51 protein-coding genes (1 of these 51 running past the window's edge) are annotated in these 57,671 nt (G+C 59.2%); 19 read left to right on the top strand and 32 right to left on the bottom strand.

The genetic code is table 11. From position 1 onward, the window contains the following. The 12 genes from nuoF to L972_RS00745 all read left to right on the top strand — a co-directional run. On the top strand, positions 1-666 hold the final stretch of the coding sequence (gene nuoF / locus L972_RS00800) for an NADH-quinone oxidoreductase subunit NuoF (protein ID WP_043823885.1). The gene continues 720 nt to the left of window position 1, outside the view; 666 of the gene's 1,386 nt are visible here — the last part of the coding sequence; the start codon falls outside the window, past its left edge; its stop codon occupies positions 664-666. A gap of 41 nt (positions 667-707) precedes the next feature. Further along, positions 708-3,446, top strand: coding sequence for an NADH-quinone oxidoreductase subunit NuoG (gene nuoG / locus L972_RS00795; protein WP_047434415.1), 2,739 nt, complete (start codon positions 708-710; stop codon positions 3,444-3,446). After that, a complete protein-coding gene (nuoH, locus tag L972_RS00790; protein WP_005344904.1) occupies positions 3,443-4,411 on the top strand; it encodes an NADH-quinone oxidoreductase subunit NuoH in 969 nt (322 codons plus the stop codon). The genes nuoG and nuoH overlap by 4 nt, the downstream gene beginning before the upstream one ends. Positions 4,412-4,421: 10 nt before the next feature. After that, positions 4,422-4,964, top strand: a complete 543-nt coding sequence (nuoI, locus tag L972_RS00785; RefSeq protein ID WP_005337245.1) for an NADH-quinone oxidoreductase subunit NuoI — start codon at positions 4,422-4,424, stop codon at positions 4,962-4,964. Between the two features lie 10 nt (positions 4,965-4,974). Beyond that, positions 4,975-5,526 carry an NADH-quinone oxidoreductase subunit J gene (nuoJ, locus tag L972_RS00780; protein ID WP_047434409.1) on the top strand — a complete coding sequence of 184 codons (552 nt, stop codon included), beginning with the start codon at positions 4,975-4,977 and terminating at the stop codon, positions 5,524-5,526. Further along, the gene (nuoK, locus tag L972_RS00775) at positions 5,523-5,831 is read left to right on the top strand and encodes an NADH-quinone oxidoreductase subunit NuoK (RefSeq protein ID WP_005337247.1); all 309 of its coding nucleotides are present in this window, start codon (positions 5,523-5,525) and stop codon (positions 5,829-5,831) included. The genes nuoJ and nuoK overlap by 4 nt, the downstream gene beginning before the upstream one ends. Next, positions 5,828-7,675, top strand: a complete 1,848-nt coding sequence (nuoL, locus tag L972_RS00770) for an NADH-quinone oxidoreductase subunit L (RefSeq protein ID WP_047434405.1) — start codon at positions 5,828-5,830, stop codon at positions 7,673-7,675. The genes nuoK and nuoL overlap by 4 nt, the downstream gene beginning before the upstream one ends. A 98-nt stretch (positions 7,676-7,773) precedes the next feature. Then, entirely contained in the window at positions 7,774-9,318 is a 1,545-nt protein-coding gene (nuoM, locus tag L972_RS00765) for an NADH-quinone oxidoreductase subunit M (RefSeq protein WP_047434402.1), read from the top strand. Then, on the top strand, positions 9,315-10,778 hold the full coding sequence (nuoN, locus tag L972_RS00760) for an NADH-quinone oxidoreductase subunit NuoN (protein WP_047434400.1): 1,464 nt from the start codon (positions 9,315-9,317) through the stop codon (positions 10,776-10,778). The genes nuoM and nuoN overlap by 4 nt, the downstream gene beginning before the upstream one ends. A gap of 235 nt (positions 10,779-11,013) precedes the next feature. Beyond that, positions 11,014-12,150 carry an FIST C-terminal domain-containing protein gene (locus L972_RS00755; RefSeq protein ID WP_047434397.1) on the top strand — a complete coding sequence of 379 codons (1,137 nt, stop codon included), beginning with the start codon at positions 11,014-11,016 and terminating at the stop codon, positions 12,148-12,150. Beyond that, positions 12,147-13,604 carry an HD-GYP domain-containing protein gene (locus L972_RS00750; protein WP_047434395.1) on the top strand — a complete coding sequence of 486 codons (1,458 nt, stop codon included), beginning with the start codon at positions 12,147-12,149 and terminating at the stop codon, positions 13,602-13,604. The genes L972_RS00755 and L972_RS00750 overlap by 4 nt, the downstream gene beginning before the upstream one ends. A gap of 1 nt (position 13,605) precedes the next feature. Then, the gene (locus tag L972_RS00745; RefSeq protein ID WP_047434392.1) at positions 13,606-15,150 is read left to right on the top strand and encodes an HD domain-containing phosphohydrolase; all 1,545 of its coding nucleotides are present in this window, start codon (positions 13,606-13,608) and stop codon (positions 15,148-15,150) included. 64 nt (positions 15,151-15,214) lie between these two features. On the opposite strand, the gene purL is transcribed toward L972_RS00745, so the two are convergent. Continuing rightward, the gene (gene purL / locus L972_RS00740; RefSeq protein WP_047434390.1) at positions 15,215-19,138 is read right to left on the bottom strand and encodes a phosphoribosylformylglycinamidine synthase; all 3,924 of its coding nucleotides are present in this window, start codon (positions 19,136-19,138) and stop codon (positions 15,215-15,217) included. A gap of 149 nt (positions 19,139-19,287) precedes the next feature. On the opposite strand from purL, the gene mltF reads away from it, so the two are divergent. Beyond that, on the top strand, positions 19,288-20,772 hold the full coding sequence (gene mltF, locus L972_RS00735) for a membrane-bound lytic murein transglycosylase MltF (RefSeq protein ID WP_047434388.1): 1,485 nt from the start codon (positions 19,288-19,290) through the stop codon (positions 20,770-20,772). A gap of 373 nt (positions 20,773-21,145) precedes the next feature. Here mltF and L972_RS00730 read toward each other — a convergent pair whose 3' ends face one another. The 20 genes from L972_RS00730 to trmJ form a co-directional block, all read right to left on the bottom strand. Further along, a complete protein-coding gene (locus L972_RS00730) occupies positions 21,146-21,370 on the bottom strand; it encodes a zinc ribbon domain-containing protein (RefSeq protein WP_005344872.1) in 225 nt (74 codons plus the stop codon). A 123-nt stretch (positions 21,371-21,493) separates the two neighbouring features. Beyond that, entirely contained in the window at positions 21,494-22,990 is a 1,497-nt protein-coding gene (der, locus tag L972_RS00725) for a ribosome biogenesis GTPase Der (RefSeq protein WP_005333794.1), read from the bottom strand. A 74-nt stretch (positions 22,991-23,064) separates the two neighbouring features. Further along, positions 23,065-24,249 carry an outer membrane protein assembly factor BamB gene (gene bamB, locus L972_RS00720; RefSeq protein WP_005333796.1) on the bottom strand — a complete coding sequence of 395 codons (1,185 nt, stop codon included), beginning with the start codon at positions 24,247-24,249 and terminating at the stop codon, positions 23,065-23,067. Beyond that, positions 24,242-24,892: a YfgM family protein gene (locus L972_RS00715; RefSeq protein WP_021229680.1), complete on the bottom strand. Its 651-nt coding sequence runs from the start codon at positions 24,890-24,892 to the stop codon at positions 24,242-24,244. Before L972_RS00715 ends, bamB begins: the two co-directional genes overlap by 8 nt. Positions 24,893-24,895: 3 nt before the next feature. Continuing rightward, the gene (gene hisS, locus L972_RS00710; protein ID WP_005351051.1) at positions 24,896-26,173 is read right to left on the bottom strand and encodes a histidine--tRNA ligase; all 1,278 of its coding nucleotides are present in this window, start codon (positions 26,171-26,173) and stop codon (positions 24,896-24,898) included. A 138-nt stretch (positions 26,174-26,311) separates the two neighbouring features. After that, positions 26,312-27,427, bottom strand: coding sequence for a flavodoxin-dependent (E)-4-hydroxy-3-methylbut-2-enyl-diphosphate synthase (gene ispG, locus L972_RS00705; RefSeq protein WP_005333801.1), 1,116 nt, complete (start codon positions 27,425-27,427; stop codon positions 26,312-26,314). A gap of 10 nt (positions 27,428-27,437) precedes the next feature. Next, a complete protein-coding gene (gene rodZ, locus L972_RS00700) occupies positions 27,438-28,406 on the bottom strand; it encodes a cytoskeleton protein RodZ (protein WP_047434383.1) in 969 nt (322 codons plus the stop codon). Next, a complete protein-coding gene (gene tapF, locus L972_RS00695) occupies positions 28,396-29,187 on the bottom strand; it encodes a PilW family type IVa pilus biogenesis/stability lipoprotein TapF (RefSeq protein WP_085943024.1) in 792 nt (263 codons plus the stop codon). Before tapF ends, rodZ begins: the two co-directional genes overlap by 11 nt. 11 nt (positions 29,188-29,198) lie before the next feature. Continuing rightward, positions 29,199-30,302 (bottom strand): bifunctional tRNA (adenosine(37)-C2)-methyltransferase TrmG/ribosomal RNA large subunit methyltransferase RlmN, encoded by a 1,104-nt coding sequence (locus tag L972_RS00690; RefSeq protein ID WP_005344856.1) that lies wholly within the window; start codon positions 30,300-30,302, stop codon positions 29,199-29,201. Positions 30,303-30,469: 167 nt separating this feature from the next. Next, positions 30,470-30,898 (bottom strand): nucleoside-diphosphate kinase, encoded by a 429-nt coding sequence (gene ndk, locus L972_RS00685; RefSeq protein WP_005333805.1) that lies wholly within the window; start codon positions 30,896-30,898, stop codon positions 30,470-30,472. A 267-nt stretch (positions 30,899-31,165) separates the two neighbouring features. Further along, positions 31,166-32,449, bottom strand: a complete 1,284-nt coding sequence (gene pepB / locus L972_RS00680) for an aminopeptidase PepB (RefSeq protein ID WP_005359802.1) — start codon at positions 32,447-32,449, stop codon at positions 31,166-31,168. Beyond that, complete coding sequence (pepB, locus tag L972_RS00675) at positions 32,446-33,750, bottom strand: aminopeptidase PepB (protein WP_047434376.1); 1,305 nt, start codon at positions 33,748-33,750, stop codon at positions 32,446-32,448. The genes pepB (L972_RS00680) and pepB (L972_RS00675) overlap by 4 nt, the downstream gene beginning before the upstream one ends. A 173-nt stretch (positions 33,751-33,923) precedes the next feature. Then, positions 33,924-34,262 carry an ISC system 2Fe-2S type ferredoxin gene (gene fdx / locus L972_RS00670; RefSeq protein ID WP_005333808.1) on the bottom strand — a complete coding sequence of 113 codons (339 nt, stop codon included), beginning with the start codon at positions 34,260-34,262 and terminating at the stop codon, positions 33,924-33,926. Position 34,263: 1 nt separating this feature from the next. Continuing rightward, a complete protein-coding gene (gene hscA / locus L972_RS00665) occupies positions 34,264-36,111 on the bottom strand; it encodes a Fe-S protein assembly chaperone HscA (protein ID WP_047434372.1) in 1,848 nt (615 codons plus the stop codon). 28 nt (positions 36,112-36,139) lie between these two features. Then, entirely contained in the window at positions 36,140-36,658 is a 519-nt protein-coding gene (gene hscB / locus L972_RS00660) for a co-chaperone HscB (RefSeq protein ID WP_047434369.1), read from the bottom strand. A 118-nt stretch (positions 36,659-36,776) separates the two neighbouring features. After that, positions 36,777-37,100 carry an iron-sulfur cluster assembly protein IscA gene (gene iscA / locus L972_RS00655; RefSeq protein ID WP_005333812.1) on the bottom strand — a complete coding sequence of 108 codons (324 nt, stop codon included), beginning with the start codon at positions 37,098-37,100 and terminating at the stop codon, positions 36,777-36,779. 15 nt (positions 37,101-37,115) lie between these two features. Then, entirely contained in the window at positions 37,116-37,499 is a 384-nt protein-coding gene (iscU, locus tag L972_RS00650) for a Fe-S cluster assembly scaffold IscU (protein WP_005333813.1), read from the bottom strand. Positions 37,500-37,540: 41 nt separating this feature from the next. Beyond that, on the bottom strand, positions 37,541-38,755 hold the full coding sequence (locus tag L972_RS00645) for an IscS subfamily cysteine desulfurase (protein WP_047434365.1): 1,215 nt from the start codon (positions 38,753-38,755) through the stop codon (positions 37,541-37,543). A gap of 53 nt (positions 38,756-38,808) precedes the next feature. After that, positions 38,809-39,312 carry a Fe-S cluster assembly transcriptional regulator IscR gene (iscR, locus tag L972_RS00640; RefSeq protein WP_026035025.1) on the bottom strand — a complete coding sequence of 168 codons (504 nt, stop codon included), beginning with the start codon at positions 39,310-39,312 and terminating at the stop codon, positions 38,809-38,811. 92 nt (positions 39,313-39,404) lie between these two features. Beyond that, a complete protein-coding gene (trmJ, locus tag L972_RS00635; RefSeq protein ID WP_047434362.1) occupies positions 39,405-40,127 on the bottom strand; it encodes a tRNA (cytosine(32)/uridine(32)-2'-O)-methyltransferase TrmJ in 723 nt (240 codons plus the stop codon). 186 nt (positions 40,128-40,313) lie between these two features. Here trmJ and L972_RS00630 point away from each other — a divergent pair, with 186 nt between their 5' ends. Next, a complete protein-coding gene (locus tag L972_RS00630; RefSeq protein WP_047434360.1) occupies positions 40,314-40,730 on the top strand; it encodes a hypothetical protein in 417 nt (138 codons plus the stop codon). Here the strand turns inward: L972_RS00630 and ubiT are convergent. Continuing rightward, a complete protein-coding gene (gene ubiT / locus L972_RS00625) occupies positions 40,683-41,216 on the bottom strand; it encodes a ubiquinone anaerobic biosynthesis accessory factor UbiT (RefSeq protein ID WP_005344837.1) in 534 nt (177 codons plus the stop codon). The genes L972_RS00630 and ubiT overlap by 48 nt on opposite strands. Positions 41,217-41,405: 189 nt before the next feature. Here ubiT and ubiU point away from each other — a divergent pair, with 189 nt between their 5' ends. Together ubiU and L972_RS00615 are read left to right on the top strand one after the other, a co-directional pair. Beyond that, a complete protein-coding gene (gene ubiU / locus L972_RS00620; protein ID WP_047434357.1) occupies positions 41,406-42,401 on the top strand; it encodes a ubiquinone anaerobic biosynthesis protein UbiU in 996 nt (331 codons plus the stop codon). A gap of 11 nt (positions 42,402-42,412) precedes the next feature. Further along, on the top strand, positions 42,413-43,285 hold the full coding sequence (locus L972_RS00615) for a U32 family peptidase (protein WP_047434355.1): 873 nt from the start codon (positions 42,413-42,415) through the stop codon (positions 43,283-43,285). A 65-nt stretch (positions 43,286-43,350) separates the two neighbouring features. Here the strand turns inward: L972_RS00615 and nlpI are convergent, their stop codons facing one another. The 7 genes from nlpI to queA form a co-directional block, all read right to left on the bottom strand. Beyond that, complete coding sequence (gene nlpI / locus L972_RS00610; protein WP_005351017.1) at positions 43,351-44,295, bottom strand: lipoprotein NlpI; 945 nt, start codon at positions 44,293-44,295, stop codon at positions 43,351-43,353. A 90-nt stretch (positions 44,296-44,385) separates the two neighbouring features. After that, complete coding sequence (locus tag L972_RS00605) at positions 44,386-44,754, bottom strand: rhodanese-like domain-containing protein (protein WP_047434351.1); 369 nt, start codon at positions 44,752-44,754, stop codon at positions 44,386-44,388. A gap of 84 nt (positions 44,755-44,838) precedes the next feature. Then, the gene (gene secF, locus L972_RS00600; RefSeq protein ID WP_005337322.1) at positions 44,839-45,786 is read right to left on the bottom strand and encodes a protein translocase subunit SecF; all 948 of its coding nucleotides are present in this window, start codon (positions 45,784-45,786) and stop codon (positions 44,839-44,841) included. 10 nt (positions 45,787-45,796) lie between these two features. Next, on the bottom strand, positions 45,797-47,650 hold the full coding sequence (secD, locus tag L972_RS00595; RefSeq protein WP_005337324.1) for a protein translocase subunit SecD: 1,854 nt from the start codon (positions 47,648-47,650) through the stop codon (positions 45,797-45,799). A gap of 18 nt (positions 47,651-47,668) precedes the next feature. Next, entirely contained in the window at positions 47,669-48,004 is a 336-nt protein-coding gene (gene yajC, locus L972_RS00590; RefSeq protein ID WP_005337327.1) for a preprotein translocase subunit YajC, read from the bottom strand. 52 nt (positions 48,005-48,056) lie between these two features. Beyond that, a complete protein-coding gene (gene tgt / locus L972_RS00585) occupies positions 48,057-49,193 on the bottom strand; it encodes a tRNA guanosine(34) transglycosylase Tgt (protein ID WP_005337329.1) in 1,137 nt (378 codons plus the stop codon). Between the two features lie 74 nt (positions 49,194-49,267). Next, positions 49,268-50,320 (bottom strand): tRNA preQ1(34) S-adenosylmethionine ribosyltransferase-isomerase QueA, encoded by a 1,053-nt coding sequence (gene queA, locus L972_RS00580; RefSeq protein ID WP_021229691.1) that lies wholly within the window; start codon positions 50,318-50,320, stop codon positions 49,268-49,270. 212 nt (positions 50,321-50,532) lie between these two features. Here queA and L972_RS00575 point away from each other — a divergent pair, with 212 nt between their 5' ends. The 3 genes from L972_RS00575 to ahpF all read left to right on the top strand — a co-directional run bounded on the left by L972_RS00575 (position 50,533) and on the right by ahpF (position 53,943). Beyond that, positions 50,533-50,979 carry a CBS domain-containing protein gene (locus L972_RS00575; RefSeq protein WP_013723842.1) on the top strand — a complete coding sequence of 149 codons (447 nt, stop codon included), beginning with the start codon at positions 50,533-50,535 and terminating at the stop codon, positions 50,977-50,979. A gap of 692 nt (positions 50,980-51,671) precedes the next feature. Beyond that, a complete protein-coding gene (gene ahpC, locus L972_RS00570) occupies positions 51,672-52,238 on the top strand; it encodes an alkyl hydroperoxide reductase subunit C (protein WP_005337335.1) in 567 nt (188 codons plus the stop codon). Positions 52,239-52,362: 124 nt separating this feature from the next. Further along, positions 52,363-53,943, top strand: coding sequence for an alkyl hydroperoxide reductase subunit F (ahpF, locus tag L972_RS00565; protein WP_047434343.1), 1,581 nt, complete (start codon positions 52,363-52,365; stop codon positions 53,941-53,943). Between the two features lie 136 nt (positions 53,944-54,079). Here the strand turns inward: ahpF and L972_RS00560 are convergent, their stop codons facing one another. From L972_RS00560 to L972_RS00550, 3 genes are all read right to left on the bottom strand, one after another. After that, a complete protein-coding gene (locus L972_RS00560; RefSeq protein WP_005337338.1) occupies positions 54,080-54,796 on the bottom strand; it encodes an SIMPL domain-containing protein in 717 nt (238 codons plus the stop codon). Between the two features lie 56 nt (positions 54,797-54,852). Further along, positions 54,853-55,413 (bottom strand): hypothetical protein, encoded by a 561-nt coding sequence (locus L972_RS00555; RefSeq protein WP_047434337.1) that lies wholly within the window; start codon positions 55,411-55,413, stop codon positions 54,853-54,855. 86 nt (positions 55,414-55,499) lie between these two features. Next, positions 55,500-57,671: type I secretion C-terminal target domain-containing protein (locus tag L972_RS00550; RefSeq protein ID WP_156127034.1), on the bottom strand; the 2,172-nt coding region annotated here is incomplete at its 5' end.

The raw sequence follows: 57,671 nt of genomic DNA, 5'->3' as shown, positions 1-57,671 counted from the left end.
GCCATTATCGGCAACGGAGTCGCCTGGTATCACGGGCTGGCGCTGCCGGGCTCGGAAGATCACGGCACCAAGCTGATGGGCTTCTCCGGCAAGGTGAACAACCCCGGGGTCTGGGAGCTGCCCTTTGGCATCACCGCCCGCGAGCTGTTTGAAAATTACGCCGGCGGGATGAAGAGCGGCTATCGCCTGAAAGCGTGGCAACCGGGCGGCGCGGGAACCGGCTTCCTGCTGCCGGAGCACCTCGATGCCCAGATGTATACCGCCGGTATCGGCAAGGTCGGCACCCGGATGGGGACTGGCCTCGCCATGGCGGTGGATGACTCCATCAGCATGGTGAGTCTGCTGCGCAACATGGAGGAGTTCTTCGCCCGCGAGTCGTGTGGCTGGTGCACGCCCTGTCGCGATGGCCTGCCCTGGAGCGTCAAGCTGCTGCGGGCACTGGAACGTGGCGAAGGGCAATCCGGCGATCTGGCGACTCTGGAACAACTCTGCGGTTTCCTTGGCCCAGGCAAGACCTTCTGCGCCCACGCACCGGGCGCCGTCGAGCCGCTGGCCAGCGCCATCAAATATTTCCGCTCCGAATTCGAGGCCGGGATCAAAGGCAGCGGTGATAACCGCAAGCCGGTCAAAGGGATCCAGCCCAATCTGCTGGGCGAGCGCTGGTAACGACACCACAGATTTCACAAAACAGGTTTCAGGGAAGTTGTATGGCAACCATTTATGTAGACGGCAAAGAGTACGAGGTAGACGGAGCAGATAACCTGCTGCAAGCCTGTCTGTCGCTGGGTCTGGACGTCCCCTATTTCTGCTGGCATCCGGCGCTGGGTAGCGTTGGCGCCTGCCGCCAGTGTGCGGTGAAACAGTATCAGAATGCCGATGACAAGCGCGGCCGTCTGGTCATGTCCTGCATGACCCCGGCCACCGATGGCAGCTACATCGCCATTGAGGATGAAGAGGCTAAAGAATTTCGCAAGAGCGTGGTGGAGTGGCTGATGACCAACCACCCCCACGACTGCCCGGTGTGTGAAGAGGGCGGCGCCTGCCACCTGCAGGACATGACGGTGATGACAGGCCACAACAGCCGTCGCTACCGTTTCACCAAACGCACCCACCAGAATCAGGAGCTGGGCCCCTTCATCGGTCACGAGATGAACCGCTGCATCGCCTGCTACCGCTGCGTCCGTTACTACAAGGATTATGCCGGTGGCGAGGATCTCGGGGTCTATGGTGCCCACGACAACGTCTATTTCGGGCGGGTCGAGGATGGCACCCTGGAGAGTGAATTTTCTGGCAACCTGGTGGAGGTCTGCCCCACCGGTGTCTTCACAGACAAGACCCACTCCGAACGTTACAACCGCAAGTGGGACATGCAATTTGCCCCCAGCATCTGCCAGCAATGCTCCGTGGGCTGCAACATCAGTCCGGGCGAGCGTTATGGCGAGCTGCGCCGCATCGAAAACCGCTTCCACGGCAGCGTCAACCACTACTTCCTTTGTGACCGTGGCCGCTTTGGCTATGGCTACGTCAATCTGGCCGACCGTCCGCGCCAACCGCTGCTCAAAGATGGCAACGACCAGCTGACCATCACAGTCGATGGCGCCCTCAACCGAGCCGCCGATGCCCTGCGCACGGCCCGCGACCTCATCGGCATCGGCTCGCCCCGCGCCTCGCTGGAGAGCAACTTTGCCCTGCGCGAGCTGGTGGGTGCAGACAACTTCTACGCTGGCGTCGAGCAGGCCGAGTGGGCCTGTCAGCTGAAGATGCTGCAGATCCTGCAACAGGGCGGCGTGCCGACTCCGAGCCTGCGGGACATGGAAGAGGCCGACGCCATTCTGCTGCTCGGCGAAGATGTCACCATGAGCGCAGCCCGTATCGCGTTGGCGCTGCGTCAGGCTGTCAAAGGCAAGGCCCGCGAGCTGGCCCGCAAGATGAAGGTGGATCTGTGGCAAGTCGCCGCCGTTCAGACCCTGGGCCAGAACGAGCGCTATCCGCTGCTCATCACCAGCCTCGACAACACCCGTCTCGATGACGTAGCGGCCGACAAACTGCACGCTCCCTACGCCGATCAGGCGCGCCTTGGCTTTGCCATCGCCAACCTGCTCGACAATGCGGCGCCAGCTATCGCCGACCTCTCTGCCGAGCAGCAGGCTCAGGCTGCACGCTGGGCCGAGCTGCTGGGCAACGCCAGGAAGCCGCTCATCATTGCAGGCTCCACTGCCCGCGATGTGGCGTTGCTTGAGGCGGCTAGCAACATTGCCCGCGCCCTGAAAGGCCGAGGTCTGGAAGCCAGCATCGCGCTGGTTGGCCAGGAGGCCAACTCGCTGGGTCTGGCCATGCTGGGCGCTCAAACCTTGTCAGACAAGTCGCTCGAAGCCGCCCTTGCGCGTATCGAGTCCGAAGAGGGGTTGGCACTGGTCACCCTGGAGAACGATCTCTACCGCCGCGCACCGCGCAACCGTGTGGATGCAGTGCTGGCACGCCTGCAGCACCTGCTGGTCATCGATCATCAGGATACCCGGACTGCACAAAAGGCAGATCTGATCCTGCCGGCCGCCAGCTTTGCCGAAGCCGACGGCACCCTGGTGAACATGGAGGGTCGCGCCCAGCGCTTCTTCCAGGTCTATGCCCCAGCCTTCTACAACGCCGATATTCAGGTGCGTGAAGGGTGGCGCTGGCTGGCGGCGCTGCAAGGCGCTCTTGAGCACACATCTCTGCGCTGGCAGAACTTCGATCAGATCAACCATGACTGCGCCACCAGCAATCCGATGCTGGCCACCATGCTGGAAGCTGCCCCCAACGCAGGCTTGCGCATCCGCGGCATGCGTCTGGCTCGTGAACCGCACCGCTACAGCGGTCGCACCTCCATGCTGGCAGATCAGAACGTCAGCGAACCGCGGGTAGCGCAAGATCCCGATTCCCCTTTCAACTTCTCCATGGAAGGGTATGCCGGTGCCCGCCAGAACATGCCGCAAGTGCCCTTTGCCTGGGCGCCGGGCTGGAACTCCCCCTCCGCCTGGAACAAGTTCCAGGATGAAGTGGGTGGCAAACTGCGCGCCGGTGATCCGGGTCGCCGTCTGCTGGAAGCAAGCGAAGATACCCTTGGCTGGTTTGCCACCATCCCCTCCCCCTTCAAGGCAGAGGATGCACTGCAAGTCGTCAATTATGCCCAGTTGTTTGGTGGCGAGGAGCTCTCCGCCCGCAGCCCGGTCATCCAGACCCGGATGAACGAGCCCGAGCTGGTGCTCAACCCCCAGGATGCGCAGCGTCTGTCCCTCAATGAGGGCAGTCAGGTCTCCTTCTCCTGGGGCGGGAGCCACTGGCAGTTGCGTCTGCGGCTGAGCGATCTGCTGAGTACCGGTCTGGTGGGGCTCCCCCTTGGGGTGAACGGCCTGCCGACAGCGCTGCAACAAGCCTCAATCACTAACCTGCAGGAGGTGATCGCATGAGCGAGTCGCTGATCGATCTGTTGCTGGAGGTGGGCAAGGCACTGATTGTGCTGGTGGGGATCGTGGGGGCTGGCGCCTTCATGAGCTTCATCGAGCGCCGTCTGCTGGCCCTGTGGCAGGATCGCTACGGCCCCAACCGGGTGGGGCCGTTCGGCCTGCTCCAGCTGGCGGCCGATATGATCAAGATGTTCTTCAAGGAGGACTGGATCCCGCCGTTCGCCGATCGCAGGATCTTTATCCTGGCCCCCATCATCGCCTTCACCGCCTTTATTCTGGCGTTTGCGGTGGTGCCCATCACCCCTACCTGGGGCGTGGCGGATCTCAACGTGGGGCTGCTCTACATCCTGGCCATCGCAGGGCTGGCGGTCTATGCAGTGCTGTTCGCCGGTTGGTCGAGCAACAACAAATACTCCCTGCTCGGCAGCTTGCGCGCCTCGGCCCAGACCCTCTCCTACGAGGTGTTTCTCGGCCTCTCCCTGATGGGGATAGTGATCCAGACCGGCAGCTTCAACCTGCGGGATATCGTCGAGGCACAGGCAGATTTGTGGAACGTGGTGCCCCAGATTTTGGGCTTTGTCACCTTCCTGTTTGCCGGTGTCGCCGTCACCCACCGTCACCCGTTCGATCAGCCGGAAGCCGAGCAGGAGCTTGCCGATGGCTATCACATCGAATATGCGGGGATGAAGTGGGGTCTGTTCTTCGTGGGCGAATATATCGGCATCGTGCTGGTCTCTTCGCTCATCGTGACCCTCTTCTTCGGTGGTTGGCATGGTCCCTGGCTGCCCCCCTTCATCTGGTTTGCCCTGAAGACCGCCTGTTTCATGGTGTTCTTCATCCTGTTGCGGGCCTCCCTGCCTCGCCCGCGCTTTGACCAGGTGATGTCGTTTGGCTGGAAAGTCTGCTTGCCGCTGACCCTGATCAATATGCTGGTCACCGCGGCAGTTGTACTGATAAGTACGCAGTGAGGCACTCAATATGAAAATTGTTAGCATTATTCAGGGTGTCGGCACCCAGTTACGCAGTCTGGCCATGGTCTTCTCCCATGCCTGGCGGCCCCGTGAAACCCTCAACTATCCGGAGCAGGCGGTCTATGCGGCCCCCCGCTACCGGGGTCGTATCGTGCTGACCCGCGACCCCGACGGGGACGAACGCTGCGTGGCTTGCAACCTCTGCGCGGTCGCCTGCCCGGTTGGCTGCATCTCGCTGCAAAAGTCCGAGCGGGAAGATGGTCGCTGGTACCCGGAGTTCTTTCGCATCAACTTTTCCCGTTGCATCTTCTGCGGCCTGTGCGAAGAGGCTTGCCCCACCACCGCCATCCAGCTGACGCCGGATTTCGAAATGGGTGAGTATCGCCGCCAGGATCTGGTGTACGAGAAGGAGGATCTGCTGATCAGCGGGCCCGGCAAATACCCGGACTACAACTTTTATCGCATGAGCGGGATGGCCATCGACGGCAAGCCGAAAGGGGATGCCGAAAACGAAGCCAAGCCCATCGATGTCAAGAGCCTGCTGCCCTGAGGAGTCAATCATGGAACTGGCATTTTATGCCTCGGCCCTGGTGGCCATTTACAGCACGCTGCGGGTGATCAGCACCAGCAATCCCATGCATGCGCTGCTCAATCTCATCATCTCCCTCATCGCCGTGGCCATGATCTTCTTCTGCCTGGGTGCCGCCTTTGCCGGCGCCCTGCAGGTGATCGTCTACGCGGGTGCCATCATGGTGCTGTTCGTGTTTGTGGTGATGATGCTGAACCTGGGTTCAGCACAGGCGCAGGAGAAAAAGTGGCTCACCCCCATGACCTGGGGGGGCCCAGCCCTGCTCTCGCTGATCCTGCTGGGCTTTCTGGCCCACGGCATTCTCGGGGTGACCGGGGGCCTGATCGGAGTGACCGAGGTGACCGCCAAGCAGGTGGGTGTCGAGCTCTTTGGCCCCTATGTACTGGCGGTGGAGCTTGCCTCCATCCTGCTGCTGGCGGGTCTGGTAACCGCCTATCACCTGGGTCGGGAAGAGAAGAGCGGTGAAGTGCTCTCCGTCCCCCGCAATCAATCGCGTCCGTCACATGAAGGAGGTCAGCAATGAATGGAATCCCCATGGAGCACGGACTTTTGCTGGCCGCGGTGCTGTTCTGCATCGGCTTGTGCGGTCTGCTGATCCGTCGCAACCTGCTCTACATCCTAATGAGCATCGAAATCATGATGAATGCCTCGGCACTGGCATTTGTGGTGGCGGGTAGCCGCTGGGCTCAGGCCGACGGCCAGATCATGTACATACTGGTGATTTCTCTGGCAGCAGCGGAGGCCAGTATCGGCCTCGCCCTGTTACTGCTGCTCTATCGTCGTTACCACACCCTGAACGTGGACACTGTGAGCGAGATGCGCGGATGAGCCTCTTATATCTGACTTTTCTATTTCCGCTGCTGGGATGGCTGGTATTGGCCTTCTCCCTCGGCCGTCTGGGGGAGCGCACCTCGGCGCTGATCGGGGTGGGTTCCATTGGTCTCTCGGCGCTTACCACACTCTGGGTCGGCATGGACTTTCTGGCCAACCCGCCCGAGGGTGGCGTCTATATCCAGCACCTGTGGCAGTGGATGGCGGTAGGCCACTTCACCCCCACCTTCAGCCTGGCGCTGGATGGCCTGTCGCTGACCATGCTGGGGGTGGTGACCGGGGTGGGTTTCTTTATCCACCTGTTCGCCTCCTGGTATATGCGCGGGGAAGAGGGCTACTCCCGCTTCTTCACCTACACCAACCTCTTTATCGCCAGCATGCTGTTTCTGGTACTGGCCGATGACCTGCTGTTTGTCTACCTCGGCTGGGAAGGGGTGGGGCTGTGCAGCTACCTGCTGATCGGCTTCTACTACAAGGATCGCAACAATGGCGCGGCGGCCCTCAAGGCCTTCATCGTGACCCGTGTGGGTGATGTCTTCCTCGCCATCGGCCTGTTTATCCTCTATCGCGAACTGGGCACACTCAATATTCACGAGCTGCTGGTTCGTGCCCCGACCATGTTTGCCGAAGGCTCCCCTGCCCTGTCACTCGCATGCCTGATGCTGCTGGGTGGTGCGGTCGGCAAATCAGCCCAGCTGCCGCTGCAGACCTGGCTGGCAGATGCGATGGCTGGCCCGACGCCGGTCTCCGCGCTGATCCACGCCGCCACCATGGTGACCGCGGGTGTCTACCTGATTGCCCGCACCCATGGCCTGTTCCTGCTGGCACCGGAGATCCTCCATCTGGTCGGGCTGGTTGGCGCCATCACCCTGGTGCTGGCAGGCTTTGCCGCGCTGGTACAGACCGATATCAAGCGGATCCTTGCCTACTCCACCATGAGCCAGATTGGCTACATGTTCCTGGCGCTCGGTGTCGGTGCATGGGAAGGGGCCATCTTCCACCTGATGACCCACGCCTTCTTCAAGGCGCTGCTGTTCCTCTCCGCCGGTGCCGTTATCGTCGCGACCCATCACGAGCAGAACATCTTCAAGATGGGTGGCCTGCGCAAGAGCCTGCCGCTGGTCTATGCCTGCTTCCTGGTGGGTGGTTCGGCGCTGGCCGCGCTGCCGCTGGTCACCTCGGGTTTCTACAGTAAGGACGCCATCCTGTGGCAAGTAGAAGCGTCTGGCCAAAGCGCGCTGCTGTGGGCCGGTCTGGTGGGGGCATTCCTCACATCCCTCTACACCTTCCGGCTGATCTTTATCGCCTTCCATGGCAAAGAGCAGACCAAAGCCCACGCCGGTCACGGCTTGGCTCACCATCTGCCGCTGCTGGTACTGCTGGTGCTCTCCACCGGCATAGGCGCGCTGATCACCCCGCCGCTGGCCGGGGTACTGCCGGCAGGCCCAGGTGATCATATCGAAGAGGGTCGCCATGCGTTGGAGATCACCTCCGGCATCATCGCCATCACAGGCATTGCGCTGGCAGCCTTCCTGTTTCTCGGTGAGCGCCGACTGGCCACCTCCATTGCCAACAGCGCACCGGGTCGCCTGCTCAGCACTCTCTGGTTCAACGCCTGGGGCTTTGACTGGCTCTATGACCAGCTCTGGGTCAAGCCCTATCTGCTGGCGACCCGTCTGGTCGGGCAGGATCCGCTGGACTGGATGATGGGCCTGCCCGCCTGGCTTGCCCTGCGTGGCAACCAGCTGCTGGCCTGGACCGTGACCGGCAAGTTGCGCTGGTATGCCGCCTCCATGGGGATCGGTGCCGTGCTGGTGCTGGCGCTGTTGCTGCTGGGGTAACGCGATGAACAACCGGACAATCATACAGCTAGGCTGTTTGCTCTCCCTGATGGAACAGGGCGCGCAATCTCATATGAACTTGAACGAGAGCTGATACCGTGACCTTACTCTGGATCTTGCTAATTCCTTTTATCGGCGGCTTGCTCTGCTGGCAGATGGAGCGTCTCGGCGGACAGTTTGTTCGCTGGGTAGCCCTGCTCGCCATGAGCGCCAGCCTGCTGCTCTCCTGTGCCATCTGGCTAAGTGGTGATTTCTCCCTTGCCACCACGGGTCTCGACAGCGCGGGCGTCTCTGGTGCTGCCTCCGCCTGGGCCGCCGAGTGGCGCCTGCCGTGGATCCCCCGCTTTGGCATCTCTTTGCATCTGGCGGTGGATGGCTTGTCACTGTTGATGGTGATCCTCACCTGCTTTATCGGGGTGCTGGCCATCCTCTGTTCGTGGAAAGAGATCGTGCAACGCATCGGCTTCTTCCATCTGAACCTGCTCTGGATCCTGGGTGGCGTGCTCGGTGTCTTTATGGCACTGGACCTGTTCCTCTTCTTCTTCTTCTGGGAGATGATGCTGGTTCCCATGTACTTCCTGATTGCGCTCTGGGGCCATTCGGTCACTGACGGCAAATCACGGATCAACGCCGCGACCAAGTTCTTCATCTACACCCAGGTGAGCGGCCTGATCATGCTGGTGGCCATCATCGGGCTGGTGCTGACCCACCAGCATGCCACCGGTGTCTTCACCTTCAACTATCTGGATCTGCTCAATACCCCGATGAGCAAGGGTGTACAGTGGCTGCTGATGCTGGGCTTCTTCATCGCCTTCGCGGTCAAGATGCCGCTGGTGCCGCTGCACGGCTGGCTGCCGGATGCCCATAGCCAGGCACCGACCGCAGGCTCAGTGGATCTCGCCGGTATTTTGCTGAAAACCGCCGCCTACGGCCTGCTGCGCTTCGCCCTGCCGCTCTTCCCGGAAGCCTCTGCCGAGTTTGCCCCCTACGCCATGGTGCTGGGTCTTGTCGGTATCGTGTATGGCGCCATCGTGGCCTTTGCCCAGACCGACATTAAACGGCTGGTGGCCTACACCAGCATCTCCCACATGGGTTTTGTGATGATCGCCATCTACTCGGGTAGCGAAGTGGCCCTGCAGGGCGCCGTTGTGCAGATGATCGCCCACGGTCTCTCCGCCGCCGGCCTCTTTATCCTCTGCGGTCAACTCTACGAGCGCCTGCACACCCGCGATCTGCGCCAGATGGGTGGTCTGTGGGGACGCCTGCGCTATCTGCCGGGCGTGATGCTCTTCTTCTCGGTCGCCTCTCTGGGCATGCCGGGCACCGGCAACTTCGTCGGCGAGTTCCTGATCCTGATCGGCAGCTTCCAGGTCGCCCCGGTGATCACGGCGGTCGCCACCTTCGGGCTGGTGCTGGCCTCGGTCTACTCCCTCATCATGTTGCAGCGCGCCTGCTTTGGCCCCGCCAAGGACGAGAGCATCCTGAAAGGGCTGGATCGCCGCGAGCTGACCATGATGATGGTGATTGCGGGCCTGCTGGTTCTGCTCGGCCTCTATCCCCAACCCGTGATTGATACCGCCAGCAGCAGCCTTATCAACGTGCTGCACTGGTATCTGCTGCCAACTGCTGGAGCCCTGCAATGACTTTCTCCGCTTCCCAACTGCTGGCACTGCTTCCCCTGCTGCTGACCACCGGGGCCATGGCGGCCCTGATGCTGGCCATCGCGTGGCGCCGCTGTGTCACTACCGCCTTTACCGTCACCATCATTGGTCTCAACCTGGCGCTCTTCTCCCTGCCCATCGTGATGGCGCAAGGGGATCAGGGGGTCACCCCGCTGCTGCAAGTCGATGGCTATGCCGTCTTCTACATGGGATTGGTGCTGATTGGCGCGCTGGCAACCTGTACCTTCGGCCAGTCGTGGCTGAAAGCCTACCCGGATAACCGGGAGGAGTTCTTCCTGCTACTGCTGATCGCCACTGCCGGTGGTCTGGTGCTGGCCTGCTCCCGCCACCTCGCCTCCCTGTTTATCGGGATCGAGATGCTGACCCTGCCGATGTTCGGTCTGGTCGGTTACGCCTACCGCGAGCGCCACTCGCTGGAAGCCGCGGTGAAGTACATGGTGCTCTCTGCCGCCGCCACCGCCTTCTTGCTGTTTGGCATGGCGCTGCTCTATGCCCAGGCAGGCAGCCTGAGCTTTGCCGCCCTGGGGCAGACCCTGGCCCAGAGCCCGGCTCACCATCCGCTGTTGATGGGTGGCCTCGGTCTGATGCTGGTCGGCCTTGCCTTTAAACTCTCCCTGGCTCCCTTCCACCTCTGGACCCCGGATGTCTATGAAGGTGCTCCGGCACCGGTCGCCACCTTCCTCGCCACCGTCAGCAAGGTCGCGGTCTTTGCCGTGCTGCTGCGCTTCTATCTGGCAGTTCCGGCGGCGAGCGATCCCATGATCCACTGGCTGCTGGCCGCCATGGCGGTCATCTCCATCCTCGTTGGCAACCTGCTGGCACTGGTGCAAAGCAACATCAAGCGGATGCTGGGCTACTCCTCCATCTCCCACTTTGGCTATCTGCTGGCGGTGATTGTGGCGAGCCGTATCGGCCAGATGCCGGTGGAAGCGGCCGGGGTCTATCTGCTGATGTATCTGTTCACCAGCCTAGGTGCCTTTGGTGTCGTCAGCATGATGTCGAGCCCCTATCGCGGCAAGGATGCCGACTCCCTGCACAGCTATCGCGGCCTGTTCTGGAAGCGCCCCTATCTGACTGCCGTAATGACCGTGATGATGCTCTCGCTGGCAGGCATCCCGATGACGCTCGGCTTTATCGGCAAGTTCTACCTCATCGGCGTCACCGTCGAGGCGCAACTCTGGTGGCTCTCCGGTGCCATCGTGCTCGGCAGCGCACTGGGTCTCTACTACTACCTCAAGGTGATGGTGACCCTCTATCTGCGCGAACCGGGTATGCAGCAGCGCGATGCCAGCGCAGACTGGGCTCTCTCCTCCGGTGGAGTGGTAGTGCTGCTCTCTGCAGCGCTGGTGGTGTTGCTGGGACTCTATCCCCAGCCGGTCATCAGCCTGGTACAAGGGTTTCAGCACGTAGTCTTGCAGTAACCTTCACAGACGTTCCTCCTCACCATTACCCGCAAAACCGGCAGCCTTGGCTGCCGGTTTTCTATTTGCGGCCCGACAGCACCGCGCACTCCGCGAGCCAGCAAATGACAGATCAGTCAGCGAGGGTGATACCCATCATGGTTTTTGCCATACAACCAGAACCGGGCGAGATCCTCATACCCTCTTGAATTCCTTATTGATATATTGGTTATATTCTGGAATGGAGTTCAGATTGATGAAGCAACACTACGTTTGCCAATTTAACCCGACAGAGCTGGCCGCCACGCTGGCACCCTTGCAAGGAGGCAAGCTGACCATACTGCTGGCCGAACAGGATTGCGCGCAGGTTCCCCTGTTGCAGCAGTTGTGCCGCGATTTCAACATCGCCCTGGATGGCGCCATTTTCCCCCAGCTGATCGGTGCGCAAGGATTGTTGCCGCAAGGGGCCTGGCTACTGCCCAGAGCCAACCCCTATCACGCCACACTGCTGCCCCTGACACCGCAGGCCAGCGCAGTATCCCTTGCCCACCGGATTGCGGAACAGGTGGAGAACATGCTGGCCACCTGGCCAACCCCTTCGCCGCCACCAACCCTGTTTCTGACCTTCGACAACCTCATTCCCAATATCGCCTCCATTCTGGATGCGCTTTATCTGCAACTGGCCAATCGCGTCAACTATGCCGGCGCCAATGCAGGCAGCGGCAGCTTCACCCCCCTTGCCTGCCTGTTCGACAATCAACGGCAACTTGCCTACGGGGTCACCTGCACGCTGCTGCCCAGCAACAGCTTTCCCTTTCTGGAACATGGTTACCAACTTTCGGCCCAACCAATGCTGGCCACCAGCAGTGAAGCGAACAAGATTGCCTACATCGACTGGCAACCGTCCTTTCAAAAATATCAGGGGCTGATCCGCCAGCAATTCCAGCACACTATGGTGCGCGAGGAGCTCTACCGTTTCGTGGTGCACATGCCACTGGGCCTGCTGCGGGCCAACGGGGATGTGATTGTCAGGATCCCCGTCGAGGCAAACGATGACGGCGCCCTGCTCTGCGCCGGCGAGGTCGCGGAGCACAGCATCCTCACCCTGCTGAAGGCGCCAGAGAGTGCCACCGAACATGCCTGCTCACTGGCCAGGCGCCTCAACCAGCAACAAACTCTCACCCGGGCACACTTGCTGGAGGTCTACTACTGCGCGGGACGCCAGCTGCACTTCGACCAGCAGACGGTGACCGAGCTGCACACCCTGCTGACCCACTCGGGGGCCGGCGATCTGGCAGGAGCCCTCTCCCTTGGCGAAATTGGCAGCGTGCGCCATGGGGATTACCCCCAATTTCATAACGGCGCCATTCTCTGTAACGGGGCAGTGATATGAACAACGACCACGCCATGGCCATCGTCTGCGATCTGGCGCTCTGCATCGGGCGTGAAGTCACGTTGGATGCGCTGCTCACAAAGGTACTGCAACGTTTTATGCATCACTGCGCCACGCCGGTTGGCACGGTATTGCAGCAACAACGGGAGGGATACAAGCTGCTCAAGGTGATCGGCGACGAGCAGCTGCGCCAGCACACCGGCACCACCCTGCCACTGCCTGGGTGGGTCAGCGAGGAGGAGCACTGCCTGCTGCAACAGACGCTCCCCCTGCCGGGCAGCCGCCCCTACCAGTTTGCCTATCGGCTCAAGGTTGAAGGGGGTTATCTCATCTTGCTGCTCGCCCCCCAGCCACATCAGCAGATCGTACCGGTCTGCCATCTGTTCAGCCCGGTGCTCGGCAACCTGGCCCGCGCCATTTCCCTGTGCAAGGACAGCGAGCTGCTCGCCCTGCGTCAGCAGGCCGAACTGAAGGACCTGAAACACTTCAACGAATCCCTGCTCAAGGCCATCCCGATCCCTGTGTTCTACAAAGATATCGAGGGGCGGTTTCTGGGCTGCAACCAGGCCTTCAATCAGGTGATCGGCATCGGCAAGGAGGCGCTGCTGGGTCGACGGGTCGAGGAGCTGCTGCCAGTCGGGCTTGCCGAAGCCTACAGCATGCGGGAAGCCGAGTTGCTGCGAAGTCGCCAGCCCCAGTGCATCGAACAGCAGTTGCATGACCGCAATGGCATGCGCTATCAGGTCATCTGTTTCAAGGATCTCTTCTATGACCATCAGGGGATGGTTGCCGGCATCATCGGCACCCTGGTCGACATCACCCGCCTCAAGGAGAGCGAGCGCCACCAGCGTGACCTGCTGTTCCAGACCATCAGTGCCCTCGCCAGCGCCATCAGCCACAAGGATCGCAACAGTGCGGGCCATGAGCTGAGGGTGCGCGATTTGGCACTGGCCATCGGGCAGGCCATGCAACTGCGGCAAGAGCGGCTGGATGCGCTGGGACTGGCGGCCATGGTGCACAATATCGGCCTGCTGCAGATCCCCACCGAGATCATCACTCGCCCCCGTGAATTGCGGCCGGTGGAGTTCGAACTGATCAAGCAGCACCCCCAAGCCGGCCACGATATTCTCAAACAGATCGACTTCCCCTGGCCCATCGCCACCATAGTGCTGCAGCACCACGAAAACCTCGATGGCAGCGGCTATCCGCAGGGGCTGGCGGGCAACGCCATTACCCTGGAGGCGCGCATTATCCGGGTGGCCGACTCGCTGATCGCCATGACCTCCCATCGCCCGTTCCGCCGGGCCATGCCCCTGAGTGATGCCTTTGCCGAACTGACCCGCTATGCCGGGATCCATTACGATGAAAAAGTGGTCAACAGCTGTATCGTGCTCTGGCAGACCGGCTACCACTTCGGCCCTCCCATCAGTCAACTTGCAGACAAAGCGGGATAAGATGTCCGAACTCCTCACCTCCTGTGCACTCCCCCACCCACTTACCGATGCGCTCCCCTCCTCGGCGCTGTTGCTGACCCAGGTGATGGATCAGCTTCCCTATCGGGTGCTGCTCAAAGACACCCGATTCAGCTACATTGCGGGCAACCGCCTGCTGGCGGCGGATCTCGCCCTCTCCCCAGAGGCACTGGTGGGCAAGAATGACTGCGACTTTTTTCCCCCCGAACTGGTACAGCGCTATCGGGAGGATGACGCCCGAGTCATGCGCGAGGGGATACACCAGCACATCGAAGAGCCCTATCTGAAGGGGGGAGAAGCCCGCTGGCTCAGCACCACCAAGTTTCCCCTGCGTGATGAGGCGGGGGTCATCGTGGGGGTCGGCGTCGTCTTCGAAGACATTACCGAGCAGAAGTGGCAGCAGGAGAAACTGCAACAGTACAGCTGGACCCAGCAGGCGATCAGCCGCGCCCACCACGCCCTGCTCAAACCGGGCGATGAGCCGCAACTGCTGCAGGATATCTGCGATGCCATCGCCGTCGATGACCGTTTTCCGCTGGTCGCAGTGCTGCAAGGCCAGCCCGAACTCGCCCAACCGCCGAGGATCGTGGCGCAGGCAGGCAGTGCCGATGCCTCGGAACAAACGCTGTGGTTGAACGATGAGGCCCTCACCCAGGCCATCCTCCACCAGCGGCGCCTCAATCAGGTGATCTTCCACGAGCGGCCCCATACCGGCCGCCACCCGTTGCGCTCCCGCCTGCTTATCCCCTTGCCACTGGAGGAGGATCAGGCCGGTGCGCTGATCATTCACAGCGACCAGCCACGGTTGTTCAGCCAGGAGGAGGAGCAGCTCTTCATCCAGCTGACCGACTACCTCACCTATGGCCTGCAGGCGCGCCATACCCAGCAGGCTTATCTGCGCTCGCAACAGGAGAAGATCTTCCATGCCCGCCAGCTGGAGCTGGCACTGGAAGATGCGCTGGGTGCCATCGCCGCCGTGCTGGAGCAGCGCGATCCCTATACCGCTGGCCATCAGAAACATGTGGCCAAGCTGGCCCAAGCCATCGGCCGGGAGCTCAGGCTGGAAGAGAAGCGGCTGCGGGGGATCTATCTGGGCGCCATGGTGCACGATATCGGCAAGATCCAGGTACCGGCCGAAATTCTCACCAAACCGGAGCGCCTCACACCGCTGGAGTTCGAGCTGGTCAAGGAACACCCCGCCATCGGCTATCTGGTGCTCAAGGATATCGACTTCCCCTGGCCCATCGCCCGGATGATCCACCAGCACCACGAGTATCTCGATGGCTCCGGCTATCCGCTGGGACTCAAGGGGGATGAGATCCTGCTGGAGGCCCGCATCCTCACCGTCGCCGATATCGTCGAATCCATGTCCTCGGATCGCCCCTATCGCGCCGCCCTCGGCATTCCCCAGGCCAGGGAGCAGATCATCCAGATGCGCGGCCATCAGCTCGATGCGGATGTGGTGGATGCCTGTCTGCGGATCCTCGACCGGGGAGACTTTATCCCCCAACCGCTCGGCAAGCCGTAACGACACGGATAAAAAAACCGGCCAATTGGCCGGTTTCTGTTTTTATGCGCTGGTGCTGTCTCTATTAACCCAGACGAACCCGGGCGTTGCGGAACATCCGCATCCAGGCACCGTCCTCGCCCCAGTTGTCCGGGTGCCAGGAGTTGGCCACGGTGCGGAACACCCGCTCCGGATGCGGCATCATGATGGTAGCTCGGCCATCTTGCGTGGTCACCGCGGTGATACCGTTCGGTGAGCCATTCGGGTTGGCCGGGTACTGCTCGGTCACGCTGCCGCGGTTATCGACAAAGCGCAGCCCTACCAGACCGCTGGCCTGCAACGCGCTCAGGTGAGCGGCATCGCGCACCTCCACCCGTCCTTCCCCATGGGAGACGGCAATGGGCATCACGGAACCCGCCATGCCGGCGAAGAAGGCCGACGGGGACTCCTGCACCTGCACCAGGCTGAAGCGGGCCTCGAAGCGCTCGGAGCTGTTGCGCACAAAGCGCGGCCAGAGATCGGCACCCGGGATGAGATCCCGCAAGTTGGACATCATCTGGCAACCGTTGCAGACACCCAGAGAGAGGGTATCGCCACGCTCGAAGAAGCGCTGGAACTGCTCGCGGGCGTTGTCATTGAACAGGATGGACTTGGCCCAGCCTTCACCGGCCCCCAGCACGTCACCGTAGGAGAAGCCGCCACAGGCCACCAGGGTCTGGAACTCCTCCAGCTTGATGTGACCGGAGAGAATATCGCTCATATGGACATCGACCGCCGCGAAACCGGCACGATCGAACGCCGCCGCCATCTCCACATGGGAGTTGACTCCCTGCTCGCGCAGCACCGCCAGACGGGGTGAAACACCCTTGGCAATGTAGGGCGCCGCCACATCCTCGGACGGGTTGTAAGTCAGCTTGGCATGCAGACCCGGATCGGTGGCGTCCTGACGGGCCGCGTGCTCACTGTCGGCGCACGCCGGGTTGTCGCGCAGGCGCTGCATCTGCCAGCTGGTCTCGCCCCAAATGGTGCGAAGTGCGGTACGGCTGGCACGATAGACCTCCTGACCGCCCCGCTGCAGGGTGATGAGATCCCCTTCGCGCACGGTACCGAGCACATGGGAGCAGGCTGCCAGACCGTGACCGGCCAGCAGGGTCATCACCGCCTCTTTATCTTCACGACGCACCTGAATGACGGCGCCCAGCTCTTCGTTGAACAGCGCCGGCAGCAGCTCGCCGCCGATGCGATCGAGCTGGATGTCGAGGCCGCAGTGGCCGGCAAACGCCATCTCGGTCAGGGTGACGAACAGGCCACCGTCGGAGCGGTCGTGGTAGGCGATCAGTTTGCGATCAGCCACCAGCGCCTGAATGGCGTTGAAGAAGCCCTTGAGCTGGACCGGATTGTCGAGATCCGGCGCCTTGTCACCCAGCTGGCGATAGACCTGCGCCAGCGCCGAGGCGCCGAGGCGCTGCTTGCCATTGCCAAGGTCGATGAGGATAAGGTCGGTTTCACCGAGATCGGTACGCAGTTGCGGAGTAACCGTGTTGCGCACATCCTCGACCCGGGCAAAGGCGGAGATGAGCAGGGAGAGCGGCGAGGTGACGCTGTGCTCCTTGCCATCCTGCTGCCAGCGGGTCTTCATGGACATGGAGTCCTTGCCCACCGGAATGGTGATGCCCAAGGCCGGGCAGAGCTCCTCACCTACCGCTTTGACCGCCTCATAGAGACCGGCATCTTCACCCGGGTGACCGGCAGCGGCCATCCAGTTGGCGGAGAGCTTGACCCGCTTCAGCGACCCGATATGAGCCGGCGCCAGGTTGGTGAGCGCTTCCGCTACCGCCATACGAGCGGAGGCGGCGTGGGAGAGCAGCGCCACCGGGGTACGCTCGCCCATGGACATGGCTTCGCCGTGATAGCTGTCGTAGGTGGCAGCGGTGACGGCGCAATCGGCCACCGGGATCTGCCAGGGGCCAACCATCTGGTCGCGATTGACCAGACCGGTCACGCTGCGATCGCCGATGGTGATAAGGAAGGACTTCTCCGCCACGGTCGGCAGACGCAGAACCCGCTCGGCCGCGTCACTCAAAGTGATGCCATCGAGCTGGAGCGCCTTGCCCTGTGCTGGGAGGGTCACCACGTCACGGTGCATCTTGGGCGCCTTGCCGAGCAGCACGTCCAGCGGCAGATCGATGGGCTGATTGTCAAAGTGGCTGTCAGAGAGGGTCAGATGCTTCTCTTCGGTCGCGGTGCCGATCACGGCATAAGGGGCGCGCTCGCGCTCGCACAGGGCCTTGAACAGCGGCAGCTTGTCCTGCGCTACCGCCAGCACGTAACGTTCCTGGGATTCGTTGCACCAGATCTCCAGCGGGCTCATGCCCGGCTCGTCGCTCTGGATGGCACGCAAATCGAAACGACCGCCACGCTCACCGTCGTTGACCAGCTCCGGCATGGCGTTGGAGAGACCGCCCGCCCCCACGTCATGGATAAAGACGATAGGGTTGTCGTCCCCCAGCTGCCAGCAGCGATCGATCACCTCCTGGCAACGGCGCTCCATCTCGGGGTTATCACGCTGCACCGAGGCAAAGTCGAGATCTTCGGCTGACTGGCCGGAGGCCATGGAGGATGCGGCACCACCGCCCAGACCGATGTTCATCGCCGGGCCGCCCAGCACGATCAGCGCCGCGCCGACCGGGATATCCCCTTTCTGGACATGTTCGGTGCGGATGTTGCCGATGCCGCCTGCCAGCATGATGGGCTTGTGGTAGCCACGCACCTCGACGCCGTTGTGGCTCGGCACCTCCTCTTCGAAGGTACGGAAGTAGCCGAGAATGGCCGGACGGCCGAACTCGTTGTTAAATGCGGCTCCGCCGAGCGGCCCCTCCTGCATGATGTCGAAGGCACTGACGATACGGCTCGGCTTGCCGAAATCCTGCTCCCAGGGCTGCTCGAAGCCGGGAATGCGCAGGTTGGAGACGGAGAAACCGACCAGCCCCGCCTTGGGCTTGGCACCGCGACCGGTGGCCCCCTCGTCGCGGATCTCGCCGCCGGAGCCGGTGGCTGCGCCCGGGAACGGGGAGATGGCGGTCGGGTGGTTGTGGGTCTCCACCTTCATCAGGATGTCGACCTGTTCCTGGTGATACTGGTATTCGCCGTTGGCCGGGCTCGGGAAGAAGCGGCCACCCTGGCTCCCTTCCATCACGGCGGCGTTGTCTTTATAGGCAGAGAGGACATGATCCGGCGTCTGCTCGAAGGTGTTCTTGATCATCTTGAATAGCGACTTGGGCTGCTGCTCGCCATCGATGGTCCAGTCGGCATTGAAGATCTTGTGACGGCAGTGCTCGGAGTTCGCCTGGGCGAACATGTAGAGCTCGATGTCGTTGGGGTTGCGACCCAACTTGGTGAAGTTCTCCACCAGATAGTCGATTTCGTCGTCGGCCAGCGCCAGACCGAGCGCCACGTTGGCTTCGGCCAGGGCTGCGCGACCACCGCCCAGCACATCCACCTGGGTGAAGGGGCGCGGCTCGTGGTGAGCAAACAAGGCGGCAGCCTCGCTCATCTCGGCAAACACCACTTCCATCATCCGATCATGGAGCACGGCGGCAATGGCGCTGCGCTGGGCGGCACTCAGCTCACCCTGCCCCTTGATGGTCAGGTAATAGGCAATACCACGCTCCAGCCGCTTGACCTGTTTCAGGCCGCAGTTGTGGGCGATGTCGGTTGCTTTGGAAGACCAGGGGGAGATAGTGCCGGGGCGGGGGGTAACAAGAAACAGCTGACCGCTGGGGGTGTGTTCGGGGATGGTCGGGCCGTAGCGCAAAAGCTGGCCCAAGGTCGCTCGCTCGGGGGGAGAGAGGGGGCTTGTCAGCTCGGCAAAGTGCATATACTCGGCATAGACATCCTCTATCTCTACTCCGCTCTCTACTCCACTCTCGTTTCTCATCTGTGCGAAGCGTTGCAGCAGTTTTTGGACACGAAAATCAGACAGTGCTGGGGCACCACGCAAGATATCCATATGACCTTTCTCACCAAGTTTTAAAGTGGGGGGGAATTGAGACGCGCGTATTATAGGGATCTGGCTCACAGCGGACAAACGTTTTTCTCACTTCGTGCAGTGTGACTCTGCGCACACTCTCTGGTATAAAGGTGCCTCTTTTTTGACAAATGCCGATTTTTTCAACAAAGGTACTCACCTACTTGCGCTGCATTTTTCGACTGTTTATCGGGCTGTTGTTGACGCTGACACTGGTTGGCTGCGACTTCTATAGCCCCTCCAGCCAGCTGGAGCAGATCCGCCAGCGAGGCGAGATCCGGGTTGGCACCATCTATGGTCCCACCTCCTATTACCAGCGTGACGACCTCGCCCAGGGGTTCGATTACGAGCTGGCGCAAAATTATGCCGACTGGTTGGGGGTGAAACTCACCATCATCCCGGTCGACACCACTGACCAACTGGTCAACCTGCTGAAAAAGGGCAAACTCGATCTGGCGGCTGCCGCCATCATGGTCACCCCCGAACGGCGCGAGCTGTTTCGCTTCGGCCCAGGCTTCTATCAGGTCTCTCCCAAACTGGTCTACCGCAACGGCAAACCCAAGCCTGCCTCGTTAAACGATATCAAGGGCAAGCTGGTGGTGGCCGCCGGCTCCACCGGTGAAGATCTGCTCAAAGAGATGAGCAAAGAAAATCCGAAACTAGCCTGGAGCACCAGCGACAACGCCGATGTAGAGGAGCTGCTCAAGCAGGTGGTGGATGGCAAGATTGACTACACGGTGGTGCAGGATACCGTGCTGGCCCGTACCCAGCGCTACTACCCGGAGCTCACCGAGGGGCTGACCCTGGCCCAGAAGCAGACCGTTGCCTGGGCCATGAGCAAGCTGCCCGATGACAGCCTCTATGCCAGCGTGATCGACTTCTTCGGTCAGCGCTTTATGGATGGTGCCATCGCCAAGCTGGACGAGAAGTACTTCGGCCACGTGCAGAACTTCGACTTTGTCGATACCCGCACCTTCCTCAAGCGCGCCAAGAGCCTGCTGCCCAAGTACCAGCCTCTGTTCCAGACTCACGCCAAGAATATCGACTGGCGTCTGCTCGCCGCCATCAGCTATCAGGAGTCCCACTGGGACCCGCAGGCCCGCTCCTACACCGGCGTGCGCGGCATGATGATGCTGACCGAGCCCACCGCCAAGGCGATGGGAGTCAACGACCGGCTTCATCCGGAAGAGAGCATCAAGGGTGGCTCCCTCTATCTGCAGCAGATGATGGAGAAGGTGCCGGATTCGGTGCCCGATGACGAGAAGGTGTGGTTTGCCCTCACCGCCTACAACATCGGTTACGGCCACATGATGGATGCCCGCCGCCTGACCAAAGAGCTCGGCAAGAATCCCGACGCCTGGAGCGATGTGAAAGAGGTGCTGCCGCTGCTGCAACAGGCGCGCTGGCACCGCAAGGTACGTTACGGCTATGCCCGTGGCAGCGAGGCGCGCAACTATGTCAACAACGTGCGCCAGTATTACCAGAGTCTGCTCTGGCTCGACAACGAGCAGCAGAAGGCACATCAGCGGGAGAGTCTCGACAACGACAGCGAGCCCGAGCTGGCCGAGCGCCCCACCGCCATCGTCGAAGTGGTCAATCAGATCACCATGCGCTAACCAGCCATTATTCGGCTGTTTTCACACAAACTTCTCTGTTACCATCGATTCACATCGGAGCCTATCCGAAATCGCATTGTTTTCATTATGTTGAGAGATTAAATAACAGCAATTTCGGATGGGCTCCATCAATGACCCAAGGCCGGGATGGCCAACTTAGTTGGGAGGAGACCGAGATGCAAAAACGTAGAAAAATCAGTCTAGTCAGAAAAGCGAAGTGCAGCTGGAGCCCCAGACGCAAACTCAAGCTTAATGACATCAAGCGCAACCTGTGGCGCAGAAATCGATCCTATACCCTGCTTATTGCAGAGCACACAGCATAAACCCGGCATTCGCCGGTTTTTTTTATCTTTTTTCTCACCTGATTATCGTCTTACACCAGCGCCGCCTTGAACTGTACCGTCCGCTTGGAGATCAGCGAGTTGCAGTGGTTGCAGAAGTAATCCACCGCGCCGCACGCCTTGAGACGCTCCAGCTCCTGTTGGCAGGTGGGGCAAATGGCAGTAACCCGAACAGGGGCCTGGCACTGGCCACAGGTTTGCTCCTTGCTGCGGGTATCCAGTTCAGCCTGGCATGATGGACAAAGCAGGGCTTCCATAATCAACTCCTCGAAAGTGGATCTGCCATGGTCTTGTTCCATGGCAGATCCCCCTCCCCTTATTCCTCACCTTAACATGGCGAGGATAACAAAGCGGCTGCCGGTGAGGGCAGCCGCAAGGGCTTATTTCTTCTTCATCTTCAGCAGGCGTTTGCGCTGACGTTCCTGACTCAGGGTCATGGTGTTCTTCTTGCCTTCAAACGGGTTGACCGACTCCTGGAACTCGACCCGGATCGGCGAGCCCATGATCTTGAGGGACTTGCGGAAGTAGTTGATCAGATACCGCTTGTAGGAGTCCGGCAAGTCGTTCAACTGGTTGCCGTGGATCACGATGCGCGGCGGGTTGTAGCCACCGGCGTGGGCATACTTGAGCTTGACGCGGCGACCATTGACCATCGGCGGCTGGTGATCTTCCTGCGCCATCTGCATGATGCGGGTCAGCATGGCCGTGCTGGTACGACGGGTGGCGGACTGGTAAGCCTCCTGAATGGATTCAAACAGATGGCCGACACCGCTGCCGTGCAGGGCGGAGATGAAGTGGACGCGAGCGAAGTCGATGAAGCCCAAGCGACGATCCAGCTCGTTCTTCACATCCTCTTTCACCTTCTGATCCAGACCATCCCACTTGTTCACCACCAGCACCACGGAGCGACCGGCGTGGAGCACATAGCCAAGGATACTCAAGTCCTGATCGGTGATGGTCTCCTGGGCGTCGATCACCAGCAGGCAGACGTTGGCATCTTCGATGGCTTTCAGGGTCTTGATAACGGAGAACTTCTCCACCGTCTCATGCACCTTGCCACGACGACGTACACCGGCGGTGTCGATGACCACATACTTCTGCTCGTCACGCTCCATTGGAATGTAAACGGAGTCACGGGTGGTGCCTGGCATGTCATAGACGATGACCCGATCTTCACCCAGCATGCGGTTGGTCAGGGTAGATTTACCGACGTTGGGACGACCAACGATGGCGAACTTGATGGGCAGGTCGGCGAACGGGGTCTCCTTGGTGTCCTCTTTGGTATCGAGTTCACCGGCAGCCACCATGCGCAGCAGGGCTTCTTCGTCGAAGTCCTCCTCTTCCTCATCCTGCGCATCTTCATCGGTAGCGGAGTCGACCAGGGTCTCCAGATGGGGAGCCAGGGCCAGTTCCAGCAGGCTCAGCACGCCACGACCGTGGGCGGCCGCGATCTGATAGACCTCGCCCAGCGCCAGACCGTAGAACTCGGAGACCGCGGAATCACCGTCGATACCGTCGGTCTTGTTGGCCACCAGAAATACCTTCTTGTGGGCCTTGCGCAGGTGCTCGGCAATGGCTTGATCCGCCGCGGTCAGGCCGGCACGGGCATCCACCATGAACAGCACGACGTCCGCTTCTTCGATGGCCAGCAGAGATTGCTCGGCCATCTTCAGCTCGATCCCCTCTTCGGTGCCATCGATACCACCGGTATCGACCACGATAAATTCCAGCTCGCCCAACTTCGCCTGACCGTATTTACGGTCCCGGGTCAGACCGGGAAAATCGGCAACCAGGGCATCCCGAGTACGGGTCAAGCGGTTAAACAGGGTGGATTTCCCCACGTTGGGGCGGCCCACCAGGGCTACTACAGGAGTCATAAAAGCCTCATTCTCAAGACGACAAAGGCTCCGGGTCCGAAGACCAGGAGCCGGATATTCACATTATCGGACGATCAAGGACGCTTGAGGGCGTACAACTTGCCGTCACGGCTCTGCACATACAGGGTCTCGCCATCCACCAGCGGGGCGGCGTAGAGACCACTGCTATCGAGCTGCTGCATCGCCTTGATGGTACCGTCGGTACGATCAAGCCAATACAGGTATCCTTCCACATCACCCACCACCACATAGTCACCGAAGATGACAGGTGCAGTGACGGTACGATTTTCCAGCTGGGTGTTTGACCACAGCTCCAGACCGTTGCGACGGTCGATGGCAAACAGGTGGCTGCGACTGTCGGTCAGCACGATGGCATTACCGGTCATCGCCAGATCGCGATAGCCGGAATACTTGCGCTTCCACACTTCATCGCCGGTCATCAGTTTGCGCGCCATCAACTGACCGTTGTAGGCGATGGCGTAGAGCTCATCACCGGCGATCAGCGGGCTGGCATCGACGTCAACCATGCGGTCCAGCTCGGTAGCACCGCGCGGATCAGCCACCTTGGACTGACGCACAGGCTGGCCGTTGCTCAGCAGGGCGATGCCCACCTTGCCATCGGCACGACCGTAAATCACGGCGCCGTTGGTGATCACCGGTGCACCGGCACTGCGCAGGGTCAGTGGCGGCTGCTCTTCGGAGAGCGACCACTGCATCTTGCCTTCGTCGGTATCGAGCGCAATCAAGCGACCGGAGGTGGTCAACACCACCACGCGGCCATCTTCCACCGCGGGGCTTGCCACCACTTCGCCGGGCACATTGGTCTGCCACAGCACTTCACCATTCTCTTCGTTCAGGGCGTAGACCACCCCGTTCTCGGAGCCGAGGAACAGCTTGCCGTAACGGGAGACCAGACCACCGGAGAGACGAGCGCTACGCTTGTCGGCGTTGACCGGCAGGTCGGCCAGATCGACAGTCCAGAGGCGATCGCCACTGGCACGGTCAAAGGCGCTGACATCGCCGTCACGGGCCGCCGCATAGATACGATCTTCTTCCACCACCGGCTTGAGCTGGGAGTAGAAGTCACCAATGCCATCACCCACAGTGGATGACCATGCGGTGTCGGCAGTGAAGGCAGATTCAACCTTGGGCAGCGGCGCCATCGGGTTGAGATCCTCTTCGGAACTGAACAGGGAGCAACCCTGCAGAGCGAAGGAGACCGCAGCCCCCAGCGCCACCATCTTGAATAGATTACGCATCCGGTGCCTCACCAGTCGCAACGGCCGGCAGGGCCAGATCGTCCATTTTCAGCTTGAGCTCGGCGCTACCCTGCAGGCCGCCGGCATCCGCCGCCGCCTGATAGGCATCACGAGCCTCTTCGGTCTTGCCCTGCTTTTGCAGCACATCACCACGGGCTTCGGCTACCTGCGCCTTGAAGGCCTCATTCTGGATGGTCGCCAGCTTGGCCAGCGCTTCATCTGCCTTGCCCTGATCATTCAGCACACGGGCCAGACGCAGCGCCGCGATGGGACGAATGCTCTCGTCCCCCGTGGTCGCCACCAGCTCCAGCTGCTCGGCAGCCAGATCCAGCTTGCCCGCCTTGACGGCAGCGGCAGCCAGTTGCAACGCGGCCAGTTCACCGTAGGAGTCACCCTTGTTGGCGGTGACAAACTGCTGTGCCTGCTCGAAACCGGCGGCATCGCCCTTGGCCAGCTGCTCAATCACCTGGTTGTAAGAGTGGGAGGAGGCCTCCATGGTCTCTTGCTGGTGCTGGTTGTAATAGCGCCAGCCGAACAGACCGACCAGACCGATCACGGTCCCGGCAATCACCGAGGTTCCGTTCTCTTTCCACCACTCCTTGATAACCTCAACCTGTTGTTCTTCGGTGGTATAGACTTCCACAGCTTACTCTCCTTTGGCTGCCAGCAGGGCAATGGCGGCGTCAACCTTGACGGTCTGTTGCTCGGCCTGACCACGCAGATATTTGATAGTGATCTCCCCGTTTTGCACCTCGGTCTCACCAAGGATCAGGGCGATTGCTGCGCCGCTCTTGTCGGCACGTTTGAGTTGTTTCTTGAAGTTGCCACCACCGCAGTGGCTCATCAGGCGCAGGTCCGGCAGGGCATCGCGCAGACGCTCGGCCAGCTGGAAGCCAGCCTGTTCGGTCCCCTCGCCCACCATCGCCAGATAGACATCCACCGCCGGGCGGATATCGGCGTTGAGCTCGAGAGTTTCCAGCATCAGCACCAGACGCTCCATGCCCATGGCAAAGCCCACGGCCGGGGTCGGTTGACCGCCCAGCTGCTCTACCAGACCATCGTAGCGGCCACCGGCACAGACGGTGCCCTGGGCACCCAGACTGCTGGTGACCCACTCGAACACGGTCAGGTTGTAGTAGTCAAGACCACGCACCAGACGCTCGTTCACTTCGTATTTGATACCGGCAGACTCGAGCAGGCGCTTGAGCCCCTCGAAGTGGGCCAGGCTCTCTTCGCCCAGATGGTCGAACAGACGCGGGGCACCCGCCAAAATGGCCTGCACCTTTTCATCCTTGGAGTCGAGCACCCGCAGCGGGTTACTGTACATGCGGCGCTGGCTCTCTTCGTCCAGCTGCTCCTTGTACTGCTCCAGATAGGCCACCAGCGCATCGCGGTAAGCGGCGCGCTCGGCGCTCTGACCCAGGGTGTTGAGCTGCAGGGTGACATGCTCGCTGATGCCAAACAGACGCCACAGACGGTGGGTCAGCATGATCAGCTCAGCGTCGATGTCCGGCCCGTTGATGCCAAACAGCTCGACACCGAACTGGTGGAACTGGCGATAACGGCCCTTCTGGGGACGCTCGTGACGGAACATGGGGCCCATGTACCACATCCGGCGTTCCTGGTTGTAGAGCAGACCGTGTTCGATACCGGCACGGACGCAGCTGGCGGTCCCTTCCGGACGCAGGCTCAGGCTGTCGCCGTTACGGTCTTCAAAGGTGTACATCTCTTTTTCGACCACGTCGGTCACTTCACCGATGGCGCGCTTGAACAGATGAGTCTGCTCGACAATCGGCATGCGCACTTCGCTGTAGCCATAGCTGGCAACGACCTGGCGCAGGATCTGTTCAACCTTCTGCCATACCGGGCTCTGCTCCGGCAGGCAATCATTCATACCGCGAATAGCTTGGATCTGTTTTGCCACGTTGATACTCGAGAAAAAGAGGTAAAATTTGGCCGCATTATAGGGATTTTCCCCCCCAAGGTAAAATCAGGGAATCCGGATGCGGGATTTAAAATCAGTCACCTGGAAAAAGGGCCACCCAATGTGGCCCTGTTTCGCTCACTCCTTGTCCATCGGGATCCGGTTGGCGGGATCCAGCATGGCGGCGCGGGCGCGAATGCGGCGCTCCAAAGTTGGAATGAGATCCTTGTTGTCGAGCCGATCGACCCGCTGGCCCCCTTCATAGAAGGCACTCTTGTTGGCGGCACCGGCCAGACCAAGGTCGGAGACCAGCGCTTCGCCCGGGCCATTCACCACACAGCCGATGATGGAAACATCCATCGGGGTGATGATGTCTTCGAGCCGCTCTTCCAGTGCATTGACGGTAGCGATCACATCGAACTCCTGCCGTGAGCAGGATGGGCAAGCGATAAAGTTGATGCCACGGGAGCGAATACGCAGGGATTTGAGGATATCGAAACCGACCTTCACCTCCTCCACCGGATCCGCCGCCAGCGAGATACGCAGGGTATCGCCGATGCCGTCGGTAAGCAGCATGCCCAGACCGATGGCAGACTTCACCGCGCCGGCACGGAAACCGCCCGCTTCGGTGATGCCAAGGTGCAGCGGCTGTTCAATCTGCTTGGCCAGCAGGCGATAGGCACCGACTGCCAGAAACACATCGGAGGCCTTGACGCTCACCTTGAAGTCCTGGAAATCGAGACGATCGAGATAGTCCACGTGACGCATGGCGGACTCTACCAGCGCCTCTGGGGTCGGCTCGCCGTACTTCTCCTGGATATCTTTCTCCAGCGACCCGCCATTGACCCCGATACGGATCGGAATATTGAGGTCGCGCGCGCAATCGACCACAGATCGCACCCGCTGCTCGTTACCGATGTTGCCCGGGTTGATACGCAGGCAATCGGCACCGTACTCGGCCACTTTCAGGGCGATGCGATAGTCGAAGTGGATATCGGCAACGATGGGGATGCGGGTTTGCTGTTTGATGAGCCGGAAGGCTTCCGCCGCTTCCATGGTGGGCACGGAGACACGGACGATATCGGCACCGACCCGCTCGATCCGCTGGATCTGCTCGATGGTGGCGGCGACATCTGTGGTCTTGGTATTGGTCATGGTCTGCACGGTAATGGGGGCATCGCCCCCAACCGGTACATTACCAACCATGATCTGTCTGGATTTACGACGAATGATGGGTGATTCGTGAGAAGACATGGGAAACAGATTACTCCTGCGGCAGTGAGAAGCGGGCTGTACGACCGTTGTTGTAACGGCTCATATCAAACGACTGACCCTTGTAGTCAAGCTTGACGGCCATGGGCGCGCCAATGATGAACTTCAGGGGCTCGGCGCCTTCCAGCACCAGCTCGTCGTTGGCCTTCTTCAGACCACTGAACAGGGTCTTGCCGTTGGCATCCTTCACATCCAGCCAGCAATCGGCGGTGAAGCTCATCTTCAGTTGCGGCGCAGTCGCCGGATCAACGACAGCCTCTTCAGATTCAGTGCCATTGGCGCCGGATACCGCAGCATCGGTCGCAGTGCCGACAGCCGCGCTGACATCGTTCGGGGCAACAGCCGCAGAAGCAGGCGCCAGGGTAGCCGTCGCATCGGAGACCACCGCAGGGGCAATCACGTCCGTGGCTGCCGGTGCGTTGGCTGCGCCTTCCACCGGAGCGGTGTTAATTGCATCGGGCGGCGTGATAGCCGGTTCAGCCGGAGTCGAACCGGTTGCACTCATCTCGGTGGCTGCCAGCGCTTCATCACCGGCGGAGCGGCGTGAAGTACTCTGCCACCACCAAGCGACCGAGAGCGCAATCAACACCAGGATCACCAGCCAGGTCACCACCTTGAGCCGACTGTCGTTGGCTTGCTGGCGGGAGCGACGGGAGAAGCTCTGCATGTCGATATTGTCGGGAGGAGTCAGACCCAGCTTGTCGTAAGCAGCCAGAATGGTCTCGTCGGGGATCCCGACCAGCTTGGCATAGGTACGCAGATAGCCCCGAATAAAGGTATGGGAGGTGTGCTTGTCGTAGGTATCCGATTCGATAGCGGCGATCAGGGTCAGACGAAGGTGAATGCGGGACGCAACCTGTTCTCGTGTCCAGCCAAGCTGTTCACGGGCGTTGCGCAGCAATTGGCCTGGGCCTACTGCCTGGGAGTCGTCTTGGAAATCGTGTTGCTGTTCAATAGTCATTGGCTAAATAACGCTTGGCTTGTTGCGAAGTGGGATATTGCCTTACCAGCTCAGTCCCGAATTGGTGAAGTAATGCCGGCTTGTCCATCGCCTGCGCCAGCCGAAGTCTCAACCAGAGACTCTCCTCGTTCTCGTCTGACACATCGGCAAAACGGGCGAGGTAGGACTGCACATCAGGCAGCTTGCCATCTTTCATGGAAAGCTCGGCCAAGTCCAGCAATAACCCTGGATTGCGGGGATTATACCCCAAGGCCAGGCGATAGTACTCGCCTGCTTTATCATTTCTGCGATTTTGCAGCGCACAAAGTGCCGCATTTTCATAGGTATCGGCAATTTTTACGTAGCCTGGCTGAATAACAGCCTGGTTGAACGCCTGATCTGCCTCGGCATACCTGCCGCGATCACAGAGGAAGGCACCATAGTTGTTCATTGCGTCAGCATTGGACGGATCCATGGCAAGGGCGTTCTTGTAATGAGTCTCAGCTGCCTTGAAATCCCCTACCTTCTGGTAAAAGTAGGCAAAGCCGATCTGGATCTGGGGGTTGGAGGGGTCATACTGGAGGGCGCGGTCAAGATTGAACTTGGCCTGCTCGGCATTGCCCTGACGCAGGTACTGGATACCCAGGTCGAGGCGGGTTTGGGCAGCCGCCTTGAGGTCAGGACCCACTTCACGCTGGGTCGAGTTCTGGCCAGCGTAAGTGGTCTCGGTCACACAGCCTGGCAGCGCGCAGAGCGCTGCCACTACGATCAATGTACGTGTATCCATTCCCTGTCTATACAATGGCTTAGCATTTAAACCATTTTGACGGAAATCCCATCCTGTTGCATCCGATTTTTGATAGTTCGCTTGGTACGGTCAATCACGTCACCCACCAGCTGACCACAGGCGGCATCGATGTCATCACCACGGGTCTTGCGGACAATCACGGTGAAACCGTACTCCATCAGCACCTTGGAGAAGCGATCGATACGGCTGTTGCTCGGCTTGCCGTAAGGGTTGCCCGGGAAGGGGTTGAACGGGATCAGGTTGATCTTGCTCGGAGTGTCCTTGAGCACCTTGGCCAGCTCGTGAGCATGCTGCATATCGTCATTGATATGATCGAGCAGGACATACTCGACGGTCACCCGACCACCGTTGGCATTGGATTTGGCCAGGTAACGACGGACACCTGCGAGGAACTCCTCGATGTTGTATTTGTCGTTGATCGGCATGATCTCTGAACGCAGCTTGTCGTTCGGGGCGTGCAGGGAGATCGCCAGCGCCACGTCGATCTGGTCGCCCAGCTTGTCCAGCGCAGGTACCACGCCAGAGGTGGAGATGGTCACCCGGCGCTTGGAGATGCCAAAGCCGTAGTCATCCATCATCAGACGCATGGCGGGCACCACGTTGGCGAGGTTGAGCAGCGGCTCGCCCATCCCCATCATCACCACGTTGGTGATGGGACGCTTGCCACCGACCACACGGGCAGCACGCCACACCTGACCGATGATCTCGGAGACTTTCAGATTGCGGTTGAAGCCTTGTTGAGCCGTGGAGCAGAACTTGCACTCCAGCGCACAGCCAACTTGAGAGGAGACGCAGAGGGTCGCGCGGTCATCTTCCGGGATGTAGACGGTCTCTACCTCCTGATCGCCCACCTGCAGAGCCCACTTGATGGTGCCATCGGCAGAACGCTGCTCGCGACTGATCTCGGGCGCCTTGATCTCGGCGATCGCCTTGAGGCGCTCTTTGAGCACCTTGTTAACGTTGGTCATCTGATCGAAATCATCACACCCAAAGTGATAGATCCACTTCATGACCTGATCTGCCCGGAATGGCTTCTCGCCCAGTTCGACGAAAAAGGCACGCATGGCATCCCGATCAAGATCCAGCAGGTTGATTTTTGTTTCGCTCATCAATGGCCTCAGTTCAAACACTTCATCAATTATTGGCTGACGACGTCAGGGGGCGGCATTGTACAAATAATGGGTCTGGCTTTCCACCTGGAGAATAGAGGGATATTGCGTAAACGGCGAAAACAACAAAGGGAGCCGAGGCTCCCTTGGGTCATCATCCACAAAAATCAGCCGCGCGGGCAGATCTCGTTGTCAGAGAAGAAGTAGGCAATTTCGCGGGCAGCGGATGCCGGTGCATCGGAGCCATGCACTGCGTTGCGATCGATGCTCTCGGCATAACAGGCACGCAAGGTACCAGCCAGCGCCTCTTTCGGGTTGGTAGCACCCATGATCTCACGATTGCGACGGATGGCGTCTTCCCCTTCCAGCACCTGCACCATGACAGGGCCAGAGGTCATGAAGCTGACCAGATTGTCATAAAAAGGCTTGCCCTGATGCTCGGCATAGAAACCGGCAGCCTGTTCACTGCTCATGTGCAGCATTTTGGATGCCACCACTTTCAAGCCTGCGCTTTCGAAACGGCTATAGATGGCACCGATCAGGTTCTTGCTGACAGCATCCGGTTTGACGATAGAGAAGGTACGTTCGATGGCCATTGATATCTTTCCTTAACTACAGAGTTTTATTGTTAGAATCCATGTTCGCTGGCTATTATACGTAAACAAAAACCGGAAAAACACACAAACAAGCAACTTTTTATTAAACATCACTCCCTTGCAATCAACATCCACACTCATCTTGACCGAGCAGAGCCGGAAAATATGTGCGCTTGCGCACGATAGTTACCTTAAACCGCCAAAACCCCATCTTTTGCTCACAATTCGAACAGCATGAAAAAGGCACCCGAAGGTGCCTTGTCTCGCCTATTTGGCTTCCGCCAGCAGGGCCCGCGCTATGGTGCGCATCCCCAGGGTATTGGCCCCCGGCGCCCAGAGGGCATCGCCGTTGTCACTGAAGCAGGCGGCCAGATCGATATGCAACCAGCCCATCCCTTCGTTGGCAACGAAACGGGAGAGGAAACCCGCAGCGTTGGAGGCGCCACCCGGCCCGCCCCCCTTCACCGGACGGCTGTTGGCCGTGTCGGCGTAATGGGAGGGGCACTGCTGGCGGTGCCAGGGCTCCAGCGGCAGCGGCCAGGCAGGCTCATGTTCGGCATCGGCATAGGTCATGGCGCGGCTTACCAGCCCTTTATCGAGGCCAAACAGGGCATTGTAGCGCCCACCCAGCGCCATCACGGCTGCGCCGGTCAGGGTCGCGGCATCGATGATCAGCGGTGCGCCGGACTCGCTCGCCAGTTGCAGGCCGTCGGCCAGTACCAGCCGCCCCTCGGCATCGGTATTCACAATCTCGACCGTGGTGCCGTTCTTGTAGGTGAGGATGTCGCCCAGCTTGTAGGCGTGGCCGGAGACCAGGTTCTCGGCGCAGCAGAGGATCAGCTTCACCCGCTTGTCGAGCCCGCGCAGCATGGCCAGCGCCAGCGCACCGGTGACAATCGCCGCACCACCCATGTCGCACTTCATGGTGAGCATCCCCTCGGAGCTCTTCATGGAGTAGCCGCCGGAGTCAAAGGTGATCCCCTTGCCCACCAGCGCTGCAGCCACCGGCGCCTTGGGGTCACGCCCCGGGTTGAAGTCGAGCTCCAGCAATACCGGTTCGCGCGCACTGCCGCGGCCCACCTGATAGAGGCCGACCCAGCCCGCCTGTTGCAGCGCTTCGCCTTTCAAAATGCGATGACTCACCTTGTCCGGCGCCAGCTCGGTAATAAAGGAGGCCGCTTCCACCGCCAGCTCCAGCGGGCCCAACTGCTCCGGGGTGGCATTGGTCATCTCGCGCACCCAGCGGCCGCAGAGCCAACGCGCTTCCAGCTCCTCTCTGTCCTCTTCCGAGGACATGGCCCACTGCAGTTGCACCTCCGCCTTGGGGGTTTGCAGCCCTTGGGCAAAAGCCCACTGCTGTTCACGCTCCCAGTGACCAGCCAGGGTCACTTTCTGGATCCCCTGCTGGCAGAGGCGACGGGCCGCCTGCTGGATATCGAGCAGCGGATTGGCCGTCACCAGATGGATCACCATGCCGTCGGCACGGTGAGAGAGCAGCGCCCCCTCCCCCCACTCGGCCGGTGCAAATTCACGACTTAACCAGACATTCATGCGGTCACCTCCTGCAGCCAGCGGGCGATGGTACGCAGACCGTGCCCCTTGGCGCCGGTCGCCCAGAGATCGTTGCCCGATTTCTGATAAGAGGCTGCCAGATCCAGGTGCACCCAACCCTTGCCCTCATCACGCACGAAGCGGGAAAGGAACGCAGCAGCCGTGGTGGCACCGGCCGTGCCTTCTGCCGAGGCGACGTTGCCCAGATCGGCAAAGGCCGAGGTGAGCTGGCTGGCATGCCAGGGTTCCAGCGGAAGCGCCCACGCCTGTTCGTTTTCCACCTTGGCAGCGGCCAGCGCACGCAGCTGTTCGGTCTCATCGAGGGCAAACACCGCATTGTAGTCGCGCCCCAGCGCCATCTTGGCGGCGCCGGTCAGGGTGGCTGCGTCAAGGATATAAGCTGCACCGCTGTCGGAGGCCGCCATCAGGCCATCGGCCAGCACCAGACGCCCTTCCGCATCGGTGTTCTGGATCTCGACCGAAACCCCATTCTTGTAAGTGAGGATGTCGCCCAGCTTGAAGGCGTGGCCGGAGACCAGGTTCTCGGCGCAGCAGAGAATGAGCTTCACCCGCTGGTTCAGACCGCGGCTGATAGCCAGCGCCAGCGCGCCGGTCACCATGGCCGCGCCGCCCATATCGGACTTCATCGGCAGCATGTTGTCAGAGGACTTCATGGAGTAGCCACCGGAATCGAAAGTGATCCCCTTGCCCACCAGCGCCGCCACCACGGGTGCATTGCGATCACCGGTCGGGTTGTAGTCAAGCTCCAGCAGCACAGGCTCGCGTTCGCTGCCACGGCCAACCGACCAGATCCCGATATGGCCGGACTCGCGCAGCGCTTCACCGGCGGTGATGCGAGCTGTAACCTGATCCCCGGCCAGACCACGAATGAGCAACAGGGCCGATTCCGCCAGACTCATGGGGTAGATCTCTTCCGGACAGCCATTGGTGATGTCACGTACCCAGCGAGCCGCCTTGAGCAGCGCATCCAGTTCACGGGCTTCCGCGTCGCTCTGCTGGCCGAAATCCAGTTCACGCGCACCCTTGGCGGCGTAGAAACCCTGGGCGAACGCGTAGCGACGCTCCAGATCCCAGCCTTCACCGACCAGCATCACCCGCTTGATCCCGCTCGATTCGAGGCGACGGGCGGCGCGCTGAACGGTGCGCAGAACATCCTTCTCCTGACCCGCGGCACCAAGATGGATCAGTGCCTCGTCGCCATTGAAACTGAGCTGGGCGCCCTCGCCCCAATAGGCGGCCGCAGCCTGGGTGGATAACGCTACCTTCATCATGTCAGCCATCGTGTTTGCTTCCTTTTTACTGGCACTATGTATAAGCACTCTTTATGGGAAAGAGCTTATTGGCAAAGAGAGAATAACGAATACAAAAAAGGCCGTGCCCCCGAGGGTCACGGCCTTCCACCATATCACTGAAGCACCACAGGATGCTGCACGTGCAATTCACTCATGTGTAATTAATGGCGTTCAGAGGCAAGGTTCAGGGTGTACTTGGGCAGTTCCACCACCAGATCCTCGTCTGCCAGTTTTGCCTGGCAGCTGAGGCGCGATTCCGGCTCCAACCCCCACGCCTTGTCCAGCATGTCGTCTTCCAGCTCGTCACTTGGCTCGAGCGAGTCAAAGCCCTCCCGCACCACGCAGTGGCAGGTGGTGCAGGCACAGGATTTCTCGCAGGCATGCTCGATTTCGATACCGTTGCGCAGCGCCACATCCAGAATGGTCTCGCCGCTTTGCCCCTCGAGGGCGGCGCCATCCGGACAGAGTACGGGATGAGGAAGAATGATCAGTTTTGGCATATTACACCTTGTTGACGTTTTGTCCGGTCAGCACCTTGCGGATGGAGGCGTCCATCCGGCGGGCTGCAAACTCGCCACTGACAGCATCGGCTGCCTCAATGGCTTCTTTGATTTGATGGGTTGCGCCGCTGTTGCGCATGGTCAGCAGATGGGCGATGGCGGCATCAATCTCGGCACGCTCGGCAGCATTGAGCAGGGCATCGCCATCGGCAGCCAGCGCGGCATTCAAACTCTCGACCACACGGTCAGCTTCAACCTGCTGCTCGGCCAGCATGCGGGCATCCATATCCTGCTGGGCATTCTCGATGGAGGCACTCAGCATGTTGAGGATATCCTGCTCCGCCAGCCCATAAGAGGGCTTGACCTGGATCTCGGCCTGCACGCCGGAGGATTTCTCCATGGCGCTGACCGAGAGCAGACCATCCGCATCCACCTGGAAGGTGACGCGAATATGGGCGGCGCCGGCTGCCATCGGCGGAATACCGGTCAGGGTAAAGCGGGCCAGGGAGCGGCAATCGGCCACCAACTCGCGTTCCCCCTGTACCACGTGAATGGCCATGGCGGTCTGACCATCCTTGAAGGTGGTGAACTCCTGGGCGCGGGCAACCGGGATGGTAGTGTTGCGCGGGATCACCTTCTCGGCGAGGCCACCCATGGTCTCCAGACCCAGCGACAAGGGGATAACGTCCAGCAGCAGCATCTCGGCATCGGGCTTGTTGCCCACCAGAATATCGGCCTGGATGGCGGCGCCGATGGCGACCACCTTGTCCGGATCGATGCTGGTCAGCGGCGTACGCTGGAAGAACTCGCCCACCAGTTCACGCACCAGCGGCACCCGGGTGGAGCCACCGACCATCACCACTTCCAGCACTTCCACCTGCTCGAGACCGGCATCGCGCAGGGCGCGGCGACAAGCCAGCAAGGTCCGTTTCACCAGCGGGGTGATGAGTTCATCAAACTGGTTGCGGCTCACTGATCCCTGCCAGCCCGCAAAGGTACACGCCACCTGCTCGGCATCGGTCAGGCCGTGTTTGACGGCAGCGGCCACATCCAGCAGCTCGCGCTGCAGATGGGCATCCAGCTCGCCGGAGAGGCCCGCTTGCTCCTTGATCCAGTCCGCCAGCAGGTGATCAAAATCATCACCGCCGAGGGCGGAATCGCCGCCGGTCGCCATCACTTCGAACACACCGCGGTGCAGACGCAGGATAGAGATATCGAAGGTGCCGCCCCCCAGATCGTAAACCGCGATCACCCCTTCCTGACCGGAGTCAAGGCCATAGGCAATCGCGGCCGCGGTCGGCTCGTTGAGCAGACGCAGTACGTGCAGACCGGCCAGACGGGCCGCATCCTTGGTGCCCTGACGCTGGGCATCATCGAAATAGGCGGGCACGGTAATGACCACGCCATCGAGATCGCCCCCGAGTGTCTGGGCGCCACGCTCGGCCAGCTTTTTGAGAATTTCGGCCGATACCTGCACCGGATTGACCAGCCCCTGACGGGTTTGCAGTTGCGGCATGCCATTGTCGGCGGCAACAAACTGGTAAGGCTGCTGGCGGGTGTCGATATCGGCCAACGCCTTGCCCATCATCCGTTTGACCGAGACGATGGTGTTGTGAGGATCGAGCGCCGCTTCGCGCTTGGCATCAATTCCGACTCGAATGGCGTCGCTTTGATAGTGCACCACTGACGGGAGCAGGTCGCGCCCTTGCTCATCGCAAAGGGTATCAGCGTGACCACTGCGAACCGCAGCGACGAGAGAATTGGTGGTGCCGAGATCGATGCCGACGGCACGTTTGTGCTGATGGGGAACAGCGCTCTGGCCGGGTTCGGCGATTTGCAGTAATGCCATGGGTAATGAAACTTCCAGCGTTAAAGGATCAAGACTCGAGAAGCGAGTCTTCGAATCGTTCCAGCTCTTCGAGGAGCTTGTCGACAAACTTGAGTTTGCGAACGCAATCAGCGGCAACGAGATCTCTGCCGGCGGCAAGAGACTCGGCCAGCTGCTGCATCAACATCTGGTGATCATGCCTGATCTCGCTGCGGAAATCCTTGATGGCGCGCTCAGGGTCGGCGTCATCTTTCAGATCGGCCAGACGCTCGCGCCACTCCAGCTGCTGCATCAGAAACGCGGTATCTTGCAGAGTCTGCTGTTCACCACGGATATCAGTGCCACGCAGGGAGAGCAGATATTCGGCACGGCGCAGCGGCGCCTTGAGGGTGGTGAATGCTTCGTTGATCTGGGCGGCACGTTGCACCGCAGCCAGCTGCTCCCGTTCGGGGGCGGTGGCAAAACGATCAGGATGGAATTGGGTTTGCAGCTGGCGGTAGGTATCAGCCAACTGACGGGTATCGAGCTCGAAGCCTTCAACCAGCCCAAACAGCTCGAAATGATTCATGCAAACCTCTTGGAAACGTTCGCCACAACCTCACTCGCCCCTGGCAAATGAGATGTGGTTGAACGGGTCATGGGCGACCCGCTCAACCACAGACGAAGGATCATTGACGTCAAACATCTCAGACACTGAAGCTTTCGCCGCAACCACACTCGCCTTTGGCATTGGGATTGTTGAACTGGAAGCCCTCGTTGAGGCCCTCCTTGACGAAATCCAGCTCGGTGCCATCCAGATGGATCAGGCTCTTGGCATCAACAATAATCTTGACACCCTGCTGCTCGAACACCTGATCCTCATCGGTCAGTTCATCAACGAACTCAAGCACGTAGGCCAGACCGGAGCAGCCGGTGGTTTTGACGCCGAGGCGCAGGCCAATGCCCTTGCCCCGGTTAGCCAGAAAAGAGGAAACCCGTGCCGCGGCGGCATCTGTCATGGTAATAGCCATACTGCTCTCCGGCGCTTAGAGACCTTTCTTCTGCTTGTAATCGGCGATGGCGGCCTTGATGGCGTCCTCGGCCAGAATGGAGCAGTGGATCTTCACCGGTGGCAGGGCCAACTCTTCAGCGATATCTGTGTTCTTGATGCCAGCCGCTTCGTCCAGGGTCTTGCCCTTGACCCATTCGGTCACCAGGGAGCTGGAGGCGATGGCAGAACCGCAGCCGTAGGTCTTGAACTTGGCATCTTCGATGATGCCTTCGTCGCTGATCTTCAATTGCAGCTTCATCACGTCGCCACAGGCGGGCGCACCGACCATGCCGGTTGCAACGCTGGGATCATTCTTGTCAAAACCACCGACGTTGCGAGGATTCTCGTAGTGGTCGATTACTTTTTCACTGTAAGCCATATCTCACTCCTGCTAATTCTGTTGCTCACTGACCCAGTGGATCAGTGATGAGCCCATTCGACCGTGTTCAGATCGACGCCGTCTTTGTACATCTCCCACAGGGGGGACATCTCGCGCAGACGACCGATGGAGTCACGAATAAGCTTGACCGCGTAGTCAATCTCTTCCTCGGTGGTGAAGCGACCCATGCTGAAACGGATGGAGCTGTGCGCCAGCTCGTCGTTCAGACCCAGTGCGCGCAGCACATAGGAAGGTTCCAGGCTGGCGGAAGTACAGGCCGAACCGGAAGAGACCGCCAAATCTTTCAGCGCCATGATGAGGGATTCCCCTTCCACATAGGCAAAGCTGACGTTGAGGTTGCCCGGAACACGCTGATCCAGATCGCCATTGATGTAGACGGCTTCAATGTCCTTGATGCCATTCCACAGACGCTGGCGCAGTGCCAAGATACGCTCGCCTTCACTCGCCATCTCTTCTTTGGCGATACGGAAGGCTTCGCCCATCCCGACGATCTGGTGGGTCGGCAGAGTACCGGAACGCATGCCGCGCTCGTGGCCACCGCCGTGCATCTGGGCTTCCAGACGAACGCGGGGTTTGCGGCGAACAAACAGTGCACCGATCCCTTTCGGACCATACACCTTGTGCGCAGAGACGGAGAGCAGATCCACTTTCAGTGCTTCCACATCTACCGGGATCTTGCCCACACTCTGAACGGCATCCACGTGCAGCAGGATCTTGCGGGAACGGCACAACTCGCCGATGGCGGCAATGTTCTGAACCACGCCGATTTCGTTGTTCACATGCATGATGCTGACCAGGATGGTGTCATCACGCATGGCATTTTCGATCATCTCGATAGTGAACAGGCCGTTGGGCATCGGCTCAAGATAGGTCACCTCGAACCCTTCACGCTCCAGCTGGCGACAGGTATCGAGCACCGCCTTGTGTTCGGTCTTGGAGGTGATGATGTGCTTGCCCTTGCTGGCATAGAAGTGGGCAACACCCTTGATGGCCAGGTTATTGGATTCGGTCGCACCGGAAGTGAAGACGATCTCGCGGGGATCGGCACCGATCAGATCTGCCACTTGATTACGGGCCAGATCCACCGCCTCTTCGGCTTGCCAGCCAAAGCGGTGAGAACGGGAAGCCGGATTGCCGAACAGGCCATCCATGGTGAGACACTGCATCATTTTTTCTGCGACACGCGGGTCCACCGGACAGGTTGCCGAATAATCAAGGTAAATAGGCAGTTTCATGTTTTTCTCCGTCACAGTCCGGGTCATACAGAGTCCCGCTGTGGAAAGCACGTTTATAGTTGGACTTTCAAGCTCACATCGCCGTGTTCTGCCCGATCAACCAGGGACAACACGGTCTTCATTTGTTCATCTTGCTTGCCGGCAATCCGGCGCACATCGGCCTGGCGCACCAGCTCGGCCAGGGTGATATCCCCGAGGAAACTGGAGATCCGTTCACTCAGATCACGCCACAGGGAGTGAGTCAGGCACTGGGTACCGCCGTGGCAACCGCCCTTGCCGAGGCACTTGGTTGCATCGACCGACTCATCGACCGCGGTGATCACCTGACCAACCGAAATCTCGCCTGGGGCCAACCCGAGGCGATAACCACCACCCGGGCCACGCACGCTGCTCACCAGACCATGTTTACGCAGGCGGGCAAAGAGCTGCTCGAGATAGGACAACGAGATGCCCTGGCGCTCGGAAATATCGGCAAGGGGGACGGGCCCCTGCTCTGCATGCAGCGCCACGTCGAGCATGGCGGTTACAGCGTAACGTCCTTTTGAAGTCAGTCTCATGTGCCTTACCGTCTTGCGAAGCAATTTAATGGGGCACATGGTCACATACCCGACCAAATCAGTCAAGTATATGGTTGAGTAAATCAGTCGGATTAATCCGGTACGCGCGCTTTCTGCACCGAGGTCAGAATACCGCGCAGAATGTTGAGCTCAGCTGCTTCCGGCCGAGCCCGATTGAACAGGCGACGCAGCTTGCTCATCACATGACCCGGATGGTCATCGGCAATAAAACCGGTCTTCATCAGGGTTTGTTCCAGGTGCTGATAAAACCCTTCCAGCTGGGCGGCACTCGGATAGACCATCTCGTCTTCAGGCTCGGCGGCCTGCCCCTGCAGCCAGCGCATCCGCACTTCGTAGCAGAGAGTCTGCACCGCCATGGCCAGATTGAGAGAGCTGTAATCAGGATTGGCCGGAATGGCCACGTGGTAGTGGCACTTTTGCAATTCGTCGTTGGTGAGACCGGTGCGTTCACGGCCAAACACCAGCGCGACCGGGTGCTGCATCCCCTCAACCACCGACTTTTCGCCAGCCTCACGGGGATCGAGCATGGGCCAGCTCAGGGTTCGCGAGCGGGCGCTGGTGCCAATCACCAGACCACAATCGGCAATCGCGTCGTCCAGTGTCGGGACGATACGGGCATTGGCAAGCACATCGCTGGCACCAGCCGCCAGGGCGAAGGCATTGTCATCCGGCAAGGCTTGCGGATCAACCAATACCAGCTGGGTCAAACCCATGGTCTTCATGGCACGTGCCGCAGACCCCATGTTGCCGGTATGAGAGGTGTTTACCAAAACGATACGAATCTGATCCAACATGCCCAGTCAATCTTCAGTCAAAAATGGCGCGCAATTGTAACATAAGAGAACACGATGTTGGCACCGTAAAAGCCGAGCCATTTCAGAACAAAACTACCCGTTTGTATAACAAACCAGCATGAGGGAAGTGAGAGGAGGGACTAAACTTGATGGATATCCGATAAACGGCACAGGAGACACCACGCCATGCTTCCTCCCTTTATCTATGAGAGATTGCCCAGCCTCTACCTGCTGGCAGCCATTGCCATTATTACGTTGAGTGAACAGCCCCTGCTCTGGTTTGCAGGCGCCTTGCTGTTTATCGCCGGAGCGGTGACCTGGATGATGCGCTCCAGCTACCGACGTACCGATCTGATTATCTTTCCGAGCAAACGCTGGCTACAGCCGGAGTGGCTGTATGAAGCGCAGCCCTTCATCTGGCTGGCTGCGGGGCTGGCCATGTCACAGCTGCCCGCCCCTGCGGCACTCATCGCCTTGCTGCCCTGTCTGTGGGCCTGTCGCTGCCTCTGGGCACGGCACCATTATCGTCGCCATGCCCATGGAGTGATTGTCCACTTAAGACGGGATCCCGCCCGGCGCCGTTTGCACCGGAGCCTGCGCTGACTCTGTGCGGGCGCGTTCGATAAACGTCGCCAGATCCATCAGGGGATACTTCATCAGGCTTGGCAAGCCATCGAGATCCAGACTGTCCATCAGGTTTTTCACCTCAAGGCCCAGTTCGGTATCCCCTTCTATCTTCAGCTTGCGCTGGAAAAAGAGCGAGTCCGGATCCTCTTTGCGACCAGCGATGAGGATCAGGTCGTTGGCCGTACCGCTGAAGCAGACATCGGCCTTGTCACACTCGCGAGCTACCACCAGCTGGCCATTCTGCTCACTGATAAACCAGCACAGCTCCAGATCAGAGACTTCGACTTTCAGCCACTTGTCTGCCAGAAACTCGAAATCGCCATCTTCGATAGCCTCTTTGAAAACCCGGGCCAGCAAACTCTCCATCAGCTGCTTTTGCAGATTGAACGGAACCAGCTTGAGGGGATGGCGCAAGAAGCGCGGAGCCTGTTCGACCAGGCGGCGTTGCAGTTGTTGAAACACGATAGACTCCCTTTTTTGCGCATTCAAACACAGGGAGAGTGGCAAGATCCTGTTGGAAATCAAACTTGTGCAGGGTTACCTCAAGAAGGGTAAAGCCACACAAAGCTGCCTCAGGTCAAAAAGCGGGAGTGCATGGCTGCATACAATCAGGGCTCGTTTGCCCTTCATATGCACTCTCGGAGCGTACCAATGGAATTACTCTGTCCGGCAGGCAGTTTGCCGGCACTGAAAACCGCCGTGGATAACGGGGCCGATGCCGTTTATATCGGTTTCAAGGATGACACCAATGCCCGCCACTTTGCCGGTCTCAACTTTACCGACAGCAAACTGGAGAAGGCGGTAGATTATGTGCATCAACATGGTCGCAAGCTGCATATTGCCATCAATACCTTTGCCCATCCCGGGGCCGATACTCGATGGAAACAGGCGGTTGATCGCGGGGTGGCCCTCGGCGCCGATGCGTTAATCATCGCCGATCTCGCCGTGCTGGAATATGCCAGCCGCCACTACCCCGAGATGGAACTCCATGTCTCGGTGCAGGCCAGCGCCACCAATGCCGCCGCCATTCGCTTCTATCAGCAGCAATTCAATGCCACACGGGTGGTGCTGCCCCGGGTGCTCTCCATGCATCAGGTCAAGCAGCTGGCCCGCGAGACCGATGTTGGCCTAGAGGTGTTCGCCTTTGGCAGCCTCTGCATTATGGCCGAGGGGCGCTGCTATCTCTCCTCCTACATGACTGGCGAGAGCCCCAACACCGTCGGCGCCTGCTCACCGGCCAAGTTCGTCCGTTGGGAAGAGACCCCGAATGGTCTCGAGTCGCGGCTCAACGAGGTACTGATCGACCGCTATGGCCCGGGCGAAAATGCCGGTTACCCGACCCTCTGCAAAGGGCGTTTCGACGTGGATGGCCAGACCTACCACGCGCTGGAAGAGCCCACCAGTCTCAATACCCTGGGTCTCCTGCCCGAGCTGTTCAAGACTGGGATCCAGTCGGTCAAGATTGAAGGGCGCCAGCGCAGCCCCGCTTATGTGGAGCAAGTGACCCGGGTCTGGCGTGCAGCCATCGATGCCTATCAGGCCAATCCCGAGGCCTATCAGGTTAAAGCTGAGTGGGATGCCCAGCTAGCCCGCGTCTCCGAAGGTAGCCAGACTACCCTCGGCGCCTACCATCGTCAGTGGCAATAAGGAGTCCACCCATGCAATTTTCTCTCGGGCCTCTGCTCTTCTACTGGCCCAAAGCCGATACCGAAGCCTTTTACCATGCCGCTGCCGACAGTCAGGCCGACATCATCTATCTGGGGGAGACCGTCTGCAGCAAGCGGCGCGAACTCAAAGTCGATGACTGGATTGCGCTGGCCCGTCAGGTGGCCAGCTCCGGCAAGCAGGTGGTGCTCTCGACCCTCGCCCTTATCTCCGCCCCTTCCGAGCTCAAGGAGGTGAAGCGGCTGGTCGACAATGGCGACCTGATGGTCGAAGCCAACGATCTCGGTACGGTGCAACTCGCCTGGGAGGCAGGGATCCCCTTCGTCTGTGGTCCCGCCATCAACGCCTATAACGCCGATGTGCTGCGCATGCTGCTCAAACAGGGGATGAAACGCTGGGTCATGCCGGTGGAGCTCTCCCGTGACTGGCTGATCCAGCTCAATCAGGATCTGGGCCCCCTGCGCGACCAATTTGAGGTGGAGGTGTTTGCCTACGGCCATCTGCCGCTCGCCTACTCGGCGCGCTGCTTCACCGCCCGATCCCTCGACAAGCCCAAGGACAACTGCGAGCTCGCCTGCATCAACTACCCCACCGGACGACTGGCCAACAGCCGCGAGGGGCAGCGGGTGTTCAATCTCAACGGGATCCAGACCCAGTCCGGTTACTGCTACAACCTGGGTAACGAGCTGGCTGGTATGGAAGGTCTGGTAGATGTGGTCAGGCTTTCGCCGCAAGGGATGGAGACGCTGGAGATGCTGGCCCGCTTCAAAGCCAACCGGCAGGGCAATCAGCCCCTCGTTCTGCAGCAGGATCGCGATTGCAACGGCTACTGGCGCCAGATCCCCGGTATGAGCCTGGTGGAGTAAACCCGCCATTCGCCCAACAAAAAGGCCTCATCGCGAGGCCTTTTTTACAACTATCTGGCAGTGCTTCAGGAGGGCTGATCCCCCTTGTTACGAGCGCTCTGGGCACCAGGCGGCAAGGGTTTGCGCGCCATCAACTCCAGCTCCAGCAGCGCATAGCGGTGCTCGATAAAGTCATAGACGTTGTTGGATAAGGCCAGCTTGAAGTAGCTGATGGCTTCCTTGCGGTTGCCTTTGCCCAACTCGAACTTGCCCAGATAGAAGTAGGTTTCACACAGGCGCTCGGCAAGCTCCCGGTTATCCTTCACTCCTTTCACCACGTTGCCCATCAGCTGGGAAGCGTTGATCTCGCCGGTATAGAGGCGAACCAGATCCCAGTTCCAGGCATCGTCATCGTACTTGTTGAGACGCTCGCGCATCCGGCTCATGGCGGCCGACGGGTCGAGTTTCTGCTCGGCCAGATAGAGCCAGATCACCCGATAGGGGTCTTCCGGCTGCGCCTCGTAGAAACGCTTCATATCGGCCGCGGCCAGTTCGGGACGGTTGCCGTAATAGAGGGCGATGCCACGGTTGAGATAGGCATAGTCATAGTCCGGCGCCAGTTCGAGGGCGGAATCGAACGCATCATAGGCTTCGTCGTAATTCTGCTGCTGTACCAGATAGACGCCGATGAAGTTGTAGGCCTCGGCGAAATCTGGTTTCTCCCGCAGGGCACGGTTGAAATCGAGCCGCGCGAGGGAACGCAGACCAACCCGATCAAACACCACGGCACGCTCATAAAACAACTCTGCCCGTTGCTCGGTGGTCAGTTCCATTTCACTGAGCATCTGCCCGAGTCGGGCGAGCGCCAGCTCACTCTGGTAGGAGACCTGCAGGGGGGTCGCCAACACCAGTGAAGCAGGCTGCGGCTTGGGAACCTTGGGGGTGTTAACCTGACTGCTACTGCTGCAACCCCACATGGGAAGCAACAACAGGATACCGAGGAGGTATCCAATCCCTTTCCTGACGTTCAATGAACACTCCGACGCTTACGCTTGACCCCGCATATGGTAAAGGTCAACAGCTGCTTTGTCATGTAGCTGTGCCCCTCTACCTCAAATAAATCAGGATTCGACAGGGTATCCGGCATCGCACCAACCGCGAAACCCGCCGTCGACGCTGATCACCTTGCGATAACCCATCTGTTGCAGGCTGTCCGCCGCCAGAATGGAGCGAAAACCACCACCACAATAGAGGTAGAGCTCGGTCTCGAGATCCGGGAACTGGGTCTCGATATCCCGCTCAATCACGCCACGACCCAGATATCGGGCACCGGGCAGATGGCCTTTGGCCCACTCGCTCTCTTCCCGCACGTCGATCAGGTGAAACGTGCGCCCTTCGTCCTGCCAGCGCTTGATCTGGTGAACATCGGTTTCGGTGATGCGGGAGCGGATCCCGTCAACCAGCGCCAAAAAACGGGGATTGTGATGCATGACAAACTCCTGTTGTTTAAATCATGTGCGTCAGCAAACGACACGCAGAGATAAGAAAAGAGCGCCATGAGGCGCTCTTCACTGTTACGGCAGGATTTCCTGTTGGTCCGCACCCTCTTTCTCTACCTGGGTGGGCAGCATGTGCTCGCGCTTGACGCCGAGGAACATGGCAAACGCACTCGCCACATAGATGGAGGAGTAGGTACCGAACGCCACACCGATCACCATGGCCACGGCAAAACCGTGGATCAGCGCACCGCCCTTGAGCAGCAGCGCCAGCACCACGATAAAGGTAAGGCCGGAGGTGATGATGGTACGACTCAGGGTCTCGGTCATGGAGAGATCCAGAATGTACTCGGTATCCCCTTTACGCACCTTGCGGAAGTTCTCCCGCAAGCGGTCGAACACCACGATAGTATCGTTCAGGGAGTAACCCACCAGGGTCATCAGTGCCGCCAGTACGGTCAGGTCGAACTCGTACTGGAAGTAGGCAAAGACACCCAGCGTGATCACTACGTCGTGCACCAGGGAGAGAATGCCCCCCAGCGCCAGACGCCATTCGAAACGCACTGCCACGTAGGCCAGGATACAGAGGATGGAGGCCAGCATGGCCAGCGCACCGTCTGTCGCCAGTTCATCACCCACGGAAGGGCCGACGAACTCGACGCGTTTGAGCACTGCGCCCTCGTCGAGCTGCTTGGCCGCCGCCAGCACTTCGTTACCCTGTTGTTCTACCTTGACCCCCTCTTTCGGGGTCAGGCGGAACAGCACGTCACGGCTGGAGCCAAAGTGTTGCAGGGTTGCCCCTTCAATCTTCTGCTCTTCCAGAGCGTCATGGATCTTGTCCAGGCTCACCGACTGCTGGAACCCCACCTCGATAGTGGTACCACCGGTAAAGTCCAGACCCCAGTTCAGCCCCCGATCAAACAGGAAGAACAGGGCTACCACCATCAGCACGGAAGAGAAAACCACACCCGGCTTGGCATAGCGCATAAACGGGATCGGTTTTTCAAAATGTAGAATCTGAAACATCTCTCTATCCTCAGATGGGCAGCTTGTCGATACGCCGTCCACCCCAAGCCAGGTTGATAATGGCACGGGAAACTGTGATGGCAGTAAACATGGAGGCGGTCAGACCAATGCCCAGCGTCAGGGCAAAGCCCTTGATGGCGCCAGTACCGATACCGAACAGGATCACGCAGGTGATCAGCGAGGTCACGTTGGAGTCGGCGATGGTGGAGAATGCCCGATCAAAGCCCAGATGGATGGCCTGCTGAACACCACGACCGTTGCGGATCTCTTCACGAATACGCTCGTAGATCAGCACGTTGGCATCCACCGCCATACCCAGCGTCAGGACGATACCGGCGATACCCGGCAGGGTCATGGTGGCACCAGGGATCATCGACATGATGCCGACAATCAACACCAGGTTCATACAGAGCGCCAGGTTGGCAACCCAGCCGAACGCGCGGTAGTAGATCCCCATGAACAGCACGATCACCAGCATGGCCCAGCCGATGGCTTCCATACCGCTGTCGATGTTCTGTTGACCCAGGCTCGGGCCAATGGTGCGCTCTTCCACGATCTGGATCGGGGCGATCAGGGCACCGGCACGCAGCAGCAGCGCCAGGTTGTGGGCTTCGTTGGCATTGTCGATACCTGTGATACGGAACTGGCTGCCAAGACGCGACTGGATGGTGGCGACGTTGATCACCTCCTCCTGCTTGCGGAACTTGCGCTTACCATCCGGACCCGGTTGACCGACCGGCTTGTACTCGATGAAGACGGTCGCCATCCCTTTACCGACGTTGTCCTTGGTAAAGTTGGCCATCTTGTTGCCACCTTGGCCATCCAGCTTGATGTTGACCTGGGGACGGCTGTACTCATCGAAACCGGACTGGGCACCCACGATGTGGTCACCGGTCAGGATCACCCGCTTTTGCAGCACCACGGGACGACCGTTGCGATCGTTGTAGACCTTGGAGCTGGGCGGGACACGGCCGTCGGCCGCAGCCTGGATGTCGGCAGTCTCATCGACCATGTGGAATTCCAGGGTCGCGGTTGCACCCAGGATCTCTTTGGCGCGGGCGGTATCCTGAATACCGGGCAGTTCAACGACAATGCGCTCGGCGCCTTGCTGTTGTACCAGCGGCTCGGCCACGCCCAGTTCGTTGACCCGGTTACGGATGATGGTGATGTTCTGCTCGAGGGCGTACTTCTTCACTTCCTTGATCTTGGCTTCGCTCAGACCAGCCAGCAGGATGAACTCATCCCCTTTCTGCTCGGTAGTGAAAGTCAAATCAGGGTTCTGACGACGCAGATGAGAAACGGCGCGTTCCTGATCGGCTTCGTCACGAAAGATCACCTGCACCTGATCACCGACCCGGCGCACGCCGGAGTAACGGATCTTCTGGGTGCGCAGCTCGGAGCGGAAATCCTGCACCATCTGCTCTTGCTGCTTGGTCAGTGCTTCGGCCATGTCCACTTCCATCAGGAAGTGCACACCACCGCGCAGATCAAGACCCAGCTTCAGAGGCGCCGCACCGATGGCTTCGAGCCAGGCGGGAGTGGAAGGTGCCAGGTTGAGTGCGGTAATGAAGTTGTCGCCCAGCTTGTTGGCAACGATATCGCGCGCCTTCAGCTGGTCTTCGGTGTTCTTGAAACGGATCAGGATAAAACCGTGCTCGAATGCAGCATGTTTGACCGGGATCTTGGCCGCTTCAAGGGTCTCTTTCACCAGATCAAGAGTATCTAGCTTGACTTCGGCACCACGGCTGGCAGAAACCTGCAAAGCCGGATCTTCGCCGTAAAGATTGGGGGCTGCATATAGAAAACCGATGGCGATCACCAGGATCACCATCAGGTATTTCCACAGCGGATAGCGATTCAACACGCTGTGCTCCTTGGGAGATTAAAGGGACTGGATAGAACCCTTGGGCAGAACGGCAGAGACGAAGTCCTTTTTGATGGTGACTTGAGTCTGGTCGTTCAGGGCGATCACCAGGTAATCGCTGTCTGCAGCCACTTTGGCAATTTTGCCAACCAGGCCACCGGAAGTGAGCACTTCATCACCCTTGGACAATGAGCTCATCAGATTGCGGTGATCCTTGGCACGCTTGGCCTGGGGACGATAGATCATGAAGTAGAAGATCAGGCCGAATACGGCCAGCATGATGATCATTTCCATACCACCACCCTGTGCACCCGGTGCTGCGCCTTCTGCATACGCCTTGGAGATAATGCTCATTTAACAACCTCTTATTGATGTAGATTTAAAAAAACAAAATTATATGTTGTTGTTATTTAACGTCATTTTCAGCTAACGGAGGCACAGGCTTCCCTTGCCGACGGTAAAACTCTGTTACAAAGTCGTCTAATTTACCCTGCTCGATCGCGTCCCGCAAACCCTGCATCACACGCTGGTAGTAACGCAGGTTATGAATCGTATTCAGACGGGCACCGAGGATCTCGTTGCACTTGTCCAGATGGTGCAGGTAGCTACGGCTGTAGTTCTTGCAGGTGTAGCAATCGCATTCGGCATCCAGGGTGCTGGTGTCGTTGCGGTGCTGGGCATTGCGGATCTTCACTACGCCATCGGTGGTGAACAGGTGGCCATTGCGGGCGTTGCGGGTCGGCATGACGCAGTCGAACATGTCGATACCACGGCGCACCCCTTCCACCAGATCTTCCGGCTTGCCGACACCCATCAGGTAGCGCGGCTTGTCAGCCGGAATTTTCGGGCATACGTGCTCGAGGATGCGGTGCATGTCCTCTTTGGGTTCGCCCACGGCCAGACCACCGACCGCATAACCGTCGAAACCGATCTCCAGCAGCCCCTTGAGGGAGACATCCCGCAAATCTTCGTAGACCGAGCCCTGAATGATGCCGAACAGGGCGTTCTTGTTGCCCAGCGCATCAAACTTGTCGCGGGAGCGCTTGCCCCAGCGCAGGGACATCTCCATGGACTTGCGCGCTTCTTCATAAGTGGCCGGGTACGGGGTGCACTCGTCGAAGATCATCACGATGTCGGAGCCCAGATCGTACTGGATCTCCATGGACTTCTCGGGGTCGAGGAAGATCTTCTCGCCATTGATGGGGTGACGGAAGTGGACGCCCGCTTCGGTGATCTTGCGAATATGGCCCAGGCTGAACACCTGGAAACCACCGGAGTCGGTCAGGATCGGGCCCTGCCAGTTCATGAAATCGTGCAGATCGCCGTGGGCACGCATCACTTCCTGACCCGGGCGCAGCCAGAGGTGGAAGGTGTTACCCAGCAGGATCTGGGCGCCGGTTTCACGCACTTCTTCCGGGGTCATCCCCTTGACGGTGCCGTAAGTCCCGACCGGCATAAAGGCCGGCGTTTGTACCACACCACGTTCGAAGACCAGTTGACCGCGACGGGCACGGCCGTCGGTGGTTTTCAGTTCAAATTTCATTGCTACCTCGGCTGCGTCAGATAAACAGTCTGACAATAGGAGGGCCGCGCACGGCCCGGTAAATAAGCTGAAGCTTATGCTTCAACCTGGCGACGGGTGACGAACATGGCGTCCCCGTAGCTGAAGAAACGGTACTGCCCGGCCACGGCTGCCTGATAGGCCGCCATCACGTTGTCATAACCGGCAAAGGCGCTGACCAGCATGATCAGGGTCGACTCCGGCAGATGGAAGTTGGTGACCATGGCATCGACAATCTGGAACTTGTAACCAGGGAAGATGAAGATATCGGTGTCACTAAAGAAGGGCGCCAGCGGTTTGCCCTGCGCCAGGGTGACCTTGGCCGCGCTCTCCAGCGAACGGACCGAGGTGGTGCCAACGGCAATCACCCGACCACCACGGGCACGGGTGGCCGCGATGGCATCTACCACCTCTTGCGGCACTTCCGCATACTCGGAGTGCATGTGGTGATCTTCAATCTTCTCAACCCGCACCGGCTGGAAGGTCCCCGCCCCTACATGCAGGGTGACGAAGGCCGTTTCAACCCCTTTGGCCCGAATTTTCTCAAGCAGCGGCTCATCAAAGTGCAGGCCGGCGGTCGGCGCGGCGACGGCGCCCGGCTTTTGATTGTAAACGGTCTGGTAGCGCTCCTTGTCGGCATCCTCGTCGGGACGGTCGATATAGGGGGGCAGCGGCATGTGGCCGATGGCCTCCAAAATTTCCAGCACCGGACGCGGGTCGAGGAAGTGGATCTCGAACAGAGCGTCGTGGCGGGCGCGCATCTCTGCCTCCACACCACCATCCATGATCATCCGGGTGCCGGGCTTGGGCGCCTTGGAGGCCCGGACATGGGCCAGCACGCTGTGCTCGTCCAGAATGCGCTCGACCAGTACCTCCAGCTTGCCGCCGCTGGCCTTCTGGCCAAACATGCGCGCCGGAATGACACGGGTGTTATTGAATACCAGCAGGTCACCCGGATTGAGCTGATCCAGCACATCCACAAATTGACCGTGGCGCAGGGCGCCAGTTTGACCATCGAGCTGCAACAGGCGGCTGGCGGTACGCTCTGCCATCGGATAGCGGGCAATCAGCTCGTCTGGCAGATCAAAATGAAAATCGGATACTTGCATCTTTCACCTCGGGGGGAATCGGCGGCTAGTCTAGTTATCCCCATCTTCCAAGGCAACCCAAAAGACCAAAAACCCAAGAGAGACAAGGGGTAGCGAGCAATATTGAGACACACCTCCGGTTAATGATTCTTTAATGTTCTGTATTGACCCTGATCATGTTTTGCCAGTTGGGGCTGGGCTAGGGTGAAAGCAGATACACAAGGAGGCCCACCATGATGACCCTATCCGAAATCATGACCGAACATCCCTTCACTCTGGGTCCGTCAAACAGTGTCAAACAGGCGATGGACCTGATGCAGCAGGAGCGGATCCGCCACATTCCCATCGTCGACGAGCAGCATCACCTGCTGGGGTTGGTAACTCTCACCGATATCCTGGCCACCCGGGAATCCAAGCTGCTGCTCATCAGCCCAGAGCGGGAAGCCGAATTTACCGACAGCGTGCAACTCGACGAGATCATGACACGGCAAGTGGCGAGCGTAGATCCTCACGCCGGCATCAAGGAGGCAGCACTCTACCTGCAGCGCCACAGATATGGCTGCCTGCCGGTACTCAAAGGACGCAAGCTGATCGGCATTGTCACCGAGTCGGACTTTATTGCCGTGGCCATCAACCTGCTGGAATTGATGGAAGAGCAGGAACCACCTACCGACTTTTGACAGACCAACCTGTAATTAAATTACAATAAAAGCGTTTTCAGCCGTCTAAATAAGCTGAAATGATGAAACACTTTCATTTTGATTGAAAAATTACACCAAATGCTTGCCTTGTGATCTGCGTCACACTATCATCCCTCTCATGCAATAGTTGCCGAGGGGGAGACGAGGGATTGTGCACCCATTATCTTCCTCTCATATGTCTGCAAGTTTGCACACCCCGTAGTTAGTCTTTGCTGTAAAGCATTTGTTTATATAGCCATTCCTTGTTTGATGACCCGGCCCTGTCGTTGCGATAGCGCCGGGATTTTTTTATCTGCGCTTTTCGGCTTCCCCCTTACCAGCACATCCCCCATCGCTGCGAGCAGCGGCCTCAATCTCCTGCGCCACCTGTTTGCTCCACCGTTTATCTCATCGCGTCATCGTGGCTCTGCACACCCCTTCTCATGCCTTGAAAAGGCGATGTAGCGCACAGATATTGAACCACGACAAGGAGTTATCTCAGTAGGCCAGAGATATTCATGTTAGGTACAGCCATAGTGAGCTATCTAATAAGTAGATTTAAGCGATTCAAAATTGCGGCTTTTATCGATTAGCGGAAGCCCCTATGATGAATCCATCGAAAGTTAAGCGCCTCGTCTGGCAAGACTCTTCAACACCAGACCGGCATATGTACATCACCAAGGAGCAATTACATGTCTACCTACATCAACACTGAAATCAAGCCGTTCAATGCTACCGCCTACCACAATGGCAAATTCGTTCAGGTGTCTGACGCTGACCTGAAAGGCAAGTGGTCCGTGGTCTTCTTCTATCCGGCTGACTTCACCTTCGTTTGCCCGACCGAGCTGGGCGACCTGGCTGACAACTACGCTGAATTCCAGAAACTGGGCGTCGAGATCTACTCTGTCTCTACCGATACCCACTTCACTCACAAAGCATGGCACGACACTTCTGACACCATTCAGAAGATCCAGTACCCGATGATTGGTGACCCGACTGGTACCATCACCCGCAACTTCGGCGTGATGATCGAAGAAGCTGGTCTGGCTGACCGTGGTACCTTCGTGATTGACCCGCAGGGCATCATCCAGATCGTCGAGATCAACGCTGGCGGCATCGGCCGTGACGCACTGGAACTGCTGCGCAAAGTCAAAGCTGCCCAGTACGTTGCCTCCCACCCGGGTGAAGTGTGCCCGGCTAAATGGAAAGAAGGCGAAGCCACTCTGGCCCCGTCCCTGGACCTGGTAGGCAAGATCTAAGCCTCCCGCTTCCAAGACCGGCCCGCATAAGGGCCGGTTTTGTTTCCGGCCCCAAGCAAAGGCGCCGGTCTGCTTTACGGCTTACATCTCACGCCGACCCGCAATCACAAGAAGGAATTCGAAGATGTTGGATACCAACCTCAAACAACAGCTGAACACCTATCTGCAGTACATCGTCAATCCCATCGAGATCAGCGTGTCCGGCAACGACAGCGACAAATCTGCAGAGCTGCTGGCACTGGCCAGCGAGATCGCCGAGATGTCCCCCAAGATCACCCAGACCTCTGGCACTGCCGCTCGCAAGCCTTCCATGAGTGTCGCGCCGCAGGGCCAAGCCCCGCGCGTTCACTTTGCCGGCATCCCCATGGGTCATGAATTTACCTCTCTGGTGCTCGCCCTGCTGCAAAGCGGCGGCCACCCTTCCAAGGCCGATGCGGCCGTGCAGGAGCAGATCCGCAATCTCAAGGGTGAGTTCCACTTCGAGACCTATATCTCCCTCTCCTGCCACAACTGCCCGGACGTAGTACAGGCCCTCAACCTGATGGCGACCCTGAACCCCGGCATCACTCACACCATGATCGACGGCGCCCTGTTCCAGGAAGAGGTCAATGAGCGTCAAATCATGGCGGTACCGAATGTCTACCTGAACGGCCAACCGTTCAGCCAAGGGCGGATCTCGCTGGAAGAGATCGTCGCCAAACTTGACACAGGTGCCGCCGAGCGCAAGGCTGCCGAGCTGAATGAGAAAGATCCCTACGATGTGCTGGTCGTGGGCGGTGGCCCGGCTGGCGCCGCAGCGGCCATCTATGCCGCTCGTAAAGGCATTCGCACCGCCATCGTTGCCGAACGTTTCGGTGGTCAGGTGATGGACACCGTCGGCATCGAGAACTTTATCTCCGTGCCCTATACCGAAGGCCCCAAGCTGGCCGCCAGCCTGGAGCAGCACGTCAAAGAGTACGGCGTGGAAGTGATCACCGAACAGCGCGCCGCCGCCATCAGCAAAGATGGGTATGTGAACGTGGATCTCGCCTCTGGCGCCACCTTGAAGAGCCGCGCCGTGATCCTGGCTACCGGTGCCCGCTGGCGTGATCTGAACGTGCCGGGCGAGCTCGAGTACCGCACCAAAGGCGTGGCCTACTGCCCGCACTGCGATGGCCCCTTCTTCAAGGGCAAGCGAGTGGCGGTGATCGGTGGCGGTAACTCCGGCATCGAGGCAGCGATCGACTTGGCTGGCATCGTCGAGCATGTGACTGTGGTGGAGTTCGCCGACACCCTGCGTGCCGATGAAGTGCTGCAGAAGAAGGCTCGCTCTATGGGCAATATCGACATCATCATGAGCGCTCGCACCACCGAAGTGATCGGTGATGGCAGCAAGGTGGTCGGTATGGACTACGAAGATCGCACCACCGGTGAGATTAAACACCTGGCGGTGGCGGGGATCTTCGTCCAGATCGGCCTGGTACCGAACACCGAGTTCCTGAAAGGGAGCGAGATTGCCCTGACCCGCTTTGGCGAGATCGAGATCGATACCAAAGGGGCGACCTCCCTGCCCGGCGTCTACGCCGCAGGGGATGCCACCACGGTACCGTTCAAGCAGATCATCATCTCCATGGGTGCTGGCGCCACCGCCGCACTGGGTGCGTTTGATTACCTCATCCGCAACCCGGCTCCTGAAGCGACCCAGGCTGATGCTGTGACCGCCTGATAAACCCAGCGCAACAAAAAGCCGACGCTCGATTAAGTAAACACGAGCGTCGGCTTTTTTATATCTGCATCGATGCGCAATAAAAACCCCGCAGCAAATGGCGGGGTTGTTCATGACTGGACTTAAACGACGGGCATCACTCCAGCAAGAAAACAGCCTCGATATTATCACTTACCGTGATCTGCTGTTGTTGATAGCTGTTGTCCGCCATATCCGCCGCAGGTGCAGCCATCGCCATGGCCTGCACCACTTTCAGGTTGCGGCTGTAGGCGGTAATGGGCGAAGCATTGCGGTACTCCACACTGTAGACCTTGCCAAGCTTCATCCCGAACGCCTTGGCCAGAGATTCAGCCTTGGTTTTGGCATCCTCAACGGCATTCAGACGGGCCTGCTCCTTGATGACCTGCGGCGATTTCAACCCGTACTCAATCTGGGATACGGACTCCAGCCCGGCTTTGAGTGCGGTATCCATCAGGGGGCTCAACTTGTCGAGCTGATAGAGCTTCACCGCCAATTGCCGCTGGGCACGGTATCCCAGCAATACCGGTTTCTTGTTCTCGCCATACTGATATTCCGGAGAGACCATCAGGTTACCAGCCTCAACATCGCTGCGCTTGATCCCCAGCCCTTCCAGTTGGCTGAAAAAGGCTGCGACCTTGGTATCGACCTGCTGCTTGGCCTTGAGGCCCTGCTTATCCAGTGCACTCACCGCCACATTGAGGGTGAGCATATCGGGTTCGGTCTTCTGCTCGGCATAACCGCTCACCACCAGATGGGGCGCTTGCGGCACTTCAATCGCCAGCAGCGGAGCACTGACAACCAGAGCGGAAAGAGTAAGAAGGGGACGCCACATAGAAAAAAACCTCAATCGGAAAGATTGAGGCCATTATGCCCGTGCAGCTACGGGATTCATATATCGTGCAAGGGGGGGAGTTGATCCAGTATCTGATTGGTCAGATCGAGACTAATGGTGACCATGCTGCCGGGATCCTGGCTCTGGTTTGCCATATCCAGCGCAGGAGCCGCGCCACAGACCAACACCTCATCATCGAAATGGAACGAGTCCCACGACAGAACGTGTCCTTGCACCGCCTGTCCGATATTGGTGCCACCACTATCCTCCTCCATCGCAGACCAAGGGATGGTATCAGATGGTCCTAGCAAATCTTGCAACAACGGAGAGTGAAAACTGGCCAGCGGATACTCCTGCTGCCCCTGATGATGGCCAACCAGAATCATGTTATGGGCAGACTCGGTATCCATGACCGGCACATAAGTGATAGAGGCCGTAGCGAAGTCAACATAGAGCGAGCCCGCTACATCACCGGCCTCATTCTCAATCTCCATCCCATCCAGTCGATCCCCCGAGATCGAGGCCTGATAGCCAAACTGGCCTGCGCAGGTAATGTTCCCCTGCCCATCCCAGCTATAACGGATGCCATCAATGTCGACCCAGTTGAATGACTGCATGATTACCCCTCTCCTCTACTGCCGCTATCTTATCCATCCCCTTGAGGAAAAAACAGGGGCCAGGCAAGCCCGGCCCCAAGACAAGGTTACGGATCAACCTTCAAGTTACCGTCATCCAGCAACTTCTGAATAATCTGCAAGTCACTGTTACCCAGGGTCGTCAAGTCAATACTGTCAAACTTTATGACGTGGGTGGTTCCTCCATTCGTACCATCCAAATCAATAGTCAATGTTGATTTGTTTGTGCCTGGCCCATCACTACTGAAATTGAGGTACGCATCAAGCGAACCAGAGTTGGCATGTTCGCCAGTGAGCAGCTCGCTTATATCCAGTACATCTCCGCCAGTGCCGGTGGTGAAGTCTTTGATGACATCCACACCACCGATATCACCCGCCCCCCACTTAAAGGTGTCTTTACCGCCTCCACCTGTCAGGGTGTCGCCATCAGCACCACCAAGGAGCAAGTCATCGCCGCCACCACCGCTCAAGATGTCGCTTCCAACCAAACCGCTCAGTACGTTGGCATTGCCATCCCCCGTCAGACTGTCGTTGAACATGGAACCCACCAGATTTTCCATATTGCTCAGACTGTCAGTACCCGCACCACCGGTCGCCTGATTATTACCATTGACCTTAACAGTGACACCGGCCGTACTATCGATGTAACTGGCCGTGTCGTTGCCAGCACCACCGTTCAAGTTATCGTTGCCTGCACCGCCAACAAGAATGTCGTTGCCCTCGCCACCATTCAAAGCGTCGTTACCGGCACCGCCCAGCAGAATATCATTTCCAGCATTGCCGTTGAGCGTATCCGCCCCCGTCCCGCCGATGAGGATCTCGTCCAGATATCCTCCTGTGAGCGTTGCCCCGCTTTGAACATCCACGAAGACCTTGGCCGTATCTGTGGTCGAGCTATTGGTGTAGTTGAATGACCCTTCGTAGCTACTGGGGGTTGCGCTGCCAGAGGTATCATCGAACGTCACCGAACCCGCGTTATCTGTCACTGTTCCGCCAACGGCCCCAGAAACACCCGTAATAATCTGGGTCGCAGCCAGCGGCCCGGTATCATTGACAAGCAGTGCCCAATCCGGAACGGTTACAGGGTCCTGGTTGGTGATGATGAAATCATCACGCACCGCAGTGGGACCAACCGCTGGCCTGATAACGATGGCCAGGGTGCTGGACGCTGTGTCCCCGTCCTTATCGGTAACGCTATAGCCCACGACCTGGTTTATGCCCCCTGCCGGTATAGCAGACGGCGGAGTATAGGTATACGCCCCGTTGTCCATATCTACCTTGAGGGTGCCGCCAGCCAGCGCAATCATCCATTCGTTTGTTGATTGGTTAAAGGTCCCAACCGACGTATCGCCAGATGGGGTATCCGTGTTCTGGTTGTAGGTATACGTTATCCCCCCAACAGTAATGGAGCTGAGCCAGCCACCATCCGCCCCGGCACTGGCCACTATGCCATTGATTATTTGACCCGCCAGCGGTGGCGCCACAACGGTACTCAAAAGCGTAGCGGCCAATTGACTGAAATCAGTCACAACCACAGCGGTTGTATTCGCTGGGCTCGCGCCGCTGACACCATTGTAAGCGATGGGATCAAGTGCAGACTGGGTAGATCCCGAGCCCATCCCTAGCGCAAAGGAGTTAATATTGTTCGCTTTAAGGAAATCAGCCCAATCTTTGGTTTCTCCACTCAGTGTCGAGCCGTCACCATCAATGCCATTGCCACCACCAAGGGAGTTATCTCCATCCAGGACAGAAGCGGCTGAGCCACTCAATGCGTTCGCTGTAGGCTGACCATCTGACATAAAATAGGAGACATTTTGTGCGTTAATCTGCCTGCCTGTATCGCCAAAGGCCTTGATCGCCTCATTTAGAGCATCGTCATAGTTAGTACCACCTGATGGTTGCAGCCCCAATATGGTCGACTTGGCCACATCCACATTGACCCAGATACTGGTTGGGTTAGTAGCAGAGGATGCAAATGTGATGATATTGACCATAACGGTGCCATAGGCACTGTACTTGTCGAGCAACTCCAAGGCAGATTTTTGCATCACCTGCATCCGGGTCATGCCTTGATAGCCCGATGGATCACCCATACTGCCGGAAATATCGAGGATCAACATCAGGTTGGTATTTTGCACCTGAGTGGCCTGACCCGTGTTAGTTGCTACCGATGCAATCGGACCATCGTCGTTGAAACGTACCTGACCCGAAATATCTGCTGTCGTACTCTGCACGGTGTC

The sequence above is a fragment of the Aeromonas sp. ZOR0001 genome, from assembly GCF_000801015.1.
Taxonomy (GTDB): Bacteria; Pseudomonadota; Gammaproteobacteria; order Enterobacterales; family Aeromonadaceae; genus Aeromonas; species Aeromonas veronii.
This window is presented reverse-complemented; position numbering and strand designations above follow the sequence as displayed.

Coding starts and splice junctions, on each gene's coding strand:
- nuoG (WP_047434415.1), top strand. CDS start 708: ATGGCAACCATTTATGTAGACGGCAAAGAGTACGAGGTAGACGGAGCA.
- nuoH (WP_005344904.1), top strand. CDS start 3,443: ATGAGCGAGTCGCTGATCGATCTGTTGCTGGAGGTGGGCAAGGCACTG.
- nuoI (WP_005337245.1), top strand. CDS start 4,422: ATGAAAATTGTTAGCATTATTCAGGGTGTCGGCACCCAGTTACGCAGT.
- nuoJ (WP_047434409.1), top strand. CDS start 4,975: ATGGAACTGGCATTTTATGCCTCGGCCCTGGTGGCCATTTACAGCACG.
- nuoK (WP_005337247.1), top strand. CDS start 5,523: ATGAATGGAATCCCCATGGAGCACGGACTTTTGCTGGCCGCGGTGCTG.
- nuoL (WP_047434405.1), top strand. CDS start 5,828: ATGAGCCTCTTATATCTGACTTTTCTATTTCCGCTGCTGGGATGGCTG.
- nuoN (WP_047434400.1), top strand. CDS start 9,315: ATGACTTTCTCCGCTTCCCAACTGCTGGCACTGCTTCCCCTGCTGCTG.
- L972_RS00755 (WP_047434397.1), top strand. CDS start 11,014: ATGAAGCAACACTACGTTTGCCAATTTAACCCGACAGAGCTGGCCGCC.
- L972_RS00750 (WP_047434395.1), top strand. CDS start 12,147: ATGAACAACGACCACGCCATGGCCATCGTCTGCGATCTGGCGCTCTGC.
- L972_RS00745 (WP_047434392.1), top strand. CDS start 13,606: ATGTCCGAACTCCTCACCTCCTGTGCACTCCCCCACCCACTTACCGAT.
- purL (WP_047434390.1), bottom strand. CDS start 19,138: ATGGATATCTTGCGTGGTGCCCCAGCACTGTCTGATTTTCGTGTCCAA.
- mltF (WP_047434388.1), top strand. CDS start 19,288: ATGCCGATTTTTTCAACAAAGGTACTCACCTACTTGCGCTGCATTTTT.
- L972_RS00730 (WP_005344872.1), bottom strand. CDS start 21,370: ATGGAAGCCCTGCTTTGTCCATCATGCCAGGCTGAACTGGATACCCGC.
- der (WP_005333794.1), bottom strand. CDS start 22,990: ATGACTCCTGTAGTAGCCCTGGTGGGCCGCCCCAACGTGGGGAAATCC.
- bamB (WP_005333796.1), bottom strand. CDS start 24,249: ATGCGTAATCTATTCAAGATGGTGGCGCTGGGGGCTGCGGTCTCCTTC.
- ispG (WP_005333801.1), bottom strand. CDS start 27,427: ATGTCTTCTCACGAATCACCCATCATTCGTCGTAAATCCAGACAGATC.
- rodZ (WP_047434383.1), bottom strand. CDS start 28,406: ATGACTATTGAACAGCAACACGATTTCCAAGACGACTCCCAGGCAGTA.
- L972_RS00690 (WP_005344856.1), bottom strand. CDS start 30,302: ATGAGCGAAACAAAAATCAACCTGCTGGATCTTGATCGGGATGCCATG.
- ndk (WP_005333805.1), bottom strand. CDS start 30,898: ATGGCCATCGAACGTACCTTCTCTATCGTCAAACCGGATGCTGTCAGC.
- pepB (WP_005359802.1), bottom strand. CDS start 32,449: ATGAATGTCTGGTTAAGTCGTGAATTTGCACCGGCCGAGTGGGGGGAG.
- pepB (WP_047434376.1), bottom strand. CDS start 33,750: ATGGCTGACATGATGAAGGTAGCGTTATCCACCCAGGCTGCGGCCGCC.
- fdx (WP_005333808.1), bottom strand. CDS start 34,262: ATGCCAAAACTGATCATTCTTCCTCATCCCGTACTCTGTCCGGATGGC.
- hscA (WP_047434372.1), bottom strand. CDS start 36,111: ATGGCATTACTGCAAATCGCCGAACCCGGCCAGAGCGCTGTTCCCCAT.
- hscB (WP_047434369.1), bottom strand. CDS start 36,658: ATGAATCATTTCGAGCTGTTTGGGCTGGTTGAAGGCTTCGAGCTCGAT.
- iscA (WP_005333812.1), bottom strand. CDS start 37,100: ATGGCTATTACCATGACAGATGCCGCCGCGGCACGGGTTTCCTCTTTT.
- iscU (WP_005333813.1), bottom strand. CDS start 37,499: ATGGCTTACAGTGAAAAAGTAATCGACCACTACGAGAATCCTCGCAAC.
- L972_RS00645 (WP_047434365.1), bottom strand. CDS start 38,755: ATGAAACTGCCTATTTACCTTGATTATTCGGCAACCTGTCCGGTGGAC.
- iscR (WP_026035025.1), bottom strand. CDS start 39,312: ATGAGACTGACTTCAAAAGGACGTTACGCTGTAACCGCCATGCTCGAC.
- trmJ (WP_047434362.1), bottom strand. CDS start 40,127: ATGTTGGATCAGATTCGTATCGTTTTGGTAAACACCTCTCATACCGGC.
- L972_RS00630 (WP_047434360.1), top strand. CDS start 40,314: ATGCTTCCTCCCTTTATCTATGAGAGATTGCCCAGCCTCTACCTGCTG.
- ubiU (WP_047434357.1), top strand. CDS start 41,406: ATGGAATTACTCTGTCCGGCAGGCAGTTTGCCGGCACTGAAAACCGCC.
- L972_RS00615 (WP_047434355.1), top strand. CDS start 42,413: ATGCAATTTTCTCTCGGGCCTCTGCTCTTCTACTGGCCCAAAGCCGAT.
- L972_RS00605 (WP_047434351.1), bottom strand. CDS start 44,754: ATGCATCACAATCCCCGTTTTTTGGCGCTGGTTGACGGGATCCGCTCC.
- secF (WP_005337322.1), bottom strand. CDS start 45,786: ATGTTTCAGATTCTACATTTTGAAAAACCGATCCCGTTTATGCGCTAT.
- yajC (WP_005337327.1), bottom strand. CDS start 48,004: ATGAGCATTATCTCCAAGGCGTATGCAGAAGGCGCAGCACCGGGTGCA.
- tgt (WP_005337329.1), bottom strand. CDS start 49,193: ATGAAATTTGAACTGAAAACCACCGACGGCCGTGCCCGTCGCGGTCAA.
- queA (WP_021229691.1), bottom strand. CDS start 50,320: ATGCAAGTATCCGATTTTCATTTTGATCTGCCAGACGAGCTGATTGCC.
- L972_RS00575 (WP_013723842.1), top strand. CDS start 50,533: ATGATGACCCTATCCGAAATCATGACCGAACATCCCTTCACTCTGGGT.
- ahpC (WP_005337335.1), top strand. CDS start 51,672: ATGTCTACCTACATCAACACTGAAATCAAGCCGTTCAATGCTACCGCC.
- ahpF (WP_047434343.1), top strand. CDS start 52,363: ATGTTGGATACCAACCTCAAACAACAGCTGAACACCTATCTGCAGTAC.
- L972_RS00560 (WP_005337338.1), bottom strand. CDS start 54,796: ATGTGGCGTCCCCTTCTTACTCTTTCCGCTCTGGTTGTCAGTGCTCCG.
- L972_RS00555 (WP_047434337.1), bottom strand. CDS start 55,413: ATGCAGTCATTCAACTGGGTCGACATTGATGGCATCCGTTATAGCTGG.